Below are 53,690 nucleotides of genomic sequence, written 5' to 3' on the forward strand. Positions count from 1 at the left end.
CGTGGTCTCGACCGGGTCCCGGCCTTCGTCGAGCACGCGCGCCACACCCACCCGGACGTCTCGTTCGACCTCGGCAGCATCGATGCCCTGCCCTCCGACGCCGACGAGTTCGCCGGAGTCCTCGCCTGGTACTCGCTGATCCACCACGACCCGGGCAGCATCCGGCGCCCCCTCCGCGAGTTCGCCCGCGTGCTCCGGCCGGGCGGCGGGCTGCTCGTCGGGTTCTTCACCGGGTCGACCGGGTCGACCGTCGAACCGTTCGACCACGCGATCACGACCGCGTGGCGCTGGGCACCCGACCTCCTCGCGGACGAACTGCGCGCCACCGGGTTCGACGTGCTCGAGACCCACACCCGCACGGGACCGCCGTCCGGGCCGAGGCCCCACGGTGCGATCATCGCCCGACTCGCTCAGGGTGAGACCGTCAGCCCAGCCCCTTGATGTGGGTCTCGATCGCCATGAGGACGGCGCGGTGCGAGTCGAACGAAGTCGCCCAATCGTCGACGAGCAGGCCGTGGTCGGCGCCGTCGACCGTGACGAGGCCCGCACGGGTCTCGAGCCCCCGCGCCGGCTGCCACATCGAGTCGGCCCCTCCGCCCACGGCGAGGTGTGACGAGGAGGCGCGGGTCAACGCATCGAGGACCACGGGCTCGGTGAGCACCGGCGTCAACCACACCCCTGCGACACCGTGTCCGACGGCCCACGGCAACGCGAGGGTGCCGAACGACTTCGCGAGGACGAGGTCGACGCGACCGCCGACGGCCTCCGCGGCATCCTGCAGCCGCTCCTCGACGACGGGCCGCGAGTCGTCGGCCGTCAGATCTCGGGCATCCCACTCGACGGTTTCGACTCGCCAACCGAGCTGCCGCAGCATCAACGCAGGCCAATAGAGCAGCGGCGCCTTGACCCCGTACCCGGTACCCGGGAGGAGCACCGCGACGGGACACGACGTTCCTGTCGACGGCCCGGACGAGGTGGGTGAGCTCATGGGCCGAGGCTAAGGCAGACGACCGATCGTGGTGATGCCAGCGTGTCCCGCGTCGGGGTCGCACCACCGTCGGGTCGTCGAACCACGGGACACGGTGGTTCGACGACGCGTCGGCGGTGCGACTCCCGCGTGACCGGCGCGGGGCACGCCGAGTAGCATCGCGGCATGCCGGAGGGTGACAGCGTCCACCTGCTGGCCGCGCGCCTCCGTCCCTCGCTCGTCGGGCGGGTCGTCGTCGACGGCGAGCTGCGGTCGGGCGGCCGGGCGGGCGAGTCGCTCGCCGGTCGGCGCGTCGTCGAGGTCGACACCCACGGCAAGCACCTCCTGACCCGCTTCGACGACGCCACCACCCTGCACACGCACCTGCGCATGCAGGGGTCGTGGACGCTCACGCGCCCCGGCCGCGTCCTGCCGTCCCGGCTGCAGCGGCAGGTGCGGGTGCGTGCCCGGCTCGACGACGGCCACACCCTCTGGGGCGTCGACCTGCCGGTCGTCGACCTGGTGCCGACCCGGGACGAGCACACGCTGGTCGGCCACCTGGGCCCCGACCCGCTGCGCCCCGACTGGGACCCCGAGGAGGCGCGACGTCGCCTGGCCGCTCTCCCCGACGTCACGGTCCGTGCCGCGCTGCTCGACCAACGTCCGATGGCCGGCCTCGGCAACCTCTGGGTCAACGAGGTGGGGTACCTGCGTGGCGTGCACCCGGCCTCCCCGATCGCCGAGGTCGACCTGGTGAAGCTCGTCGACGTGGCCGCCCGCGCCCTGCGCTTCTCGGTCTCGACGCCCGGCGCCTACCAGGTCACGACGGGCCGGACGCGCCGGGGCGAGACGCACTGGGTCGTCGGCCGGGCCGGACGCCCGTGCCTGCGCTGCGGCACCCGCGTCGAGGCGCGCGACGACCCTCCCACGCCGGACGGCCGCACGCGGCGGGCCTGGTGGTGCCCGCGGTGCCAGCCCGCGGCGTGACGCGGGACGGTCGCGACGACGTTCCCCCAGGAGTGGGCCGCGGCCGGCTCAGCGCACGCTGACGAAGATCGGGTTCGCGTACAGCCAGGTGTCGGCCCACGGGTCGGCCGGGCTCATCGGGAACGGCTGGGGTGCCCGCGGGTCGACGTCGGCTCCGAGCGGGCCGACGCCGTGCACCCGGCCGTCGCTGCCGCGCAGGCGCACGTAGCCGTCCTCGGTGGCGGGCTCGAGCGGCACGACGACGCGGAACGGAGCGGCGGACCGGTCGGCGACGTCGAGCAGCTCGACGACCCGGGTGGCGGGCGCGCGCTGCTCGTCGCGGTCGGCCGCGGGTCCGGTGACGCGGCCACGGATCACGTCCAGGTGGGCGAGCCGCGGGATCGTGCCCCGTGAGGTGGGCGTCGTCGTGGGCACGACGTCGACCACGAGCTCGAGGGCGGTGCCGCGCGGGACGGTGAGGGTCCCGCCCAGGGTGGCCTGCGCCTCCTGCCCGCCGGTGGCCCGGAGCACGACGGACAGCCCGGCGACCAGGTGCCCGTGGTCGACCCAGAGCCGACCGGCGCGGATAGCGTCGAGCAGCGCGGCGGACGACCGGTCGACGGCGCCGACGTGGTTCCGGCTGAACTCGCCCGGCCAGAAGTCGGCGCCGTTCTGGGGCGTGGCCGTCGCGACCGGGTCGGGGCGGCGGCCGGCACGGTCGAAGTTGCCGAGCGTCGCGCCGGACTCCCAGCCGGGCCCGGTCGGGAAGTCGCCGACGCGCGTGGCGTCGGACTCCTTGAGGTGGAGGTCGCTGTTCGAGGTGATCCACCAGCGCCGGCCCTCGCTGAGCAGCGAGTCCCACACGCCGCCGACGACGGCCGTCGTCCAGTCGAAGCCGCCGTGGGTCAGGTAGGCCTCGGCGGGGTAGCCGGCGAACGAGAACTCGCTGGGGGCGTTCTCGTACTCGCCCCGCCGCGAGCGCGCCGACGCGTTCGCGGCGACGGCACCCGCCTGGGCACCGGGGGCGCCCTCCATGCCGACGAACACCTCGGGGTCGGCGTCCTGCCAGGCCCGCAGCTCGCCGGGCGAGTCGATGCCGAGGCGGCTCGGGTGGTTCGCCAGGACGATCACGTCGTCGACGACGCCAGCGCTCTTCTGGGCGCCGAGCCAGGCGATCGCGTCGGTGGCGTGCACGAGCCACTCGGCGGCGTCGTCGGTGCCGGGGCGCGGCTTCTCCCAGCCGTTCAGCTTGCCGTCGTGGTCGAGCTCGAAGCGGCGCAGCACACGGGTCGTGGCGGGACCGGGTGCGACGAGCACGGTGGCGTGCTCGGCGCCGGGGATGTACCACTCGAGCCCCTGCAGCACGAGCAGGTCGGGCCGGGCAGCCCGCGCGGTCTCGATCTCGCGGGCGGCGTTGAACACCCCGCCGACGTTGGCGTGGCCCTTGTTGCTGTGCTCGGTGAAGGCGATGGCGTCGACCCCGAACCTCTGCGCCTGGTCGAGGATCGTCGTCATGGGGTACTTCGCGTCGTGCGAGTAGACCGAGTGCACGTGGTGGTCGAAGACCAGCCACGAGAGGGCGACCGGATCGACGACGGCGGGCGCCGACGGCAGCGGCGCCGCCTGCGCGGGGTCCGCTCCCCGCAGCCCCTGGGCCGTCGTCCCCACGGCGACCGTCGCGGCGACGGAGGCCCCGAGGAAGGTCCGGCGCGAGAGGCCCGATCCGGTCGGCGCGGACTGCTCGGGGCGGGGGTCGAGGGACATGGCTTCACTTTCGTCGGGCGGGCGTCCCGACCGTAGGCAGCGGGCCTGAACCGCAGGCCAACGGTCGGGGACGCGGACGACACCGGGCGTTCACGAACCGTTCCCCCGGGTGCGCGACAGTCCTGGCGTCGCCGCGCGCTCCCCGCCGCGCAGTCCACGCACCCACCGAAGGTCCCGATGCTCCCCTCCGCCCCCGCCGTCCGTCGTCTCCCCTCGCGCGCCTCCGGACGGGGCCTGCTCGTCACGGCGGCCCTCGCCGCCGGCGCGGTCGCCAGCCTGGCCGGCCCCGGTGTCGCCGTCGCCGCCCCGGCGCCCGCACCCGCCGACCCCGCGCCGCTCGTGCTGCGCGACGCCGCGGGGACCGCGATCGTGTCGGGCGACGCACGCGCCGATCCCTCGTTCGCCTCGGCGCTGCTCGCCGCGGGCTGCCCGGCCGACGCGGACGACGCCGCCCGGCTCTCGGTGACGTCGGGAGGCGCGACCGTCGTCACGTCCCCGAGCGTCGCGGTGACCGCGGGGCAGCCGGTCGAGGTGCCGATGGCCATCTCGTTCGAGGAGGTGGTCGCCGCCGGCGTCGAGGAGGGCGGAGCCACGCTCTCGCTGGAGTGCCTCGTCGTCGAGTCCGGCATCCCGTCGACGGTCGTCGTCGCGGCGACGCTGCCCGTGACCTTCGCCGCGGGGACCTGGTCGGTGCCCGGCGCCGAGGTCGACCCGGCTCCGCCGACGGACGACCCGACCGCGCTGCCGACCGACCCCGGCACGGCACCCTCCCCCGCACCCACGGACGGGGCCGGGGCCGGGACGGGCTCGACGCCGCGCCCCTCGGCCACGGCCCGGCCCTCCGCCGACGGAGCCCTCGCCTTCACGGGCGGTCAGGTCGCCGGGGTCGGCGCGCTCGCCGCCGGGCTGCTCGCGGCGGGCACCGCCCTCGTGCTGCGGCGACGCCGGACCACGCCCGTCGACGGGCCGCCCGCGGAATAGGGCTACGGCGCGCTCGGCGCCTGCTCGTCCGCGGCGACGTCCTTCTGCACGGCGAACTGCGTGCGGTGCAGTTCTTCGTAGCGGCCGGCCGCGGCCAGCAACTCCTCGTGGGTGCCGCGCTCCACGATCGAGCCGTCCTCGACCACGAGGATCTGGTCCGCGCTGCGGATGGTGGACAGGCGGTGCGCGATGACCAGCGCGGTCCGCCCCTCGAGCGCCTCGCTGAGGGCCGCCTGCACGGCGGCCTCGGACGTCGAGTCGAGAGCCGCGGTCGCCTCGTCGAGGATGACGACGCGGGGCTGCGCCAGCAGGAGGCGCGCGATGGTCATGCGCTGACGCTCGCCTCCCGACAGCCGGTAGCCGCGCTCCCCCACCATCGTGTCGAGCTGGTCCGGCAGCGACCGGATGAGGGGCTCGAGCCGCGCGCGGCGGACGGCGTCCCACACCTCGTCGTCGGTCGCGTCCGGCCTCGCGAGGCGCAGGTTGCTGAGGATCGTCTCGTGGAACAGGTGGCCGTCCTGGGTCACCATGCCCAGCGTGTGGCGCATCGAGGCGAAGGTCACGTCGCGGACGTCCGTCCCCGCGAGGCGCACGGCGCCGCCGTCGACGTCGTACAGACGCGACATCAGCTGCGCGATCGTGGATTTCCCGGCACCCGACGTGCCCACGAGCGCGACGGTCTGGCCGGGCTCGATCCGGAAGGACACGCCGTGCAGCACCTCCTCGCCACCGCGGGTGTCGAGGGTGGAGACCTCCTCGAGGGAGGCGAGGGACACCTTGTCGGCGGACGGGTACGCGAAGCGGACGTCGTCGAACTCCACGCTCACCGGGCCCTCGGGGACGGAGGCGGCGGTGGGCTTCTCCTGGATCAGCGGTTCGAGGTCCAGCACCTCGAAGACGCGCTCGAAGCTCACCACCGCGCTCATGATCTCGACCCGCGCGTTCGCGAGGCCGGTCAGCGGCACGTACAGGCGCGTGAGGAGGAGGGCCAGGGTGACGACCTCGCCGGTGTCGAGCTGGCCGGCGAGCGCGAGGGCGCCGCCCAGTCCGTACACGAGCGCGAGGGCGAGGGCGGAGACGAGCGTCAGGGCGGTGACGAAGACGAACTGCAGCAGCGCGGTGCGGACCCCGATGTCGCGGACCCGGGCGGCACGGACGCGGAACTCCTCCGCCTCCTCGTCGGGACGGCCGAACAACTTGACGAGGGTGGCCCCGGGCGCGGAGAAGCGCTCGGTCATCTGCGTGCTCATCGCGGAGTTGTGGTCGGCGGCCTCGCGGCGCAGCGCGGCCAGGCGGCTGCCCATGCGCCGCGCGGGGACCAGGAAGATCGGCAGCATGACAACGGCGAGGACCGTCACGAGCCAGGACGTGCTGAGCATCACGATCAGCGTGAGGACCAGGGCCACGACGTTCGTGACGACGCCCGACAGGGTGCCGCTGAAGGCCTGTTGGGCGCCGATCACGTCGTTGTTGAGGCGGCTCACGAGGGCGCCCGTCCGGGTGCGGGTGAAGAACGCGATCGGCATCTTCTGCACGTGGTCGAAGACGGCGGTGCGGAGGTCGAGGATCACGCCCTCGCCGATCCGGGCCGAGAACCAGCGCGTCACGAGCGAGACGCCGGCGTCGGCCAGCGCCACGACGGCGATGAGGACGGCGAGCCGCACGATGGACGCGAGTTCGCCCCGCGCGACGATGACGTCGACCACCCGGCCGGCCAGCACGGGCGTCGCGACCGCGAGCACGGCACCCACCACGGAGAGGGCGATGAAGACGACGAGCTTCGACCGGTAAGGCACCGCGAACGTCAGTATCCGCCGGACGGACGCGCGCGAGATGCCGTGCCCGCCGTCCCGTGCGGACGAGATCTTGTAGAGCGAGCTCCAGGCCGCGCCTTCCATGCTCATGGTGGTTCCTTCCGTGGGGGCCTGGCCCAATGTAGACGGCGGATCGCCCCGAGCTCGCAGCAGCCGTGCCCGGGACGGTCCGACGTTGCCCGGGGACGGTCGGCAGGAATCCTCGCCGAGGCCGGGCGATGCACGAGGATCGACGCCATGGACACGGACACCCTGGCGTCGACCCCCCGGCTGACCCTCCGCCTGCATCGCGAGGACGATCTGGAGCGACTCCTCGCGATCCACTCACGACCGGACGTCTCGCGGTACCTCCTGGAGGAGCCCTGGACGATCGAGTCCGGACGGGCACAGCTCGATCGGCGCCTGGCTCGGACGGACCTCGCCGAGCCCGTCGGAGCACTCGCCCTCGTCGTCGAACGGGAGGGCCGGCTCATCGGCACGGTGGCGCTGTGGCGCACCGAGTCCGAACCCCGCACGCTCGAGGTCGGATGGACGCTCGATCCCGACCACGGAGGCCGGGGCTTCGCGGGCGAGGCGGTCGCGGCCGCGCTGCGGCTCGCGTTCGCCCGGGACGACGTCCATCGCGTGACCGCGCAGATGGACGGCCGCAACACGGCCTCCGCCCGACTCGCGGCCCGGGTCGGCATGCGGCAGGAGGCGCACCACCGGCAGGACTTCTGGAGCAAGGGCGAATGGACCGACACCCTCGTCTTCGCGATGCTCGCCGACGAGTTCCCCGGGTGACACGTCGGCCCCGGGGGGACGTCGACGGGCAGACTCGTGCCGAGGAGTCCACCGCGACGGAACGGAGACGGGCATGTTCATGAGGCGCGGCGGATCGACCGAAGGATGGGCGCTCATCGGGTTCGGAGTCGTCGCCTGCCTGTTCTCGGCGCTCGCCCTGTCCGGCGCGTTCGGTTCGGTGCCGGACGGCGGTCGCGCGGGGACGTTGGCCTACCTGGGCATCCCCGTGGGCATCGCGGCGATCGTCGTCGGCATCGTCGGCCTCCGTCGCGACGACCATCGCGCCGGGGACTGACCCCGCGCCTCCGTCGGCGGGCATTCCGGGACCGCCCGGGTTGCAGGTGCCGCAGCGTCATGTGGTCTGCTCGAAGCACGTCCCGTGTCGTCCCGCGTCGAAAGGCCCGTCATGCATGCCATCCCGGTTCCGCCCCGTCAGGTCCTGATCGGCGACGCCGCGGCGTTCGTCGGCGTGACTCCCCGGGCGATCCGCCACTACCACCAGATGGGCCTGCTCCCCGAGCGCGAGCGGGGCACCGACGGCCGACGGCGGTACGGCTACGCGGAGATCATCCGGCTGCTGTGGATCCGCCGGATGGCCGACGCCGGGATCGCCCTCGACGACATCCGTGACGCCTTCACCGGGGCCGCGCCGGGCGCGGACACCGGCGTGACCGAGACCACGGACGAGGTCGCCGGCGTCCTCGCCCGACTGGAGGACACCCTCGCCGCGCAGGAGGACGAGCTACGCCGGAAGAGGGAGTCGGTCCGGCGCATGCGGATGCTCGGCAGCCGCCTGGGGCTTCTCGACGAGATCGTCTCCACCCGGCTCGAGGCCGCGCCCGAGGGCTCGCTGCGGCAGGACGACCTCGACACGCTGCTGGTCACCGAGCGCATCTTCGGCCCGCTGGGTGCCGTCCTCCAGGCGAGCCGATTCCTCGTGCTGGCCCTGCACCCCGAGCTGCGTGCCGAGTCCGACCGCGTCGACGCCGCCGAGGAGGCGCTCGACGACTCGGTCGCCGTCGACGACCCCCGGGTGGCACGGGTGGCGGCCGAACGGCACGCCTTCGACATCAGGCTGCTGGGCCTGGTCGAGGAGTCGGGCCAGCGGGACGAGGACGACGCGATCTTCGACGCCTGGGACGATCGACACCCCACCGAGGGTGCCGAGGCGGCGCCGGCGCCCGAGACGGCGGCGGGCTCCCGCGCCAGGAGCGCGGCGGACGTCATCCGGAGCATGCCCTACGACTTCTCCCCCGCCCGCCTGCGCTGCATGGAACTGGCCCTCCACCTGGCGGTGGCCGAGACGCCCACGCCCTGAGCGGTCCCGCGAGCCCTTGACCTGTCTTGCACCGCAAGGTAGCTTGTGACGCATGACAGCAGACGTGGGGGCGCAACTGCGCAAGGGGGTCGTCGAGTACTGCATCCTCGGACTGCTCGACCGTGAGCCCATGTACGGCTGGCAGCTCTCCGAGCAGCTCGTCGAGGCGGGGCTCGTCGCGAGCATCGGGACGCTCTACCCCATCCTCGGTCGCCTCCGGGCCCAAGGCCTGGCGACCGCCTTCGACCAGCCGTCCGCGACGGGGCCCGTCCGCAAGTACTACCGGCTCACACCCCTCGGGCGCGACCAGCTCGGTGCCTTCCGCCTCCAGTGGGCTCCGTTCACCGCCTCGGTACACCGACTCATCGGAGAAGACACCCGTGACTGACACCACACCCGAGATCACCACCGCCTACCTCGCGCAGCTCGACACCGAGCTCGACCAACTCCCGGCAGACCTGCACCGGGACATCGTCACCGGCATCCGGGAGGAGCTCCAGGGTCTCGACGCCGAGGCCGCGGCCGCGCGCATCCGGCAGCTCGGCGACCCGGCCTTCATCGCCGCCGGGGCGCGCGCCGAGACCGTCGGCGAGGCTCCTCCCACCAGCCCGGACGCGCCTCCTCCCGGTCGGACGTTCTCGATCGTCGCGGTCGTCGTCCTGATCGTCGGCTCGTTCCTGGTGCCGGTCGTCGGTGCGATCGCCGGCCTCCTCTTCGTCAGCCAGGCAAGAGCCTGGAGCCGACGGGAGAAGGCGGCCTCGTGGCTCGCCACCGTGGGTGTGGTCCTCCTCGCCCTCGCGGCCTCGACGGTGATGGCCTCGGCGGGTCTCGGCGGCACCCACCTCGTCGTCCTGGTCGCCTACCTCGTGTTCCCCGTGGTCGGCGTCGTGCTGGCCGTCCGCGCACAGCGCCGGGGCTGGCACGCCTGACGCGAGCTCCTGCTCGTCGCGGGACGACCTCCGAGCCGTGCGCCCGTCGGCCGTTCCCCTACCGGGAGCGCGGGAGACGCTCGTCGAGCAGCGTCGCCAGCCGGTCGAGGTCACCACGCACGAGACGGACATCGGACTCGACGTCCGCTTCCGACATCCCGTCCCGGCGGAAGAGGGTGAAGACGGCCTCGCTCCCCTGGTCGTTGGCCACGACGCGGAAGGGGTTGCTCACGACCGTCCCGTCCGGCAGGGTCACGTCGTGGTCGAGGATGCCGAGCTCCACCGGCCCGGTGAACGCGACCTCGACGACCCCCATGGGTGAGTCCGTGAACCACCGCCCCTCGTCGTGACGGATGCCGGCGCTCAGACCGGCCGCCCACGCGGGCAGGTTCTCCGGGTCGCCGGCGACGCTCGAGACGGCGGTGACGTCGTGGTCGAACGCACGTGAGATGTGGACGGCGGGCCAGGTCATGCCGGGAAGCTAGCAGCGTTCCGCCCGACGAGCGACCCTCACGACGCCGCGTCAGCCTCGGCGGCGCGCACCTCGTCGGTAGCCGAGCCCTGCCGCCAGGCCGAGCAGGCCGACGACGAGGACGACCGCGCCCACGAGAGTCGCGGTCGAGAACACGTGCACGCCGTCAGCGGTGAAGGTCGTGTCCGACACGGGGGCGTACGCGAACCATCCGAAGGACACGGGCCTCGCCGACGCGACGACGAGCACGACGACGCCCACGACGGACGCCGCCAGACCGCCACCCAGGACGAGGCGGGAGACCGGGCCGGCACGTTGTGTCATGCCCGGACCATAGCGTGCGCGGTAGGCGGTCGCCAGCGCTCCGATCGAGGCGTAGCCTGCCCCCGTGGACCTCGGAGACCCGACCGCCTGGTGACCGGCGTCGCGCCGGTCCCTGCGCACCCTCCAGACGTGGAGCCCCGCGGGCTAGGCCAGACGTGGCGCCCCGCGGGCTAGGCGCGACTCGGCGGTCTCGCCGCCCTCGTCCTCGACGGCTCGGGACGGTCGGTGGCCCAGTCGACGTGCGTGCCGGTCACGCCGGGCAGGTGGGTCGCCGGGTCGTGATCGGGCTCTGCTTCGGGGTAGAGGCCCCGGCCCGACGACGCACTGGCGTAGAGCGCTGCGAGCCAGGTGGGGTTGATCTCGACCGTGCGGCTGCCGGCGAACTTGAACCGGAGGCTGATCTGGGGCGAGAGCCAGACGGTCGACCGGCCGTCGCCGGTCTCGATCGGTTCCTTCCACGAGAACATGAACGACTCGTTCTGGCGGAACTTGTTCACGATGACGATCTGGAGGTGGGCGAGGAGACGGTCCTCGACCTTGAACTCGAGGACGTCGCCGTCGTAGACGATGTATCCCATGGCTGCTCCGAGACGGAGAACGCCCGACGGTGCTGACAGCAGGGTCTGGGCTGTGGTGGTGTGCGGATCTCACTGCGCACTGCGCCGGCCGTCTTCGCGACGCCACACGTGGTGACGAGACCACATCGGTGATGCGTCCGCTCGGCTCTCCTCGAGACCTGACACTAGACCGCCGACGAGGAAGGGCGACAGGGTCCCGACCCGAACGGGACCCTGTCGCCGGCAGCTCGCACCGGACCCGACCGGTGCCAGCGCACGCCTTGAGGACCTGAACCACCCTCAAGACATGCCCAGCCTGCGCCTGCGCCCGGGATGCACGACAGATCTGGACTTAAGGCGAACGCTTTGATACCAGCGGGCGCGGTGGGCGTTGCGGCAGCGTCGACGTCCCCGAGCACGACGCCGGGCACGAGGGATCTCCTCGAGAGCCTGGCCGCCCGCGCCTCCTGACCCCGGGTGATCCAGGAGCGGCGTCACACGGAGTCCGCTTCGTCTCTACTGTTCATCCCGAGGACGAGACTCGTTCCCGCGAAAGGAACGAGCGATGAGCGAACGACGTCGGCGAGAACTGGGCGAGTCGGACGAACCCCTCGAGGACGAACTCGACGAATCGTTCGACGCGACGGTGGAAGAAGGCGCCGAACGCCTGCACCGCACGCTCCGCACCACGCTCATCACGGGCTTCTTCGGAGGACTCGAGGTCGGCCTGGGGATCATGGCGATGCTCGCCGTGCTGACCGAGACGGGCAGCCACCTGCTCGCGGGCCTGGCGTTCAGCATCGGGTTCCTCGCCCTGCTCCTGGCGCACTCGGAGCTCTTCACCGAGAACTTCCTCCTGCCGATCGCCGCACTCGCGGCGAAGGAGGGCACGTTCCTGCAACTCCTCAAGCTCTGGGGCGCCACGTTGGTCGCCAACCTCGCCGGCGGGTGGATCTTCATGTGGCTCGTCGTCCAGGCCTTCCCCGAATGGCACACGACCCTCGACGAGTCGGCTCACCACTTCGTGGACGCTCCGTTCTCCCTGCAGACCGTGATCCTGGCCGTCCTGGGTGGCAGCACGATCACGCTGATGACCCGCATGCAGCACGGAACCACCTCCGAGCCCGCGAAGATCGCGGCTGCCGTCGCCGGGGCGTTCCTCCTGGCCGGTCTGCAGCTGTTCCACTCGATCCTCGACTCGCTCCTCATCTTCGGGGCCATCCAGGCGGGCAGCGACGTCAGCTACGCCCAGTGGGCGGGGTGGTTCGGCTACACGTTGCTCTTCAACATCCTCGGCGGGCTCGTCCTCGTCACCTCCCTGAGGCTGCTCCGCACGAAGGAGCTCTTCTCGAAGGCGCGGGACGAGAACGAGTAGGAGGCGCAGGAGCGGTTACCCCCCGGCCAGACCTGGTCGTCGCACCAGACCGTGACGCCACGCTCGACCGTCGCCGCACCTCCTTGAATGATCGCGGCACTCGACGTACGGTGAAAGTGCCGATGACGTCGAGGGAGCGAGCATGGACGAGGACGCGGAACAGCCGAGAGGTCGGCTCCGACTGCAACGGCCGACGTTTCGAGGGTCCTCCGTCGGCTGGGGCATCGGAGCGGTATTCTGGCTCGTCTGCGCGGTCCAGGCTCTGGTCGGGGTGGTGCAGGACGGAGGCACGTCCGTCGTCAGCGCCCTGCTCCTGGTCGGACTGACCGCCCTGGCGGTGGTCTGCGTCATCGGCACGGTGGCGACGATCCGGCATCCCCGTCCGGCGCCTCCCGCCACGGACGCCTGACCGGGGCCGCTCGTCGGCGGTGGACCGGCGGATGCCCCTGGTCAGCCGATGAACCCCGTTTGCGACGATGAACCCCGATCTTTCGGGGTTCATCGTCGTGAACGGGGTTCATCGGGCCGCCGGCGAGCGGCGCACCGGGCGCCGCCGCACCGGTCAACGCGCGGCGAGCGCCTCGACCGGGGTGACCGACGTGGCACGGCGGGCCGGGACGAGGGCGGCGACCCCGGCCAGCACGGCGGCCGTCACGGCCAGGCCGAGCAGCAACGGGACGGGCAGCGTCGGCGCGATCAGCAGGCCCTGGTTCGCCGAACCGAGCAGCGCCTGGGCTCCGGCCCAGCCGTAGACGACGCCGAGGACGACCCCGACGACGATCGCCGTCAGCGCCATCTGCGTCGCCTCGAGCAGGATCATGCGGCGCACCTGATCCGCGGTCGAGCCGATCGCGCGCAGCAGACCCAGCTCGCGCCTCCGTTGCAGGACGCTCAGCGACATGTCGTTGACCATGCCGACGGCGGCGATCACGGCCGAGAAGCCGACGAGGGCGGCGACGATCAGCAGCGTCGTGGTGAACACCTGGTCGAGCTCGGCGGCGTACGACGGGTCCTGTTCGATCGAGTAGATGAAGCTGCGCAGCGTCTCGAGCGCGACCGACAGGGTCGTGACCAGGGTCACGCCGATCACGATGCCGATCGTGGCGCGCGTGCTGCGCTCGGGCTGACGCACCGCGTTCTCGGCGGCGAGGCGGGCCACCTGGCTCGTGCCGAAGGTCCGGCCGACGGCGCTCAGCACGGCGGGCATCAGCGCGTGGGCTCCGACGACGACCCCGGTGAACGACAGCACGCCACCGAAGAACGCGATCAGCACGCCCATCGCGTCGACCAGCCCGACCACGACCCCGACGACGAGCAGCAGACCACCGCCGACGACGAGGAGGGCGGCGACGACCGTCCGCACGATGCGACGGCTCCGGCCCTCGACGGGGGCGTCCTGCGCGGCGTCGGTCGCCTGCAGCGGCGTCACCTGCAGCACGCGACGCGAGCCGACCCAGGCCGCGGCGACCGTGGTCGCCACCACGGCCACCGCCGGGACGAGACCGCCCACCGAGAAGTAGGAGTACGCGAGGTCGGGCAACTGTCCGCGACCGACGAGCACCCGCACGGCGACGACGACGAGGGCGAGCCCCACGAGCGTCCCGAGCACGGCCCCGGCGACGCCGACCACGAGACCCTCGCGGGCGACGGCCCGACGCTGGTCCCGTGCGGACGAGCCGAGCAGGCGCATCAGGGCGATCGTCGGCGTCCGGCCGGCGACCACGGTGGCGAAGGTGTTGGCCGTGACGATCGCCCCGACGTAGAGCGCGAGGCCGACGAAGACCGCCGCGACGAAGCCGAGCATCGTCGAGACCGTGCCGCTCGCGGCGACCGCGGCGTCCGAGGCGACGATCTGCTCGAGCACGTGGGTGACGCCGAGCAGGCCGACGCCGAAGGTCGTGCCGAGAGCGGCCACGAGGATGCTCGGACGGTGCTCGAGCAGCTGGTCGCGGGCGCTCACGCGACACGCTCCAGGTCGAGCATGACGCCCGAGATCTCGGCCGCACTGCTGCGGTCGATCTCGTGCACGATGCGACCGTCGGCGAGGAACACCACGCGGTCGGCGTAGCTCGCCGCGACCGGGTCGTGGGTGACCATCGCGATGCTCTGGCCGTGGTCCGTCGACGCGGTGCGCAGCACGTCGAGCACGTCGCGGCCGGCCTTCGAGTCGAGGTTGCCGGTGGGCTCGTCGGCGAAGATCAGGTCGGGCCGGGTCGCCAGGGCCCGGGCGATCGCGACGCGCTGCTGCTGCCCGCCCGACAGCTGGTGGGGCCGGTGCGTCAGCCGGGCACCGAGGCCGAGCGTGGCGACGAGCCAGTCGATCCAGGCGCGCTCGTCGGCCGTGGCCCGACGCCCGTCGAGACGGAACGGCAACTCGATGTTGGCCGACACGTCGAGGGTGGGCACGAGGTTGAACGCCTGGAAGACGAAGCCGATGCGGCGACGACGCAGCAGCGTCAGCTCGGTGTCGTCGAGGCCCGTGATGTCGGTGTCGCCGAGCAGCACCCGGCCCGAGGTGGCCGAGTCGAGACCGGCGGTGATGTGCATCAGGGTCGACTTGCCCGAGCCGCTCGGGCCCATGACGGCCGTGAACCGGCCGGCCGGCAGGTCGAGCGAGACGTCGCGCAGCGCGTCGACGCGGCCGTCGCCCTGGCCGAAGGACTTCGTGACGTTCCGGACGCGGGCGACGGGGACCGCGCCTCCTCGGGTCGGGTCGTCCGTACGGGGAGACGGGACGGGCTGGGGCTGGGGAGTGGGGGTCATCGTGATCTTCCTGTGCGGGTCGTGGTCGGTGGTGAGGTCAGTGGCGCAGCGTCGAGTTGACGTCGTCGCCGGGCACCGCGTCGACGGTGGTCCAGCTGGCCCAACGCCCGTCGACCTCGGCGACGACGCGGCCGTCGCCACAGCTGACGAGACCCGAGGTCGGCAACGGCTCGGGCAGCGTCGCGGGGTCGAGGGCCGGGCCGCCGAGGTCGCCGTCGACGGGGGTGCAGGCGGCGAGGTCGGGGCCGGTCTCGGAGGTGAACGAGAGTTCGTAGCCGGGCTCCTGCGTGTCGAGGCGCACGTCGACGTCGCGGGCGTCGCTCGGCACCCAGGCCGGCAGGAACCAGGCGACGTCGGTCGAGTCGGCCGTGCTCGGGGCGTCGGCGGCGGTGTCGAAGTGGCGCTGCTGCACCTGCTCCGCGCCAAGTGCGCTCTTCGCCGCGTCGACGGTCCCCGAGCACCCCGTGAGCGTGACGACGGCGAGCGCGGCGACGCCGAGACCGGCCGCGAGGGCGCCGCGGCGGAGGGTGGTGGGGGACGAGGAGGCGCGGGTCGCGATGGTCGCGGAGGTCGTGTCGTTCATGTCTACGATCCTCGCCGCGGGGCCCGGTACCGGAACATCACGTGCACCCACGGACCCGCGCGGGGGTTATCCCCCGGTGGCCCCCACTCCGTCCACAGCGGGAGTCGGTCGTACCGGTCGGTGTCGTAGGGTCGAGAGCAGGTCCGGCACGCAGACGTCCGGACGGACGACGGACGGGGCACTCCCCTCCGGGAACGAGGGGGACATCGTGACCGACCACCGAGGCCTCGGCCAGGGCGACACCGGCGCGGGGGCGACCTCGGTCGAACCACGGATCGCCCTCACGGCGACGCCGTTCGTCACCGCGATCGCCCTCTCGCCGATCATCGCGATGGGCCTCGTGGTGGTGACCATGCGGCGCGCCCTCGAACTGGCCGTCCCGGGCCGGACGGGCGTCGACGCCGGTGACCTGGGCGTCGTGCAGATCGCCTCGTTCGTGCTCTGGATCGGCATCGTGTTGCTCGCCTGGCTCGACCACCGTACGCTGCGCTCCCGCGGACTGGAGCGACCCTTCTCCTGGGCGTGGGCCCTGCTCGGCCCGCTCGTCTACCTGATCGGCCGCAGCGTCGTCGTGCGCCGCCGGGTCGGTGGCAGCGCCGCTCCGCTCTGGCTCTACCTCGGGCTGACCGTTCTCGGCTCCATCATCGCCGTGATCGTCGTCGTCTCGTCCGGGGTGCCGACGCCGTGAGCGTCGTGGAGGTCAGCACCGTCGTCGTCGTCGGCCTGATCGTCGCCGTCGGCGTCGTGGCCGCCGTCGGCGTCGTCCGGCGCGGACGACGTGACCGGGCGATCGCCGCCCGCCTCGACGCCACCGACCCCGGGGCCGGGGTCCGTGCCCAGGCCGAGGCGGAACGCCGACACGAGGCCCCTCGAGGCGAGGCGGGCGGCATGTCCCGTTCGGCCGGCGGCAAGAACTCGGCCTGACCCGCGTCGAGCTGGGAACACGATCGCCGACGGACGCGTACTGTCACACGGGTCGAAGGCGTTTTCTTGCGTCTTCATTGGCCGGTGTTGCTTGCATCCCTGCCCGTGAAGCTCATGCGACAACATCGGCATCTGGGGCACGGCTACGGACTCTTCCGCGGCCGTGCCCCTCTCTCGTGCCCGGGCGGGCCGCAGGTGCGGCCGACGCAAGGAGGCGCGGTGCGAGCCCCCTTCGCACCGCGCCTCCTTCATGGGCGCTTCATCGGAGGCGCAGGGCCGGCGCATCGGGACGGGCTCCAGGATGACGGTGATCCCATCCGAGGCGACCAGCCCCGAGCCGAGAGCGTGACCATGAGCGACCCCCGCCCGACCCGCATCCCCGAACCCGACCGCACGCCCGAGGGCCCTGCCTACGAGGGCCGACTGCTCGACCGCGTCGACGACGAGGTCGTCGACCAGGGCGTCGCCTTCGACCTGCGGACGCTCGTCTCGCGCCGCAGCGTGCTGGGCCTGATCGGGCTCGGGGCGGGCAGCGTCGTGCTCGCCGCCTGCACGTCGGCCACGGGGGCGGGCGGGACCGGCGCCTCCTCGACCGCCACGGCGTCGCCGAGCCCGAGCGCCTCCGCGGGCGCGGCCACCACGCTGCCGGCGGGCGAGATCCCCGACGAGACCGCCGGGCCCTACCCTGGCGACGGCTCGAACGGAGCCGACGTGCTCGAGCGGTCGGGCATCGTGCGCAGCGACATCCGGTCGAGCCTCGACGGTGGCACCACCGCGGCGGGGGTGCCGATCACGCTGAGCATGACGGTGCTCGACATGGCGAACGGCGACGTGCCGTTCGCCGACGTCGCCGTCTACGTCTGGCACTGCGACGCGGCCGGCGGGTACTCGATGTACTCGGACGGCATCACGGGCGAGACCTACCTGCGCGGCGTGCAGGTCGCCGACGCCTCCGGCACCGTGACCTTCTCGTCGGTCTTCCCGGCCTGCTACTCGGGGCGATGGCCGCACGTCCACTTCGAGGTCTACCCCGACGTGGGGTCGATCACCGATTCGACGAACGCGATCGCGACGTCCCAGCTCGCCCTGCCCGCGGACGCGTGCCGGACCGTCTACGCGCTCTCGGACTACGACGGTTCGACGGCCAACCTCGGGCGGGTCAGCCTCGCCGACGACAACGTCTTCAGCGACGACAGCGGGGCACTCCAGCTGCCGACGGTGACGGGCGACGCGACGTCGGGCTACGCACTGGCGCTGACCGTCCGCGTCGACACGGGCACGACACCCACCGCCGGCGCCGCACCCGGTGGCGGCGGCGCCCCGGCTCGCGCTGAGCCGCCGAGACCCCATGGCGACGGAAGGAGGCGCGGTGCGAGACCTCCTCGCACCGCGCCTCCTCGGGTCGTCGCCTACTGGTAGACGCGCACGTAGTCGACCTTCATCTGCTGCGGCAGCGGGGTGCTGCCGTCGGGGTAGCCGGGCCAGGCACCTCCGACCGCGACGTTGAGGATGATGAAGAAGGGCTTGTCGAAGACCCACGGGTCACCGCCCGTGCTGGCCGGCGTGACCTGGTGGTAGACCTGCCCGTCGACCGACCAGGTGATCGAGCCGGGTGCCCAGTCGACCGCGAAGGTGTGGAAGTCGTCGGCGATCGACCACCCCTGCGGGTGCTGCCACGTGCTGGTCAGGCCCTCACCGCCCGAGTAGCCGGGGCCGTGCACGGTGCCGTGCACGCGGTGCGGCTCGAAGCCGACGTTCTCCATGATGTCGATCTCGCCCGCGCTCGGCCAGGCGTTCGTGGGCAGGTCGGCCCCGAGCATCCAGAAGGCCGGCCAGATGCCCTGGCCGCGCGGGATCTGGATGCGCGCCTCGACCCGGCCGTACTGCGCCGTGTACTTGTCCTGCGTGGTCAGCCGGGCCGAGGTGTACGACCCGTCGCCCTCGCGCTTCGCGGTGATCACGAGGTTGCCGTTGCCGTCCAGGGCCGAGTTCGACCGCGAGTTCGTGTAGTTCTGCAGCTCGCCGTTGCCCCAGCCGCCCCCACCGGTCTCGAGGTTCCAGACCGAGGGGTCGGGGGCGCTGCCCGCGCCGCCGTCGAACTCCTGGGACCAGACGATCGCCTGCTGGGCGGAGGTCTCGGCCGAGGCCGGGGCGGGCGTGGCGGCGACCGTGGTCGCGGCGAGCGCCGCGGCGGCGGCCAGACCGACGCCGGTCAGGGTGCGACGCGTCAGGGTGCGACGGGTCAGGGTGCGTGTCGTCAGGTGCTGGTCGGTCCTCATCATGTCTCCGCTCGTCGTCGTGCGTCGGTTCGTGTCCGTGCGTCGGTTCGTGTCCGTGAGTCGGTTCGTGTCGTCAGGGCGTCCGGTCACGGGTACGTCACCACCCGGCTCGGGACGGTGTTGCCCGCGGGCGTCGGCACCGAGTCGCCGACGCCGTTGATGACGCTCGAGATCGTGCCGACGTCACCGAGCGAGACCGTGAAGACGCCGTGGGCCTTCACGCCCGGCACCCGGGGCACCTCGAAGGCCTGCGCCAGGCGCACCTGCGGGTTGGCGTTGAAGAACGAGTACACGCCGCCACCCCAGATCTCGTGGCTCGTCACGCCGTCCGCGACCTTGTACGCCGCCCAGCCCTCACCGGTCGGGCTCTGCCACGAGGCGTTGTCGGGCACGTCGTACGGCAGCTCGTTCTGGAAGAACACCGTGCGGCCGCGCTCGCCGTTCCACACCACCTGGTACTGCTGGTAGTGCTCGACGAACAGGCCGGTGGCCAGGACGTCGTCGCCGTTCACCTCGACGCCGGTCGCGCCGCGGTTGACCGTCCAGCCCGTGGGGGCGCCGCCGTGGTCGGCACGCCAGGCCCAGATGTGGTCGATGATCGTGTCGTCCGAGTTCACCTGCAACGTGGTGGTCGCGTTGCCCTGGATGCTCGAGCCGACGCGGAAGTACACGTCCTGCACGCTCTGCGGGTTCGCCGCGTGGTCGACGTGCGAGCCCGTCGTGCCGAGTCGCATCAGCTGGTCGCTGTTCTGCGTGCCGGCGTCGACGACGAGCCCCGAGACGTTCACCCCGGCGACGTCGGCCGTGGTCAGCACCGCGTCGCCGCTGGTCGGGACGAGCGTCGGGAACCCGATGCCCGTGACGACGGTGTCGGCCCGCGTGACCTCGATCGCCTGGTCGAGCTGATAGGTGCCCGGCGTGAAGAACAGGTTCAGGCCCTGCGCCAGGGCACCGTTGATCGTCGCGGCCGAGTCGCCCGGGTGCGCGACGAAGAAGTCGCGCATCGGCAGGTCGGTGCCGGGGGTGCCCGGCCAGGTGACCCCGGCCGAGTCCCGCTGCAGCGCGGGGACGAACACGTGGTAGTCCCCCGCGTCGTCGACGTAGAGGTACGGCTTCTCGCGCGTGACCGGGGTCGTGGCGAGGGTCGTGTAGCTCTTCGAGAAGTCGTTCGCGGGCGCGCCCTGCACACCCGAGAAGGTCATGTTCCAGTTGCCGCCCTGCCACGAACCGAGGGTCGAGTCGCGCGTGTACCACTGCTGCTGCGACCCCGAGCTGACGGTGCCGTCGACCTTGCTGTCGGCGATGTAGCCGCCCGACGAGTAGCCCTGTCCGCCGTCCTGGTTCGACGGCCCCATCGTCAGGTCGCCCCTGATGTGGACGCGACGCATGGGTGCCGCCTGCGACACGGCCCAGCGGTCGACGCCCGACTCCGGCTCGACGGCGAGGTTCTCGACCGACCGCCAGAAGTTCTGGGTGGCGTTCTTCTCGTCGCCGGCGTTCCACCCGGAGTCGACGTTGACCGCACCCCGGATCGTGACGTCGTCGGGGTCCTTGCCGAGCCCCTGCAGCGCCGTGTAGAAGCCCAGGTTCGCGAAGACCCGGCCGTAGGTGCCGGGCTCGAACAGGAAGGCGTGGCGCTGGCCGCCGAACTGCGCCGTCGGGTTGCGCAGCTGCGCGTCGAAGGCCGCGTCGATGTCGGCCTGGATCGTCGAGGCCGGCACGCTCGGGTCGTACACGGTCACGTTCGGGCCGAATTCCGGCCGGTCGCTGGTGGTCACGGTCGGTGCCGACTGCGCGGCGAGCGCGGGCACCACCGCCCCCACGACGCTCGCGGCGACCCCCGCCGCGATCAGAGTCCTCATCCGTCTGTGCATGATCTTCTCGTCTCCGGTGGCGTCTTTGCCACCCGATCCGGACGCTACGCCCGCCTCCACGACGAAACAAGACCCCCCTGTCCAGTACGCGAACGGGGGGGTGCGGGAAAAGTGCGGAGACTGCAGGAGGCGCGGTGCCGGTCACGCCGGCACCGCGCCTCCTCGGGTCCTGCGGTCAGAGCACCTGGTCGAGGAAGGTCTTCAGCCGGTCGGTGCGCGGGTGGTCGAAGAGCTGGGCCGGCGGCCCGGCCTCGACGACGACGCCACGGTCCATGAAGACGACCTGGTCGGCGGCCTCGCGGGCGAAGCCCATCTCGTGGGTGACGACGACCATGGTCATGCCCGCGCCGGCCAGGCCCTTCATCAGGGCGAGCACGCCCTTGACCAGCTCGGGGTCGAGGGCCGAGGTGGCCTCGTCGAAGAGCATGACCTCGGGGCCGAGCGCCAGGGCCCGGGCGATGGCGACGCGCTGCTTCTGGCCTCCCGAGAGGGACGCGGGCCGTACGTCGGCCTTCTCGGCGAGCCCGACCTCGGTGAGGCGCTCGAGCGCGACCCGTCGGGCCTCGGCCGCCGACACCCGACGCACCCGGCGGAGCGGCAGCACGATGTTGTCGAGCACCGTCCGGTGCGGGAACAGGTTGAAGTGCTGGAACACCATGCCGACCCGACGACGCAGCGCGTCCTCGGAGCCGTGCAGCACGTCCGTCCCGTCGAGCAGCACCTCGCCGCCCGAGGGCTCCTCGAGGCGGTTGATGCAGCGCAACACCGTCGACTTGCCCGACCCCGAGGGGCCGATGATGCAGGTCGTCGAACCGGCGGGCACCACGAGGTCGATGCCGTGCAGCACCCGGGTGGCGCCGAAGTCCTTGGTCAGGCCCCGGATCTCGAGGTCGCCGGCGGTCTGGACCGAGGGCACGGCAGGAGGCGCGGTGAGGGTGGTCATCGAGGGGCTCCAGACGTGGCGGGGGCGAGGGGTTCGGTGGTGGCGGCCGAGGCGGTGGCGGCCGAGGTGGCGGGGGCGGCCGTGGCGACCGCTCCCGCCGAGGTCGGCGGGGAGGCCGGTGGCACCGTGCCCGACGGGCGCCTCCCGAACGAGCGGCCCTCGCGCAGCCGGCGGTCGATGACGTTGACCAGGTGCGTCAACGGCACCGTGATGATCAGGTAGAACACGCCCGCCAGCACGAGCGGCGAGAGGTTGCCGTTGGTGATGGCCGCGTCCTGCCCGATGCGGAACAGCTCGCGCTGCGACGTGATCAGGCCGAGGAAGTACACGAGCGACGAGTCCTTGACGATCGCGATGAACTGGTTCACCAGCGACGGGAGCACCTGGCGGATGCCCTGCGGGATCACGACGAGCCGCATCGAGTCGCCGTGGCTCATGCCGAGCGCCCGGGACGCCTCGAGCTGGCCGCGGTCGACCGCGAGGATGCCGGCCCGGAAGATCTCGCCGATGTACGCGCTGGCGATCAGGCTGAGGGCGAGGATGCCCAGCGGGTACGGGTTCCCCCGCGTGAACAGGTTGAACAGCGGGGACAGGCCCGTGCCGATCAGCAGGATCGTGAGGATGGCCGGGAGGCCGCGGAACACGTCGGTATAGATGCGGCTGAGCACGCGCGGCAGGCGATGGCGGCTCGTGCCCATCACCGCGAGCAGCAGCCCGACCACGATGCCGATCGCCGTGGCGCAGAGGGCCAGCAGCAGCGTGTTCCACACCCCGTAGGCGAGCATGTCGGGCAGCGTGCGCAGCATCGCCTCGCCGTCGAAGAAGCTGCGGCCGATGTTGGCCAGCGCGTCGGAGAAGTTCACGGTCGCCCCCTGCTCACTCGCTCGGCTGGAACTCGTCGGGCACGGGCTGGTCCGGGAAGAACTCCTGGTCGATCTCGAGCCAGGTGCCGTCGGCGACGATGTCGGCGACAGCACCGTCCACGGCCGTCTTCAGTGCGTCGTTGCCCTTCGCGATCGGGAAGCCCACCGGGAACTCCGGCACGGCGACGTTGATCGCGATGGTCTGCGAGCCGTTCGACGCCGCCGCGTACTCCTCGGCCACGGGGAAGTCGAGGAAGTGCGCGTCGATGGTGCCCGAGCCCAGCGCGGCGACGGCGCTGTTGTTGTCGGGGAAGCGCACGAGCTCGGCACCGGTGAAGTTCTCCTGCGCGTAGCTGTCCTGGATCGTGCCCTGGACGATGCCGAGGCGCTTGCCGTCGAGCGAGGACTCGTCGTCGGTGATGCCCGAGCCGTCGGCGGCCAGGACCGAGATGTACCCGATGAAGTAGTGGTCGCTGAAGTCGACCGTCTTCTCGCGTTCTTCGGTGTCGCTGATGGACGCGGCCGCCATGTCGAGTTGCCCGTTGGCGACGGCGGGCAGCAGGGCCGAGAACTCCTGCGTGACGAACTCGGTCTTCAGCCCGAGGCGCTTCGCGACCTCCTTCGCCATCTCGACGTCGAAGCCCTGCAGCTCGCCGTCCTCGGTGTAGGCGTAGGGCTTCGTGTCGCCGGTCGTGCCGATCCGCAACGTGCCGGCCGAGACGGTGTCCAGCTCGTTCGAGGCGCCGGCTTCGGAGCCGCCCGACGAGCAGGCGGTCAGGGCGAGGCCGAGGGCGGCGACCGCGGCGAGGGCGGCCGTGAGGCGGGTGGTCGTTCGTCTGGTCATGGTTCTCTCCTGTCAGGGCGGTGCGAGGGGAGTGCGGGGTGGGTTCGGGAGGCGCGGGTCGGGTCGATCAGGACGGCACGGCCAGGCGGTCGACCGTGTCGGTGGCGGCCGCAGCCGTGTGGTCGTCCTCGTCGAGCCAGGACGTGCCGTCGTAGCCGCGGTCGGGGCTCATGAAGTCGATGTCGGTGAACGGTTCCTCGTCGACGGCCAGCTGCGCGAGCAGCTCCCCGATCGCGGGGGCGTGCTTGAAGCCGTGGCCGCTGTCGCCGCCGGCGACCACGACGCGGGGGTCGCCGCCGGGGTGGCCGATGACGAACTGCCGGTCGGGCGAGTTCGTCACCATGCAGGCGATCGCCTTGGCGGGGGTCGGGTCGAGCCCCGGGAAGGCCCGGGCCACGGCTGCCGAGAGCATGCCGTAGTCCGCCGCGGGGTGGATGTACCGGTCCACGGTGTCGGCCTCGGCGTCCTCGAAGGCACCGCCCGAGTCCTCGAGGCCGATCTTGACGGCGTAGCCGTCACCGTCGCCCCGGTCGGCGCCGTGGCCCCAGAGGGTGGTGCCGTCGGGCAGCTGGCGGATGAACACCGGGAAGGCCGCGAGGTCGAAGTCGCCGCCCGGTGCCGTCGCCTCGGGGGTCGTGCCCTCGAACCAGAAGAGCGGGGTGCGGCGGGCGACGAGGGGATGGTCGACGAACTGCGGGGTCCAGGCACCGAGCGTCACGACCACGCGGGCGGCCCGCAGCACGCGTCCCCCGGCCGTGACCTCGACTCCCCCGTCGACGGGGTCGATCGCCGTCACCCGGGTGTCGGTCAGCACGGTCGCGCCGAGCGACCGGGCCACCTCGACGGCGGCCCGCACGCCCTTCTCGGGGTAGCTGATGCCGGCGGCGGGGTCCCACACGCCGATGTCGTCGGGGCCGAAGCCGGCGTACTGCGGGAACCGCGCGACGAGTTCGTCGTGCTCGAAGACCGTCGACTCGAGCCCGGCCTCGTGGACGGCACGCAGGGTGCCGGCGACGACGTGGCCGTCGCGGGGGCCGACCATGACGCCGCCGGTCTGACGCAGGAGGGTCTGACCGGTGCGCTCGCCGAGGTCGCACCAGAGGTCGCGGGCGCGGGTCGCGATCGGGGCGAGCCCCGGGTGCTCCATGCAGGCGATGCGGAACAGCCGGGTCGCGCCGTGGGTCGAGCCCATCGGGTGGCCAATGCCGAAGCGCTCGACGCCGATCACGCGCCGTCCCCGCTCGGCGAGGCGCCAGAGCGCCTGTGCCCCCCAGGCGCCGAGCCCGACGACGATGACGTCGGCGTCGAGGGACGGGTCGGTGGGTCCTGGTACCGAGGAGGCGGTGGTGGCGTCGTTCATGGCCCCTGTCTATTGCGTCGGCACTTGCGCCCTCAAATACCAAAAAGGGATGATCTGATACGCGCTGCATATGAGGCGCGACCGACGAGAGGCCCGTCATGGAGATCCGAGAACTCACCTACTTCATGGCGGTCGCCGACGACCTGTCGTTCACGAAGGCCGCCGCGCGGTTGCAGATGAGCCAGCCGCCGCTCAGCCAGGCCATCTCACGACTCGAGGCGAAGCTCGGCACGCGGTTGTTCGAGCGGCAGGCGCGGACGGCCCCCCGACTGACCCCCGCGGGCGAACTGCTGAAGCGCGAAGGCAAGCGCATCCTGCACCAGATCGAGCAGACCGAGTCGCTGCTCGACTCGGTCGTGGCCGACGTCCAACCGCTGCGGGTGGGCAGCATCAGCTCGGTGCTCGCCGGCCTGCTGCCGACCGTGGTGCGGGCGTTCTCCGCGTCGCACCCGGGTGCCCGGGTGCTCGTCGAGGAGAGCGAGGAGCAGGCGATCCTGTCCGACCTCGTCCGCGGGTCGGTCGACCTGGGGTTCACGCGCGTCCGGTCGATCGACGACCGGTTCGAGGTCGAGCAGCTGGCTCTCGAGCCGCTGGTCGTGGCCCTGCCCGACACCCACCGCCTGGCCGGCGAGACCTCGGTGCCGCTCGGCGAACTGGCCGAGGACGACTTCATCATGTTCAACCGCGAGGACGCACCCCAGGCCTACGACCGCATCGTCATGTCGTGCGTCCGCGCCGGGTTCAACCCCCGCATCCCCATCCACGCGGTCAACGACCTCTCGATGCTGAGCACGGTCGCCTGCGGCCTCGGCGTCTCGCTCATGCCCTACCTCTCGTCGTACATCCCGATCCCCGGCGTCCGCTTCGTCACCATCGCCGAGGACTGGGCGCGGACGGCCCTGTCGATGCTCTGGCTCTCCGGCCGGCCGAACCCGATGACGACGGCCTTCACGGCGCAGATCCGGACCGAGCTCACCGTGATGCGCGACCGCGACCTGCGGGCCGGGCGCATCACCCTCGAGTTGATCGGCGGTTGAACCGACGACGCGAGCACGACTTGGGGCACGTCGCGTCCCGTGTCAAGCCCGGTGCGCATCCTCCCCGGGCCGGAGAGGATGGAGCATCTCCTGCCAGTGCTTCACGGGCGGCACGGTCTCGTCACACGGCCGTGTCGGCGGAGACCGATGCGACGATCGTCGCGTCGCGGGGCCGCTACCCGCCCTAGGGGTCGCGGCCCCTCACAGGCCTGCGGCCTAGTGTGACGACCAGTGCCCGCCGCGGCCGACCATCGTGTCTCCAGACCTCGGACACGACGAGACCGGGCGTACAACCGCTACCAAGAGATCAGAGGTCCATCCCATGCCCGTGACGACGCTCTACACACGTCAACAAGCCATCCGCCTGTCGTCCGAGAGCGACGTCGACGCCCTGAAGGGACGGATCGTCGCCGCATCCGGCGGAGCGCCGGCGTTCGTCGACGTCGAGACGGCGTCGGGCAGCCACGTGTCCGTCCTGGTCACCGGTCGGACCGAGATCTGGTTCGAGACGGTCGACCGTGTCGACGAGCCGTCGGCAGCCTCCGTCGCGGAGCTCCCCGACTTCGACTACTACGCCGCCGAGTCGGCGTAGTCGTCCGGCTCTCGCCGGATCTCGGCCACGCTGAGCTGCGACGACGCGGTGATCAGCACCTCGACGGCCTTCAGCGTGCCGGCCCCCTCGTTGACGGTCAGCCAGAACGGCTCGCCGCCGGTCGCGGTCGCCAGGACGCGGGCCTTGAGGTCCTGGAGCGACGTGTTCGACAGGGTGTACGCATGGCCGTCGTAGACGATGTCGATGCGGTTCATCAGGTGGCCTTACTGGCGGGCACGGAGGGCTCGGGCACGATCTGCAGACCCGCATTCGTGTTGGCACTGACCTCGAGGGCGTGGATCCATGCAGGGTTGATGGCCGGGCTGCGCGAGCCATAGTACTTGTACACCAGTGGGATGGTCGGGTGCAGCCAGATGCTCGTGCGGCCGTCTCCGACCTGATGGTCGTCCTTCCACGAGAAGTAGAACGATTCACCGCGACGCATCTTCATGCCGATGACGATCTGGAGATGGGCGAGGGTGCGGTCGTCAAAATCGATGGTCAACGAGCGGTCGTAAGCGAGTTTGCCCATGTCTGGCCTTCTGCGAGAGCGGAGCGACCAGGGCCCAGACGGCCGCTCGACGCACGGGTCGATGGACGACCGATGCGACCAGACGCTACACGACATCTGTCCCCCGACACCGACCCTTTCAACCCGATAATCCTCTCTCCCACAAAACTGACGACAGGTCAACCCTCTTCACCAGAACGGGGGGTCTTCATAGATTGGAGACCGATCCCCGGGCCAGCGGAGGTCGGTCACCCCGGGAGGAAAGTCGGTCATGAGCACCTACGAAACCAATCCGTTCGCTCGACCCGCGGTGATCCACACGTACCCCAAACCCGGCATTTCTCGAGCACACCGCGTGAGCATCGGCCTGACCGGCATCGACCGGAGCAGCAGTGCGTACCGACTGCCCGCCTACGAGGACTTCTTCCTGCCCCGTCCCGCCCACGACGGCAGGTCCTCGCGAGGGAGCACCCGGTGAAGCACATGACCTTCGCCGACAAGTCGTTCCTGCTCGGCGACGAGACGGCCGTCACGGTCCTCGAGTACGCCGCGGCGTTGGCCCACCACCACGACGCGGACGACGTCGAACTCGCGGCGATCAGCTCGGACGGTGACGAGGTGCGAGCCATCCTGTTGCTCGGCGGGGGTGCACCGCTGATGGCCGAGAGTGCCCACACCGAGTTGCCCGAGCCCGACAACGCCGATGCGCTCGCCTACATGAAGCGGCGCCTCGACGCGTTGCGGCACGCACCGTCGGCCAACCCTCTGGACCCGGAGACGCACGTCGACAGCGCGTACCCCGAACCCGACCTGACCCAGAGTTGATCGAGACGGATCGACGCGGTCGAGGCGCTGAGTCGTGCGCCGATCGGTGATTCGTTGTCACGGCCCTTCCTCGACCTCTTCCCCGTCTCCGGGGTCTCGATCGCCACCGTGGGCCCCGTCCTCGGCAGCGAGACCCTGACGGCGACGGACGACACCGCCCTGCGGCTCGACGAGCTGCAGTTCGACCTCGGCGAGGGCCCGTGCTGGGACGCCATGCGCACCGGCAGCCCGGTGCTGGTGTCCGACGCGCGTGCGTCGTCCAGTGCCGTCTGGCCCACGTTCGGCCCCGCGATCGTCGACCTCGACGTCCAGGCGATGTTCGTGTTCCCCGTCCGGGTGGGCCCCCTGTAGCTGGGTGCCATCGACCTGTACAGCGACCGGCCGGACGAGATGCCGGGCGAGGCCGTGATGCGGGCCCAGATCCTGGCCCGAGCCGTCAGTCGGGCCGTCCTGCGCCACACGCTCGAACGGGAGCGACGCGACAACAACCTCGAAGTCGAGCCCGTCGGGGCGCACTCGCGACGCATCGTGCACCAGGCCACGGGACGCATCCTCGTCCAGGCCCGGGTGTCGGCCGACGATGCGCACCTCCTCTTGCAGGGCTACGCGTTCTCGACCGGGGCCCGCGTGATCGACGTGGCCACCGACATCCTCCGTGGGCGGTTGACGTTCTCGGCCTCAGAACACGGAATCGAGGAACACCGCAATGAGTAACACCGACCGGGAGACCCATCTCGTCGACGTCTTCACCACCCTGGCCGACACCCTCGTCGCCGATTACGACGTCGTCGAACTGCTGCAGACGCTGGTCGACACCACGGTCGACCTGTTCGACGTGAGCGCCGCGGGCATCCTTCTTGCCGAGGCCGACGGAGCGCTCGACGTCGTGGCCTCGACCAGCGAGGCGTCGTACCTGATCGAGGTCATGCAGCTGGACTCCGAAGAGGGCCCCTGCTTCGACTGCTACGTCACCGGCGCCTCCGTCAGCGTGCCCGACCTCGGCACCGTGCCCGACCGGTGGCTGCCGTTCGCCCGGGCCGCGTCCGAGCACGGCTTCGCCTCGGTGTTCGCGATCCCCCTCCGACTCAGGGCCGAGACGATCGGCACGCTCAACCTCCTGCGTCGAGAGACCGGCGACCTGAACCCCCGTGACATCCGCGCCGCCCAGGCGCTGGCGGACGTCGCCACGATCGGCATCCTGCACGAGCGCACGGTGCGCGAGGGCGACGTCGTGCAGCGACAGTTGCAGACCGCCCTCGGCACGCGCGTCGTCATCGAGCAGGCCAAGGGCGTCGTGTCCGAGACCCGCCGCGTCAGCACCGACGCCGCCTTCGACGTACTCCGGCGCCATGCTCGTGACCACAACGCCCGCTTGGCCGACGTCGCCCGGGACGTCGTCGAGCGCCGCCTCGAACTCTGACCTCCAACGCGAACCGGCCATGGCCGCCGGACCTGCTTAAGCGATGACGACCAACTTTGTCCAGCCCCTTCTCAGGGGGCGACGTGACTGCGAGTCTGTTCACCGAGCCCGTCGCGGGCCGGCCTGAACCCGGCTCGCGAGGGGTGGCCGATCGGTTCCCGAAGACCATCGGCCCGTGAGTGCCCTCCAACGATCACCCGTTTCGACGGAGGGCACTCACCATCAGACCGCGGCCGCCGCCCGCGCGACGTAGCCCTCGACGAGCCGCTCGCTGGCGGCCTCCGTATCGGGCACCGTGGCGCGGTCGACCGTGAGCCGGGCCCAGTCGTCACCCAGCACGAGGTCGGTGACGCACTCCGTCGCCGAGCAGGACCGGTACGCCCGGTCACCGTCCGCGAGCCCGGGCACGCTCACGGCCGTGTCGGGGTCGAGCAGACCGAACTCGATGCGCTGCTCAAGGGCCCAGGCGCCTCCGGCCAGGACGCTCTCGCTGCTGTAGGGCGTCGTGTCGTCGAGGATCGAGCACGACGTGGCGACCGCCCGACTCCAGGCCGCGGCGTAGACCGACCAGCCACCGCCCGGGGTCAACACGAACAGGTCGTCACCCGCGCCGAGGGCCTCGCGCTCGAGCGCGGCGTCGGCCACGCAGGACCAGGGCCGGGCCGGCCCGCCGAGCGGCCAGGGGTCGTCCACCACGTCGGCCGACGAGACGACCTCGGTCACCTCGGCGACGACCGGTGCGAAGCGCTGCTCGGACGTGGCCTCGACGGACGGCGCGAACTCCGTCGCGATGATCGACACCCAGCTGTCGCCGACCAGCTGGTCGAAGGTGCAGCCCCGGAAGGTCTCGTCGCCGAAGCACCGGCCGTCGGGGTCGTCGCCGTAGATCTCGACGAACCGCGGCCACGTGTCACCGGCGTGCGGGAGAACCTGCACGAGCAGGCCGCTGTAGCCGCCGCCCCCGGTCGGGTTGTTCTTGCCGTCCGACGACCCTCCGTCGTTCCACGTGCACGAGAGCCCACCTTCTTGGGCGATCGCGTAGTCCGAGGGCCTGACGGAGTCGCGGTCGTAGTAGTCCCGCGGAGTCCATGACGCGTCGAAGGCACCGGCGGTCTCGGCGGACAACAGACCTGCGCAGTCCACCCCGAGTTCGGTGACCGGCGAGTCGGCGACCGGTGTCGCCGTCGCCGTCGCCGTCGGCCCGGAGGCCACCGGCGTCGACGGCTCCGGGTCGTCACCGCCCGCACCGCCACTCGTGCACGCCACCAACAGCATCGTCGTCGCGAACATCGACGCGAACGCCGCCCCGACCCGTTTCGTCGTCGTCCCCATGCCCCGACGCTACCGAGCAGAGGAGGCGCGGGCCGTCTCGATCGCGCAACGGTCGTACCCGGTCGCCGCGGGACGGGGGACAACGGCATCACGGTCTCGTCACGACGAGGCCCGCAGCCGACTCCGCCCGTCGACCGGCCCGACCGTGCTGTCTACAGTCGACCGACCGCGCTCACCCGACGCGCGGCACCACTCGTCCCGGGGGAACCATGTCCACATCACGCCGCCTCGGCGCCGCCACCGCCCTGCCCGCCGTCGCCTTGGCCGCGGCCCTCGTCCTCACGCCCGCCACGGCCTTCGCCGCCGAGGGCGACCCCGTGTCGACCGGCGCCCCGACCGGCACCTCGACGCCGACCGACTCGACGTCGGCCGACTCGACGAGCGCCACCGCCGTGACCGTCCCGGGCGAGGCCGCACCGGCGGTGCCCGAGCAGGCCGGACCCGACGCCCCGGCCGTCGCCCCCGCGACGCCCGCGAGCGGCGCCACCGACACCAGCGGATCGTCGGAGGGAACGACCCACGCGGCCTCACCTGAGGCCGACGCCCCGGTCGAGACCCCGGCCTCGACCCAGGAGGTCGCTCCGGCAGAAGCCGCGGCCGACGTGGTCGTCGACGACCTCTTCGTCCTCATCCCCGTCACCGCCGCGCACCCGGGCCAGGCCTTCCCGGTCGTCGCCCAGGGCTTCACACCCGGTGACGTCGTGGACGTCACGGTGTCGGGCGACGGCGTGCCCGCCGATGCCGACTACGTCTCGTTCGACGACTCCCCCGTCTTCGACGAGGACGGATCGACGGTGTTCTGGGTGGAGCTGCCGGCGACCTTCGCCGTCGGGGGCGTCGTCACGGTCACGGTCACGGACGGCAGCGGCCTCTCGACCTCGTCCGACGTGCCGGTGACGGCCTCCGTCCCGGCCCCCGCGCTCGTCGCACCGGTCGGCGCGACGGCCGGTGTCGTCACCGTGAACGGCCAGAACGGCATCCCCGGCGGCTACGCCCTCGTCGAGGTCTACGACGCCGACGATCTGGTCACCGAGCTGCCCGACCCGTCGACCGATGCGCCGTCGCCGGACGCCGACCCGACGACTGAGCCCGACCCGACGACTGAGCCCGACCCGACGACTGAGCCCGACCCGACGTCCGACGCCGAGCCCACCGGCGACGAGATCGCCTTCGAGATCCAGGTCGACGTCGACCCCGTCCCCTACGAGGTCTCGGGCTCCGCGACGGCCGTGGTGCCCGTGGACGCGGACGGACGCTTCGCGGCTCGCTTCGTCCTGCCCTCCGGCGACTTCGCGACGGACGCCTACACCTTCGACGCCGACTTCACGACGGAGAGCGACTTCTCGGAGACCGTCGTCTTCTCGGTCGCCCCGGCCGTCGTCGCGCCCGCCGTCACGACCCCGGGCACCATCGCCCCGACCGCACTGCCGGTTCGTCGCGTCGCCGCCGTGACGCCGACCCGCGCGACGTCGCTCGCCTACACGGGGTCGGAGCCCTCGACCGCGGTGACCTGGGCCCTCGGCGCCGTCCTCGCCGGGGCCGGTGCGCTCGTCGCCGGCCGCCTGCGCCTGCGCCTGCGTCGCCGCTGAGTCGAACCCGGCGGGCCCCTCAGGCCGCCACGATGTCCACAGCCCGCCACGAGATCTCGTGGCGGGCTGTGGACATCGTGGCGGCGTGCGGCGGGGCGCAGCGCGGCGCCGCCGCGGCCACCCGTCAGGGCGCGGGCTCACCCGGGGCCGGCGGGTCGCGGACGACCTGCTCGGCTGCGGCCTTGTCCAGCGTCCCCGGGAAGTTGAACCGCCCGAACTTCCCGGTGGGGTCGTGCGGGCTCACCGGGCGGGCGATCGAGGAGGCGCGGATCACCTCGATCAGCAGGTCGCGTCGGGCGTCGTCGAGCGCGGGCGTCGACCGCTCCCTGAGCAGCACGGACGCCGTCGGCCCCCGACGTCGGCCGATCTTCAGCAGCAGACCGGCCTGGTCGCCGTCGCTCAGCCCCACGAGCTCGGCCCGTTCGACCTGGTCGAACGGCACCACCCGATGGCGGATGCGCAGTCGACGCCCTTCGAGGTCGATCGCGAAGGGGGCGTTGAGCCACAGCACGACGTTCCACCCGACCGCGGCGGCGGTCGCCCAGAACACGAACGAGATCGGCACGGCGATCGGGCCGAACAGATCGACCAGCGACTCGCCGCCTCGAGAGAAGAAGGCACCGGCCGTCCCAAGGATCACGGTCGCGGGCAGGAAGACCCGCATCGCCCGCACCAGCACCCTCTGCTTCGGCTCGTCGTCGAACACGATCCAGGTCTCGTCGGACATGCCGTCACCGTACCGGGCCGCGCCCCCGAGGCGTCGGAGACGACCCCGCCACTCCCCTGGTGTAGACAATCCCTCATGGACAAGGCCGTACCCGACCCGCCTCGCCACCGTTCCGAGCAGAAGCTGCGGGGCGCTCAGGCCTGGATGGTCAGCCTGTACGCGCTCCTGACCCTGCTGCTCGTCGCCCAGCTCACCTGGCGGGCGCAGTCCGAGGGCCGTGACGGCTCGTGGTTCGTCATGCTCGTCGGCACCGTCCTCTTCGCTGCCGCCGTCGTGGTGCTCGCCCTGCGCACCCTCGCCCTCTCGTCCTGGCGACGCCTCTCCGTGGACCCCGGCGAGCGCCTCCTCTGGGGCACCTTCGCCGAGCGCGTCCTGCCCACCGGAGGCGCGGCCTACCCCGGTCGCTTCGCCCTGTCCACGACGCGGTTGCGCTACGTGCCCGACCCGGTCTCGCGCCTGCGCGGGGTGACGGCCGAGGAGTGGTCCGTGGCCGCGCTGCACGACGTCCGCGTCACTCCGGTGGACGAACGCCGTCGTCGGCGGGGCGGCCGCTGGGTGATGGTCGACGTCGAGGGCGGCGCCCCGATCACCCTCATGTCGAACGAGTCCCACCTGGTCGCCGACGAGCTCTTCGAGGCGCTGGAGGTCGCCTCACCGGCGACCCGCGACTAGGCGAGCCGCGCCTCCAGGCCGGCCCGCACGTCGGGCCACTCGGCCCGGACGATCGAGAAGTAGGCCGTGTCGCCCAGGGTGCCGTCGGCGGCGACGCGGTGCGAACGCAGCATCCCCTCGGGGACGGCGCCCAGCCGACGGATCGCTGCCGCGCTCCGCAGGTTGCGGGCGTCGCAGCGCAGCGCGACCCGGTTCAGGCCGAGGGCGTCGAACGCGTGCGTGAGCAGCAGCAGCTTGGTCGCGGGGTTCGTCCGTCCGCCCCAGAAGGGGCGGCCGTACCAGGTGCTGCCGATCTCGACCCGCCCCTGCGCCGGCACGAGGTCGTAGAGGGTCGTCGTGCCCCGCACCTGGCCGTCGTCCTCGCCGCGCACCGTGAACGCGAGGGTCGTCGGGTTCGCGAGTTGCGCCTCCACGTGCTCGGCGTAGGCCGCGACGCTCGTCGGACGCTGCGTCACCATGCCCGCCCACAGCCCGTCGTCGGTCAGCGGCCAGAGCGCGGCAGCATCCTCGACGGCGAGCGGATCGAGCCGCACGCCGTGCCCCACCAGCGCGACGTCGTGGATCATCGGTCCTCACCTGACGTGCTCATGCGCACGATCCTAGGGACCGTGGACGAGGAGGCGCGGCGCCGGCCACGGCCACCGGTCACGACGCCCCGCGCGCATCCGCTACGGTGATCGATCACAGCCCACGAACTGGGGGCCGCGGCACGACCCCACCGTGCCGCACCATCGTCTGACGCGTCCGACCCGACGGGCCCGCCCGAGGAGACACCCATGAGCACCCACAGCACCCCCACCCGCCTGCGCGAGGACGACGTCGACGGCGTCGTCTGGGACGCCGCCCAGGAGGCGCGACTCGCGTCCGCCCCCGCCCGCACCTCGGCCGCGGCCGCGGCCCTGCCCGCCCAGGGCCCCGCCGCCGTCTGACCCGGCGCCCCCGCGATCCGACCGGCTACGGGCGGTCGGCGTCGTCCCGCTGATCGACCCCGTCGAGCGGCGCGACCGGAGCCCCGGTCGCCACCGCACCGGCGGTCGCCACCTCGGACGCCGTCCCGGCACCGCGCCTCCCGGCCCGCCCGGCGCCACGACCGTGCGCGGCGCGCTCGGCGGCCTCGAGCTGCTCGGCCTCGTCGCCCGACAGCGCCTCGCCGCGGGACACCATGCCGGCCACGTCGGAGAGTCTGATCTGCGGCAGGAAGAGCGACAGCACGAACGCCACGGCGATGAACGGGATCAGGTAGGCGAAGACCGGCGCCAGCGAGTCGGCGTAGGCCTCGACGACGAGACGACGGATCTGCTCGGGCAGCTGGTTCAGCGTCGCGGGGTCGAGGGTCGCGGTGGCCTGCGAGGCGTCACCGGCCGACGCCCCGGCGCCCGTGAAGACGTCCGTCAGGTTCGAGGTGAGCCGGCTCGTGAACAACGCACCGAAGATCGCGACGCCGAGCGCGGCGCCCACCTCGCGGAAGTAGTTGTTCGTGCTGGTCGCCGTGCCCACGTTCTGGGCGTCGACCGAGTTCTGCACCACGAGCACGACGACCTGCATGATCAGGCCGAGGCCCGCACCGAAGAGGAAGAGGAACACGCAGATCAGCCAGAGCGGGGTGTCGGCGGTCAGGGTCGTGAACAGCGCCATGGCGATGCCGGTCAGGATCGTGCCGACCACCGGGAACACCTTGTACTTGCCGGTCCGGGTGATCAGGTTGCCCGACAGGATCGACGTGCCGATCAGGCCGACCATCATCGGCAGCAGCAGCAGGCCCGAGACCGCCGCCGACGCGCCCGACGACATCTGCAGGAAGGTCGGCACGAACGCGATGGCGGAGAACATGCCGATGCCGAGCACGAAGCCGACGGCGGTCGCGAGCACGAACACCTTGTTGCGGAAGAACGACAGCGGGATGATCGGGTCGTCGGCACGCGACTCGACGAGCACGAACAGCGACGCCGCCACCACGACCCCGGCGCCCCAGAGCCAGGTCTCGGGCGCACCCCAGCCGTGGTCGTCCTGACCGCCGAACTCGGTGAAGAAGATCAGGCAGGTGGTCGCCGCCGACAGCAGCACCACGCCGAGCACGTCGATGCGCTTGGTGGCCTTCTTGCTCGGCAGCGTGAGGGCGGCCCAGGTGATGGCGAACGCCGCGATGCCGACGGGGATGTTGATGTAGAACGCCCACTGCCAGGTGAGGTGGTCGACGAAGAAGCCGCCGAGCAGGGGCCCGCCGATGGCGGACAGCCCGAAGACCGCGCCGAGCGGGCCGAGGTACTTGCCGCGCTCGGAGGCGGGCACGATGTCGGCGATGATCGCCTGCGAGAGGATCATCAGACCGCCGCCGCCGAGGCCCTGGATCGCGCGGAACACCACGAACGTCCAGAAGTCGGTGGCGAAGGCGCAGCCGATGCTCGCGAGGGTGAAGATCGCGATCGCCACGAGGAACAGGTTGCGACGGCCGAGGACGTCGCCGAACTTGCCGTAGATCGGCATGACGATCGTCGTGGCGAGCAGGTACGCCGTGGTGATCCAGGCCTGGTGCTCGACGCCGCCGAGCTCGCCGACGATGGTCGGCATGGCCGTCGACACGATCGTCTGGTCGAGGCTCGACAGCAGCATGCCCGAGATGAGGGCGCCGAAGATGATCCAGATGCGTCTCTTCGTCAAGAGGAAGGGCGCGTCGGCCTTCGCTGCGGTGGTGGTCGTCATGGCTGGGTCACAGCGCCTTTCGGTCGTGGTCGGCAGGGTGGGTCGGGGCGGGCGGGGAGGCGGGGCCACGAGGCGCGGCGGCGGCGAAGAGCTCGCGGGCGATCACGAGCTGGTCGGCGAGGACGGCGTCGAAGCGCTCGTCGTCCCGCCCCTCGGCGGAGAAGAACCGTTCGAAGGCCCGCTGGACGAGCCCGGTGAGCAGGGTCACCGCGACGTCGATGCGGGGATCGCCCCCGTCGAGTCCCTCGTGTGCGGCCACGGCCGAGACGACGCGTCGCCGCTGCTCGTCGCCCTGCCGCATCATGGCGCCGAACAGGCGGGGCTCGCGGTCGAGTGCGGCCTTGAAGTGCGCGGCCTGCCCGCGGGTGAGGCCGACGTTCTCGACCCGCTCGACGACGAGCGCGCCCAGGTCGTCGAAGACGGTCGACAAGGGCGGGAGGCGCGGGTCGCGTCGCGAGGACGAGTACCCGTCGAGCGCCTCGTCGTCGTCGTCGAGCGCGACGCCGACGACGACGTCGTCCTTCGACGCGAAGTGGTTGAAGAACGTCCGACGCGAGATGCCGACCGAGGCGCAGAGCTCCTCGATGGTGAAGCCGGCGAGTCCGTGCTCGGCCGTCAGGCGCCGGGCGGCAGCGGTCAACTCGACGCGGGTGCGCAGTCGACGCTGGGCCGTCTTGCCGGCGGTCGTGGCCATCGCGCGCCTCCTGGTCTCGTCGCTCTCGTGATCGGCGACGTCGCCGGGGGCCTCGCGGCCGAAGACGATGATTGCACTTTCGCGCCAGGAGTGCAATCACGCATCCTGTGAACCCGCCCTCCCACCGGGGCGGCTGGGGGCTACGCGGCAGAACCATCCGCGTCCCCTGAGAACGACGTCGCCGGACGTCAGGTGTTGCCTACGCTGATCGGATGAGTGCACCGAGAGCCCGCCGCGTCTGCCTGTCGGTCGCCGGTTTCGCCCTCGTGGCGATCGGCCTGGCCGTCCTGGCGTTCACCTTCGACTGGGATGCCCCGACGATGCTCGGCCTGCCCGCCGGGCTCGCCGGCTTCTCGCTGATGATCGCCGGCGCGATCGCCGCCGAGGTCGGCTTCCGCGGGGCGGTCAAGGCGCGGAGGCGCGAGGTCGCGGTCCGTCGGCGCTCCCACGTCACCGACCTCGAGCGCACGTCGTAGCGGTCGCGGTCAGACGGTCAGCCACTTGATCGCCGGGTAGAGCACCCGGGCGATCTTGCGGGGGCACGGGAACGACGTCTTCGTGCCGTCTCGTTCGTTGAGCGTGATGACCGGTCGATCCGCGACCGTCGAGTAGTCGACGGTCTCGAGCGAACCGGCAGGGATCTCGTGCGTCGTGGGGCGTCCGGCGGTGTCACGGAGCACGTAGACGAGACGATCGTCGTGCACCTGCATGCCGTGCTGCGCACCGCCTGCCGTCCAGGTCACCGAGAGTCTCACGAGCCGACCCTAGCGGGTCGCCGGGCCGCGGGGGCCGGGGCGTCGCCCACCGGCTTCCGCCGGACCTCCCGACCAGGAGGTGCGGAGTCGGTCGTCCTCACGGAGTCGCGACCCCGAGGGCGTCGCCCAGGTCGCGGAAGACCGCCTCGGCGACGGGCCGGCGGGACGCGGACAGCGCCTCCTGCACGACTCGTCCGTAGAGGATGCCGGCCTCGTCCACGCCGCTCGACCCCTCGGCGGTGAGCGCCAGGACGAAGCTGCGTCGATCGGTCGGGTGCTGGAGCCGGACGACGAGACCGGCGGCCTCGAGCCGGTCGGCGAGGGCCGTCATGGCACCCGACGAGAGCCCCAGGGCTTCGCCGACCTTCTTGGGCGGGGTGTCGCCGTGCACCGAGAGGTGCACCAGGGCGAGGTAGTCCGTGGCGCCGACGCCCATGCCCTTGGCCAACCGGTCGTTCACGGACGCGATCCGGGACTGCAGGCGTTGCAGCGCGACGAGCACGGCCGTGACGTCGTCGGTCCGCGGCTCGGGGCGGGTGTCGGCACGGGTCTCGGCACGGGGCGCGACGGTCGTCTGCGCGTCGGGGGCGGGGGTCATCGGGTCTCCGGGAGGAATCGGATCGGGTACGGCGTCCACCTCGGCCCGGGGTTCGGGTCCCGTCCGACGACTGCGCGACACATGTCGCTTATTGAACGAGCAACTCGATCACCAAGTAGTTAGATGATCGTACCATCGGTGGACGGGCCCCGGAAGTCCCCCGGTCACGGGTCGTCCGTCGATGCATCCGGTGCACGATCCGACTCGTGAGGCGAGTAAACTCGCGGCGGACTCGGCGCCAGGGTCCGGCCAACCGGGGTCGACGACGATCCGACGACACGATCGACACCGCAGGAGCAACCCCATGACCGCAGACCCCCGCCCCCACGTCGTCATCGTCGGCGGCGGCTTCGCCGGCATCGCGGCGATGAGGTCCCTCCGAGACGCCGACGTCAAAATCACCCTGATCGACCGCCACGTCTACAACATGTTCCAGCCGCTCATGTACCAGGTCGCCACCGGCGGCCTCAACGCGGGCGACGTCACCTACTTCCTGCGCAGCCTGCGGTCCAAGCAGTCGAACGCCGAGTTCCGCCACGGGCTGCTCACGACGATCCGCGCCGACGAGCGCATCATCACCCTGCGCGACGGCGAAGAGATCGCCTACGACGCCCTGGTCCTCGCCAACGGCGTCAACACCAGCTACTTCGGCACCAAGGGCGCCTACGAGTACGCCTACTCGATGTACTCCCGGTCGCAGGCGCTGCGCATCCGCGACGAGCTCTTCACGCAGCTCGAGAACGCCGCGGCCTCGGTGGGCAGCGGCGAGGTACGCGTCGTCATCGTCGGTGGCGGTGCCACGGGCGTCGAGATGGCCGGTGCGCTGGCCGAACTGCGCGACCAGGCGTTGAAGGACGCCTACCCCGAGATCGACGCGTCGAGCATCACGATCACCCTCGTGCACCGTAGCGGCGAGTTGCTCAAGCCCTTCTCCCCCCGTCTGCGCAAGTACGCCGCCAAGGTGCTGCGCAAGCGCGGCGTCGACCTGCGGCTCGACACGGGTGTCGAAGAGGTCCGTCCCGACGGCGTCGTCGCCGCGGACGGCGAGTTCATCCCGGCCGAGCTCGTCATCTGGGCCACCGGCGTCGCGGCCCACGCCGAGGTCGCCTCGTGGGGTGTGCCGCAGACCCATGGTGGACGCATCCAGGTGAACGACGACCTCACGGTCAAGGGCTTCGACTGCATCTTCGCCGCGGGTGACATCGCCGCCACCGACGACGCCCTCGCTCAGCTCGCCCAGCCGGCGATCCAGGGCGGCGAGCACATCGGCGAACAGATCGTCCGCCTGCTCGCCGGCAAGAAGCTCGCGCCGTTCAAGTACCACGACAAGGGCACCATGGCCACGGTGGGCACGAACGCCGCCGTGGTGCAGTTGCCCAACGGCTTCACGCTGACCGGCCCCGTCGCCTGGCTGCTGTGGGTGTTCGTCCACATCACGAGCCTGCTCGGGAACGGCAACCGACTCTCGACCCTCACGCACTTCTTCGTGCGCTACCTCTGGGCGCTCCGCAAGCGGGCCATCCCCATCGTGGGCGACGTCCGGCCGGTGCGCCCGAACGGCGACCGGGCGCCCGAGAAGTGGCAGACCGAGAAGGCCGAGTAGCGGTCGGCGCCTCCTGACCCGGACGCCGAGAACCCCGTTCACGAAGACGAACCACGATTGATCGGGGTTCTTCTTCGCGAACGGGGTTCCTCGGTGATCGGACGTGCCCGATCGGTCGAGCGGGGGTGTTACTCGGTGGCGGCGGTGATCTTCGCGACGCCGACGAGCATCTCGTCCTGGACGGCGTCGGTCTTGAAGGTCTGGTTCAGCAGCGACGCGGCATCGGGGCTGATGTGCACCGTGGTGCCCTCGAGGACGGCGTTCGAGCCCTCCATCTGGATCGGCTTCAGCGTGCCACCCCAGAGGTTGAAGAGGTAGGCGTCTTCGGCGGCGACGGTGCCGTTGGCGGTCACGGTGCCGTAGAGCTTGCTCTCGCCCGGGTCGATGCGGAAATCGGTCAGTTCGACGACGGTGCCGTCGGCCGAGGTCAGCGACAGGCCGGAGCCGTCGTGGTCGATCTCGCCCTGGACGTAGGGTCGCACGTCGCTGTCGGGGCCGTAGTAGTCGACGTTGCCGCCCGTGATCGGGAAGGCGAACGTGCCGTCGGTGAAGGTCGCGGTGCCGACGACACCGGGGGTCAGGCCGAGCGAGGTGATCGCGTCGACGAAGGACTGGTCGACGGCGACCTGGGTGTCGACGCCGTTGCTGAGGTCGGCGATCGACGCGGCGGGCGTCGACGCGGCGCTGGGCTCGGAGGACGACGAGCTCGACGAGGAGGACGTGTCGGTCGAGGTGCCGGAGTCCATCGAGCACGCGGCGAGGGAGAAGAGCAGGGCGCCCGAGGCGACGAGGCCGAGGGTGGTCTTGGTGATGTTCTTGCGAGTGAAAGCGTTCATGGTGAAGCTCCTTGTCAGTTGGTCCCGGTGGGGATGTACTGGGTTCGCCACCGGGCCCGAAAAGGATTGGAACGCATCATCTTCGTTACCCGGCCGTGACCTCCACCGCCGCGTCGGCACCGGCGACCGGACCCGGGGAACGTCGCGCGCGGGCCACCGCGAGCCCGCGTTGCGAGCTCCAGAAGTCGCGGACCGTCTCGCGGAGTTCGGACGCGCCGACGTCCGCTCCGAAGGCCAGCGACCCCGGCTCGAGGGCGATGCCGTCGGCCAGGGTGGGCAGGGCGACGGGGTCGAAGCCGATGGCGTCCACGAGGTCCGCGACGACGTCGAGTGCCTCTCGGTCGTCCGACGCCAGGGCGATCGCGCTCCGCTCGGGATGACCGGCGGGCAGGGCTCCCTCGTCGAGGTCGTGGTACCCCATGTGGTTGAAGCCCTTCACGACGCGTGACGCGGGCAGGTGCTGCCGGACGAGCTCGCTCGTCGAGGTCCGGACGTCCGAGAGGTCGTCGCGCAGGCCGTCCGTCTCCCACCAGTAGTTCATGGCGTCGACGACGACCTTGCCCGCCAGGGCGTCCACCGGCACCGAGTCGAGCTTGCCGAGCGGCAGGGCCAGGACGACGATGTCCGCCTCCCGTGCCGCGTCGGCCGACCAGACCGCGCGGGCCCCGGGGGCGATCACGTCGACGATGAGGCGGATGCGGGCAGGGTCCCCCGAGCCGGAGAGGAGGACGGGGTGGCCGGCGGCGTGGACGAGGCGGGCGAGGACGGTGCCGACCTTGCCCGCGCCGAGGATGCCGATGGTGGGTGCGGACGTCATGTGTCGTGCAACGCACGAGGGCATCCGGCGATTCCGGACGCGGCGATGCACCGCAGGCCCCTGAACCAGGTCTGCGGTGCACCGTCGGTGTGGAGTCGCTCAGGAGCGAGCGACGGAGGTGACCGTCAGGCGCGGGCCGTCCGGCGGCGGGCCGCCACGAGCAGGCCGAGCCCGGCGAGCAGCGCCAGCAGCCCACCCACGAGCGGGCCCGACGCGTCACCACCGGTGAAGGCCAGCGACGAGTCGGCGGCGAGGGCCGAGGAGGCGCTGGTCCCCGAGGCGAGGACGCTGCGGTCGGCCGCCGCGGCGGTCACGAGCACGGTGCCGGTGGTGCCGGTCGTGCCGTCGACGCCGCTGGTGCCGTCCGTGCCGGGTGTGGTGGTGCCGCCGTCACCCGGGGTGGCGGGCGTCGTCGGGTCGGTCGGCTCGAACGGCTCGGCCGGGTCGACGGGGATCGTCGGGTCGGTCGGGTCGGTCGGGTCGGTGGGGTCGGTCGGCGTGGTCGGGACGGTCGGCGTGGTGCCGGTCGTCCCCTCCGTGGTGTCGCTGTCGCCGATCACCGAGACGGCGTTGCCGCCCACGGTCACGGGCAGCCCCACCGACGGCACGACCTGCGTGCCCCCGAGGATTCCGTCGTCACCGCTCGTGGTGCCACCGGTGGTGCCCGTACCGGTGCCGGTGGTGCCGGTGCCGGTGGTGCCGGTGCCCGTCGTGGTGCCCGTGCTGCTGCTGTCGCCGACCACCGAGACGGCATTGCCGCCCACGGTCACGGGCAGCCCCACCGACGGCACGACCTGCGTGCCCCCGAGGATTCCGTCGTCACCGCTCGTGGTGCCACCGGTCGAACCCGAACCGGTGCCGCTGGTGCCGGTGCCGGTGGTGCCGGTGCCCGTCGTGGTGCCCGTGCTGCTGCTGTCGCCGACCACCGAGACGGCGTTGCCGCCCACGGTCACGGGCAGCCCCACCGACGGCACGATCTGCGTGCCCCCGAGGATGCCGTCGTCACCACTGGTGCTGCCACCGGTCGAACCCGAACCGGTGCCGCTGGTGCCGGTGCCGGTGGTGCCGGTGCCCGTCGTGGTGCCCGTGCTGCTGCTGTCGCCGACCACCGAGACGGCGTTGCCGCCCACGGTCACGGGCAACCCCACCGACGGCACGACCTGCGTGCCCCCGAGGATGCCGTCGTCACCACTGGTGCTGCCACCGGTCGAACCCGTCCCGGTGCCGGTGGTGCCGGTGCCCGTCGTGGTGCCCGTGCTGCTGCTGTCGCCGACCACCGAGACGGCGTTGCCGCCCACGGTCACGGGCAACCCCACCGACGGCACGACCTGCGTGCCCCCGAGGATGCCGTCGTCACCACTGGTGCTGCCACCGGTCGAACCCGTACCGGTGCCGGTGGTGCCGGTGCCCGTCGTGGTGCCCGTGCTGCTGCTGTCGCCGACCACCGAGACGGCGTTGCCGCCCACGGTCACGGGCAGCCCCACCGACGGCACGACCTGCGTGCCCCCGAGGATGCCGTCGTCACCACTGGTGGTGCCGGTGGCCGAGCCGGTGGGGCCGGCGCCGGTCGCGCCTCCTGCGGGGGTGCCGGTCGTGGTGCCGGTGCTCGACGAGTCGCCCAGCACCGAGATCGCGTTGCCACCGACCGTGACCGGCAGGGTCACGTCGACGAGGGCCTGGGTGCCCGAGCCGATCGCGTCGTCGCCCGACGTGGCGGCAGGTGCTGCCGGTGCCGGTGCCGCGGGGGCCGCGGCCTGGGCGGGAGCGGCCGTGCCGGCCGAGTCGCCCAGCACCGAGACCGCGTTGCCACCGACGCTGACCGGCACGTCGATCGAGACGATGCCCTGGCTGCCCGAGAGCACGCCCGAGTCGCCGCTCGTCGTCGTGACGGGCGCGGCGGGCGCGGCGGGTGCGGCGGCCGGAGCGGCGGGGGCGGCGGCCGGAGCGGCGGGTGCCGCAGCCGGGGCGGCAGGCGCCGCAGGGGCCGGCGCGGTGCTGCTCGAGTCGCCGAGGACGCTGACCGCGTTGCCGAGGGCCGAGACCGGAGCCTCGACGACGGCGCCGACCTGGGTGCCCGAGAGCAGCCCGTCGTCGCCGGTGGTGGTCGCCGCGTTCGCGGCGGTGGTTCCGAGGGCCCAGATGCCCCCGATGAAGAGCGCTCCCATGAGCCCTCTCGAGACGTACGTGTTCATGGTCTTCTCCAAGAGATGAGGTGTGTGGTGCCGCGGGGTCGCGGCGGGGTCGCTGATGTCGCCGGCAGCCGGGAGGCTGCAGGGGCGACGCGACCGGCCTCAGTCGGGGGAAGAGTCGGTGTCGTACGCAGGCGTCGACGGGAGGTCGTCGTCGCCGTCCGCGGACCCCGCCGAGACGGCGAGTCCGGGAAGCAGGGAGGCGCGGGTCGCGTCGAGCGCGACGGCACCGCCGGCCGCTCCGCCGCCCGAGGCCTGACCGTTCGCGCTTCCGCCGGTGCCCGAGGGCAGGGCGGGCGTGCCGTGGTCGTCACCGGCAGGAAGCGGTGCGGGGCCGGGGGTGGGCGCCAGGGGTGCGCTGGTCCTGTCGGCGGACGAGGACGGACCCGAGGCGATCTGCGCCCGTAGGATGCCGACCGCGTCGGTCGATGCGGTCGTGCCGGACACGTCGGACGCGTCGGCCACCGCGGCGACGGCGAGCTCGTCCGAGGCGACGACTCCGAGGCCGTCGGCTCCGTCGACGTCCGCGTCCGCCCCGGCGGGCACGTCGCCCGCGGGGACCGTCACGCCCGGTCGGGGCGTGACGCCTCCGGGCACGACCGGCGGGAGCACGGGGGCGGCGGGGGCCGCAGCCGAGTCGCCGACGGCGGTCAGACCCTCGTCGACGACGCCGGTCAGCGGGTCGGTCACGGTCGAGACGGGTGCCGGGCCGGTGACGGCAGGCACCACGGGGACGGCCGCGACGACCTGGTCCACGGTCTGCGCGACGGGCGCGACGACCGACGAGACCGGTGCGGCGGCCGCGACCTGCTGCACGACCTGGGGCACCACGGGGGCCGCGGCCTGCACGACCTGCTGCACCGGGGGTGCGACGGCCGTGGCCTGGACGGCGACGCCCGTGACCTGTGACACCGCGCCTCCTGCGGTCTGACCGACGGCGGCCACGGGGGCGTCGAGCGATCCGGCGACCTGGCCGACGGCCGAGGTGACGCCGCCGAGGAGGGACGACGGGGCCTCGTCGGCCGAGGCCGACGGGGACGAGAAGGCGAGTCCGAGACCGACCATGGCGATCGCGGCGAGACCCGAGAAGCCGAGGAGGCGCACGAGACGGAGCGGGGCGGGTCGCCTCGTCGTCGTCTCGGCCGTCTGATCCACGGCGTACCTTCTTCGGTCGCATCTCACCGGGGTGGTGGGTCCCGGCGTCGGGGTCGTGCCCCTCATCGCGCTGGTGAGACGCGATGTGCCATCTTTTCTACGCCGACGACGCCGGGTTGTCCATGAGCCTGTCTCAGATGTACCCCGATCGCCTCGACGACGCGTCGGCGAGGGACGGCTCAGACCAGCTCGAGGTCCCAGGAGGGCGGCACGTAGACGGAGCCCCACCCGGCGCGCAGGCGCGTGATCGCCCGGTCGAACGACTCCACGACGTCCATGTCACGTCGGACCATGGACTGCAGCTGCAGTCCCTCGTAGAGGGCGATCAACTGCTCGGCACCCCTGGCCGGCTGCATCGTGTCGGGCTCGCGCCCGAGCTCGACGTCCTGCGCGAGCGAGCTGTGGATCAACCGGTAGAACTGCTGCCACTGGTCGTGCAACAGCGGCGCCAGCGGGTGGCCGGGGGTCGCCGCGACGTTGACGGTGGCACTCAGCAGGCGCATCAACGCGGGTTCGGCGGCGTTCGCGGCGACGATCGCGCGCAGCAGGGCGATCGTGCCGTGCGTCCGGGCGAGGGGGAGCAGCGGCCGGGTGCGGCGGCCGACCCAGAGGTCGACGGTCGCCAGGACCAGGCCGTTCCAGTGGGTGAACTCGTCGCTCACGGTCTTGACGGGCAGATCGGCGGCTCGGGCGACCAACTCGAACGACGCCTCGTGGAAGGCGTGCTCGGTGAAGACGCGCATGGCCGCCTCGACGATGGCGATGCGTCGCTCGACGGCGGCGGACGGGGCTCCGAACGGGGTGGCGGGGGTGGTCGTCGTGGCCGTCGGGGCGTCCGACGACTCGGGGTGGGTCTCGTGGATCACGCATCGACGCTACGGACCGCGCGGCGCACGAGTCGACGCCCAGTCCGGGGTACACGGGTGCCGCTGCGTCGGTCGCGTCGCCGGATGACGCGTCAAGGATCGAGTTCTCAGGGAGACCCGCGTATACCTCAGGTAACGGGGAACGCCCGCACGAACCGATCACGTGTGTCCAGGTGCCTCCTCTTCCCAGTCAGGTGGCGCCATGCCCCGTTCGACGTCCCCTTCCCTCCTCGCCCGCTCGGGGCTCGTCCTCGGCGTCGCCGCCGCCCTCACGGTGGCCTCGGCCCTCCCCGCGAGCGCCGCGAACGTCATCGACGGCCCCGTCGACCTCGGGTCGGCCCGCAGCTACGCCGTGCTCGCCGCCTCGACGGTCACCAACACCGGCCCCAGCGTGGTGAACGGCGACGTCGGCCTCAGCCCCGGCTCCTCGGTCACCGGGTTCGACGCCGGTGGCCCCGGCGTGATCGTCGGGGGCGTGCAGCACGTGGCCGACGAACCCGCGCGGCTCGCGCAGCAGGACCTCACCTCGGCCTACGACGTGGCCGCGGCCCTCACCCCGCAGGAGAGCAACGTCGTCGACCTGGCCGGTCGGTCGCTGTCGCCCGGCGTCTACTCGGGGGACGCGGTGCAGCTCACCGAGAACGGCAGCCTCGCGTTCGCCGGCTCCGATCGGTCGGTCTGGGTCATCCAGGCCGCCAGCACCCTGACCATCGGCGCGAACACGACCATGACCTTCTCCCAGGGCGCCAGCGCGTGCAACGTCTTCTGGCAGGTCGGCAGCTCGGCCACCCTCCTCGCCGACGCGGACTTCCGCGGGACCATCCTCGCGCAGGAGTCCATCACCGCGACGACGGGTGCGACCGTCGTCGGACGGCTCCTCGCCCGCACCGGCGCCGTGACGCTCGACACCAACACCCTCACCGTGCCCGCGGCCTGCCCCACGGTCGGCACGCCGTCCGAGACCGTCGCACCGACCATCACGTCGGGCAGTCCGACGGCCGCGACCGAGGGCACCCCGTACTCGTTCAGCGTCACGGCGACCGGTGCCCCGGCCCCGACCTTCACCGTCACCACCGGCACCCTGCCGGCCGGCCTCACGCTGAACGACACCACCGGCGAGATCTCGGGCACCCCGACCACCGCCGGCGACACCACCGTCACCATCACGGCCGACAACGGCACGACGCCGCCCGACACCGCGGACTACACGATCACGGTCACCCCGGCCGACGTCGTCACGCCGCCCCCGGGCGACGGCGGCACCCCTCCCGGCACCGTGACTCCCCCCGGCGCGACCACGCCTCCCGGGACGACCACGCCGCCCGGGACGACCATGCCGTCGACCCCGGCCGTCCCCGTCTCCGACCGGAACGGCACCGGCCCCCGCGGCGACCTCGCCTACACGGGTGCGGACACCACGCTGCCGGTGATCGGCGCCGGCCTGGTCCTGCTCCTCGGTGCCGCCCTCGTCACCGTCACCGCCATCCGACGCCGCCGCCTCGCCCGGTCCTGACCGGTGGGTCCACCGGAGGCGCCTCGCTCGACCGACCCGCGCCTCCTGACCGAGGCCCCGGGCCCGGGTCCCCGGACGCCGGTCGGCGGACGCCGGTCGACGTTCACCGGCCGGCCGCGTACCTCGCGCTCACCTCGGCCGCCGTCGAGGCGACGTCGAGGACCGTCGTGTCGTCGAGGTCGCCCCGGAAGTGCTTGCTGGTCGGCGGCGAGGGCCAGGGCGCGTTCACCGCGTCGTAGCCGATCCGCCAGTAGCCGCGGGCGTTCTCGGCCGCCGCCTGGGACGACGACCCGACCGGCGCGCCGTCCACGTAGAGCGTCATGCCCGAGGCGTCCAGGGTCGCCGTCGCGAGGTGCCACGCACCGTCGGTGTACGTCGACGGGCTCTGCAGGGTGAAGTACCCGCCGCTGTAGACGCCGAAGATCAGCGTGCCCCGGTCGGTCAGGTAGAGGTGACGGTCGTACTGTCCCGACGCGCCCGCCTGGCTGTTCCCGAAGCCGATCAGCTTGCCGCCCGTCGTCGTGGTCGTGCGGAACCAGGTCTCGACGGTGAAGACCTGGGGGCCGTCGATGTTCAGCCCCGTCGTGACCTGACCGTCCACGCCGTCGAGCCTCAGGAACGGGCCGTCACCGGGGGCGCACGTGCCGCCCGTGATCGTGGCCCCGGGGGTGAGGGTGCCCGGTCGTCCGTTGCCGCTGCTGTCGCGCGCGGTCGTGCCGACCCCGTCGTTGAACTGGTAGGCGAATCGCGCCTGCGCCGCGACCGGGCGGTCGAGGCAGGCGAACCGCGAGGTGGCGAGCACGCTCGAGGTCGAGGTCGTGGCCGAGAACGCCGCGTGGCTCGAGCCGACGACGAGGAAGAGCACGGCCACCCCGGCCACCACGGTGAGGGCGACGCCCGAGACCCGGGCCGCGCGCGACCGCCCCGACGGCTGCGTGGGCGCACGGTGACGGGACGGGGCGAGGGGGTCGACGACGTCCTCGCTGGTCGGCTCGAGCCGCATCGCCGCGAGCAGGAGCAGCACGACGAGAGACACGACGAGCACGCCCACCACGCGGTCGCCGCCGTGCCAGAGCATCGGCGACCCGATGGACGGCACGAGCAGGACCCCGACGCCGTGCACGGCCTCGGCGGCGACGGGGCTCGAGTCGAACTCGGCGTTCGCGTCGCCCTTGAGTCGCAACGACCCGTCGTCGGTCGTGTCGACCAGACGGTGCAGCCGCAGCTCTCCGGCCCGGTCCGGATCGTCGACGAGCAGCACCTGCCCCGCGTCGAGGTCGGCGGTGTCGACGGGCATCGCCACGACCACGTCCCCGGCGGCGATCGCGGGCGACATCGACCCCGTGACCACGGTCGTGGGCGTCCAGCCCCAGAGGGCCGGGACGGCCGCCCAGAGCAGGAGGCACACGGCCGTCGTCAGGACGACCCGCGCGATCGTCGCCAGGCACAGCGCACCCCAGAACGACAGGTCGGAGCGGACCTGCGAGGTGGTGGCGGCGGGGGCCGCGAGGGTCGTCATGTCGGCGTGTTCCGGCTCGGGCGTCGTCTCCCGCGTCAGCGGGTCTGGGCCTCCCAGGTGAAGGCGATCGCCGCGCGCGAGTCCTGACCGGTGTTCGGCGTCGACTGGCTGAGCGCGTACGTGAACTTGAACGAGTGCGACTCGGCGGCCGTCCCGTCCGGTGACCAGGTCGGGGCGCCGGTCGCGTAGCCGGTCCGCTGGCTCGCGAAGTCGGCGAGGGTGCCCGAGAAGACCTGCGCACCCTGGCTCGCCGGGGTGAAGCCGTCACACGAGGCGCTGGACGCGCCCGACCCCTGTTGGATCGTCAGGTCGAGGAAGGACGAGAGCGAGTTGGTCGTGGTCGCCGCGGTGCCGTAGAGCCGGACCGACGAGGGCAGGCTGCCCGTCGAGGTGACCGTGATGCACCTCGTGCCGGTGTCACCGGGCATCAGGCCCGAGGCCGAGAACAGGGCGACGTCGGAATCGTCGTCCGTGAGCTGCACGGTGCCGGTCGACCAGTTGCTCGTCGGGTTCGAGGTGGTGGCCGAGAAGGCCGAGTACGACGCCGTCGAGATGATGGCGCCGGAGGCGATGACGGCGACGGGCACGGCGGCCCAGCGGGCACGGCGGGTCCAGCGGGCGCGGCGGAGCGATCGGGACATGTCGGGGAGTCCTTCGGGTGGGGGGCGCCGAGGCCCCCGTGGTGCCTGTCGGGAGGGGGCTGTGACGTCTCGGCACGGTGCCGATGGGGCGACGGTACCGAGGGATCGTCGACTCGGTAAGGGGCGTCGTGTCCCCAGTCAGGGGGAACCCCCTGTACCCCGCCGGGGCGCACCGGCCGGACGTCAGCGTCCGCGGCCGGCCAGCAGCGCGTGCAGCAGGGGCACCGCCGAGGTGGCCATGAGCACCGTGCCGACCACGTCGTCCCCGCTGCGCAGGACGGCCCCGGCGATCAGCAGGGCGGCGAAGAGCACGGCCGAGACCACCCGCCGGGCGGTCCGCTCGATGCGGGTCAACTGGCGCTCGATCCGGGGGCTGCCCACCTCGAGCGTGCCGTCCTCGAGGCGCGTGACGAGGTGGTCGAGTCGGCCGGGCAGACGCACGGCCACCGTGGCGGCGTCGAGGGTGCGGCGCGTGACGTCCTGCACCGCGTTGCCGCGTTCGTCGCGGATCAGCCGGGCCGCGTAGGGCTCGACCGAGTCCCACAGGTTGAACGCCGGGTCGAGCGCGCTGGCGACCCCCGAGGTCAGCGTCATCGCCCGCAGCACGAGCAGGAAGTCCTCGGGCAGCTGGAACGGCAGCGACCGGATGAGGTCGCCGAACTGCCCGGCGAACTCGCGGTACTCCCGCGGGTCGACCTGCCGGAGTTCGGCGAACCCCATGCCGCCGAACCGGGCGAAGGTGGCGGTCACGGCCCGCTCGAGCCCCAGCGTGTCGGCGCTCGGCAACAGGACGCCGAGGTCGCGCATGGCGTTCACCATGCCCGAACCGTCACGCGAGGCCGCCGCGATCAGCAGCTTGCGCAAGCCCGTCCGGGTGCCCGTCGGCACCTCGCCCATCATGCCGAAGTCGATGAAGGTGAGCTTCCACGGTCGCTGCCCGTCGACCGCGTCGGGCACGGGCGTGACGAAGATGTTGCCGGGATGCGGGTCGGCGTGGAAGAACCCGTGGGTGAAGAGCTGGTCGAACATCACCGCGGCGAAGACGGGGGCGACCTCGGCGGGGTCGATGCCGGCGGCGGCCAGCGCGTCGACGTCGGTGATCTTGATGGCCGAGACGTCGTCCAGCACGAGGACGCGACGCGTGGTGCGCTCCCACACGACGTCGGGCACGCTCACCCGCTCGTCGTCGGCGAAGTCGGCGGCGAAGCGGGCCGAGTTGGCGGCCTCGTTGAGGTAGTCGATCTCTTCGAGGCTGGTGCGCGCGAACTCCTCGACGAGGGCGGGGGCGTCGACCCGGTCCGACACCAGCCGGACGTGGCTGAGCCAGCCGCCGACGCGGCGGAGTGCGGCGAGGTCGACGTCGACCACGGCGTCGATGCCGGGCCGCTGCACCTTGAGCACGACGTCCGTGAGGCCCGTGTCGGCGGCGTCGACGGGCCCGAGCGTCGCCCGGTGCGCCTGGCCGAGCGAGGCGGCGGCGATGGGCGACTCGGCGACGGTGGCGAAGACCTGCCCGAGGGGTCGGCCCAGCTCGGCCTCGGCCAGGGCGCGGATGCCCGGGAAGGGCACGGGCGTGACCTCGTCCTGCAGCCCCTCGAGCTCTTTGGTGATCTCGGGCGGCAGCACGTCGAGGCGCGACGACAGGTACTGGCCGACCTTGATCATCAGACCGCCGAGGTCGAGGGCCAGGGCGTGGAAGCCCCGAGCGAAGCGCCGCATGCGCCGGGCACGCGTGCGCTCCGCGAGCCGCCGCAGGGCGAAGCGGGGCAGGACGAGTTCGAACCACCAGGTGACGGCGAGGTGCCGCGACGCGAACCGCAGGATGCGACGGTAGCGCGCGCGACCGGCCCGGTCACGCACCGGAGGACTGGACGCGGAGGGGTCGGTCGACGCCACCCTCGTCAGTCTCGGGCGAGGATCGAGTAGATGCGACGACGGGCCTCGTCGAGCACCGCCACCGCCTCGTCGACCTGCTCGGGCGAGCCCGTCCGGCCGACCTGCGCCGTGGCGCGGGCCAGCTCGACGCCGGCCTTGGGCAGGGCGCGGAACCGGTCGCCGGTGGCGGAGCGCTCGGGCTCCCACGGAGCCGACGGGTCGACCCCGGCGGCGGCGCGACCGGCCTCGGTGAGCGAGTAGACCTTGCGGCCGTCGGTCTCCTCCGCGGCGACGAGCCCCTCGTCGGAGAGCAACTGCAGGGTCGGGTACACGGACCCGGCGCTGGGCTTCCAGTCGCCGCCGCTGCGCTCGTCGATTTCGCGGATGATCTGGTAGCCGTGCATGGGGCGTTCGGCCAGCAGCGCGAGGATCGCGGCCCGCACCTCGCCCCGCGGGGCACGGGTGCCCTCGCGGCGGTCGAAGGTCGAGCGGAGCTGCTCCATGGCCTGCCACATGCCGTCGAGGCCGGTGCCGAAGTCGAAGGTGCCGGGTGCTGACGTGCTGCTCATGGTGTTCTCCTTCTCGAGGGTGGAACGGGGTCGAACGATACCCGGACGATATACCCCCACCGGTGGCCCGTCAGGGCTGACGCCCAGGCAGGAGGCGCGGCCGCCGAGATCCCGAACGGTCCTGTTCTGGGGGTCCCCACGCACTCGTTCGGGGGGTTCGGGCGACCGGGCGAGGGTGGTTGAGTTCCATTCGTGGGTATGAACCCCCACCGACGGCGCGTTGCCGTCACCTCTCCGGCGTTCCCCGACGTCCGCCGGCGAGCCTTGCTGCCTCGGCGTTCCCCGACGTCCGCCGAGGCGGCAGGACCTCCGTCGTTCCCCGACGTCCGACGGAGTCGTACGTCCCTCGGTGACGGTCCGCGCCTCCGAGATCCCTGGAGTCCGCCATGCCCTCGTTCCCGACCCGCCGCCTCGCGGCGACCGCCGCCGCCGCGGCCCTGGTGTTCACCGTCCTGGTGACCGCCCCCGCCCAGGCCGCGACCCCGTCGCCCGCCCCGGTCGCCACCGCCCCCACCACGACGGCCGCCGCCTCGACGGCCACGTCGGGCGTCTCGGCCGACTTGTCCGGCGACATGATGACGGTGCCCTCGGCGCCCCTGCTGAGGGCCCAGACCGACGACGACGTGTCGCCGACGACCGGGGTGACGGACCACCCGGTGTACGTCAGCGTCGCGGCGGCGACGGCCGCGACCTCGGACGACTCCCCCACGCCTCCCGACGACGCCTCGATCCGCGCCGCCGTGACGCAGCTGCACGACTACTGGTGGGAGGAGTCAGGCCACACCGTGAACGTGACGCTCGCCGGCATCGAGACCCGCTCGCTCGACCAGGCGTCGTGCGTCCCCGCCACGGTGCTCAACACGGTCCACACCTCGGCCTTCGGCGGACGGTTCGCCCGGTACGCGTGGGCCGGCACGAACGAGCACCTGATCGTCCTGAGCCGCGAGACGTGCGGGACGACGGCGACCGCGTTCGGCACGGTCGGCGGCGACGGCGGCGAGGTCTTCAGCTCGTACGGAGCGGGCAGCACGCTGGGCGTCCCCGTGCTGCTGCACGAGTTCGGCCACAACCTCGGCTTCGGCCACGCCGGTGCCGGCATGTGCCGCAGCACGACGTCGTTCGACGGGGCCGCGAGCGACTACCGGTACGCCACGTCGACCGACTCCCCCGCCTCCTGCCCCGTGCTCGAGTACGGGGACTTCCTCGACATCATGGGCTACTCGGTCTCGTCGTCCCGCCCCCACCTGTCGTCCGTCCAGCGGGTCCGCGCCGGTTACCTGACCGACGTCACCACGCTCAGCGGGGCGGGCACGACCCGCCAGGTCACCGTCGCCTCGCTCGACGGTGCCGCGAAGGGCCGCGCCGTCAAGGTGGTCGACCCGGTCAGCGGTCAGGACTACTACGTCGAGTACCGCACCGCGACCGGGACGGACGCCACCAGCCCGGAGTTCGGCGGACGTTCTCCGTCCTGCGCCCTCGTCGGATCGGGCTTCACGCGCTGCGCGCTCACCAGCGACAAGACGACCGGCAGCGTCCGGGTGCTCCGCCCGCTCACCCTCGCGGGCAGCACGGTGTCGACCGTCGCCCTCGCGGTCGGCCTCGACGCCGGGCGCGACCCCAGCCGTCGCGACACGCACCTCGACGCGGGCGAGTCGTTCACCAGCGCGAACGGCGGCTTCACGGTGTCGGTCCGCTCGATGACCCCGTCGGGCGGAGCGGTCCTCGACGTGAGCCTCGCCGGGGGTCCGCCAAGGTGCCCGCCTCCGCTCCGGCCCCGACCCTGTCGGCCCCGGCGCCCGCGACCGCCCCCGCGACGACGACCAGTCGACTGAGCGTCGACCGCACCCGCCAGACCCACGGCTCGACCACCCCGATCACGACGACCACCCAGGTCGTCGCGTCGGACGGTTCGGCCCCGAGCGGGACGGTGACGCTCCGGGACGGCACGGCCGTCGTCGGCAGCACGAAGGTC

61 protein-coding genes (2 of these 61 cut by a window edge) are annotated in these 53,690 nt (G+C 72.3%); 28 read left to right on the forward strand and 33 right to left on the reverse strand.

Annotation, left to right across the window (positions count from 1 at the left end):
• Positions 1–441: the 3' portion of a class I SAM-dependent methyltransferase gene (locus tag OVA02_RS16575; protein WP_267658853.1), read on the forward strand. It extends 198 nt beyond the left edge of the window; 441 of the gene's 639 nt are visible here — the last part of the coding sequence; the start codon falls outside the window, past its left edge; the stop codon is at positions 439–441.
• Here the strand turns inward: OVA02_RS16575 and OVA02_RS16580 are convergent.
• Positions 425–988 carry a hypothetical protein gene (locus tag OVA02_RS16580; RefSeq protein ID WP_267658854.1) on the reverse strand — a complete coding sequence of 188 codons (564 nt, stop codon included), beginning with the start codon at positions 986–988 and terminating at the stop codon, positions 425–427. The two genes, OVA02_RS16575 and OVA02_RS16580, sit on opposite strands and share 17 nt — an antisense overlap.
• Before the next feature lie 165 nt (positions 989–1,153).
• Here OVA02_RS16580 and OVA02_RS16585 point away from each other — a divergent pair, with 165 nt between their 5' ends.
• A complete protein-coding gene (locus tag OVA02_RS16585; protein ID WP_267658855.1) occupies positions 1,154–1,954 on the forward strand; it encodes a DNA-formamidopyrimidine glycosylase family protein in 801 nt (266 codons plus the stop codon).
• Positions 1,955–2,002: 48 nt separating this feature from the next.
• On the opposite strand, the gene OVA02_RS16590 is transcribed toward OVA02_RS16585, so the two are convergent.
• On the reverse strand, positions 2,003–3,697 hold the full coding sequence (locus tag OVA02_RS16590) for a PHP domain-containing protein (RefSeq protein WP_267658856.1): 1,695 nt from the start codon (positions 3,695–3,697) through the stop codon (positions 2,003–2,005).
• 177 nt (positions 3,698–3,874) lie between these two features.
• Between OVA02_RS16590 and OVA02_RS16595 the strand changes: the two genes are divergently transcribed.
• A complete protein-coding gene (locus tag OVA02_RS16595) occupies positions 3,875–4,678 on the forward strand; it encodes a hypothetical protein (protein WP_267658857.1) in 804 nt (267 codons plus the stop codon).
• Between the two features lie 2 nt (positions 4,679–4,680).
• Here OVA02_RS16595 and OVA02_RS16600 read toward each other — a convergent pair whose 3' ends face one another.
• Positions 4,681–6,582 (reverse strand): ABC transporter ATP-binding protein, encoded by a 1,902-nt coding sequence (locus OVA02_RS16600; protein WP_267658858.1) that lies wholly within the window; start codon positions 6,580–6,582, stop codon positions 4,681–4,683.
• A 147-nt stretch (positions 6,583–6,729) separates the two neighbouring features.
• On the opposite strand from OVA02_RS16600, the gene OVA02_RS16605 reads away from it, so the two are divergent.
• From OVA02_RS16605 to OVA02_RS16625, 5 genes are all read left to right on the forward strand, one after another.
• A complete protein-coding gene (locus OVA02_RS16605) occupies positions 6,730–7,275 on the forward strand; it encodes a GNAT family N-acetyltransferase (protein WP_267658859.1) in 546 nt (181 codons plus the stop codon).
• 73 nt (positions 7,276–7,348) lie between these two features.
• A complete protein-coding gene (locus OVA02_RS16610; RefSeq protein ID WP_056047020.1) occupies positions 7,349–7,570 on the forward strand; it encodes a hypothetical protein in 222 nt (73 codons plus the stop codon).
• Positions 7,571–7,681: 111 nt separating this feature from the next.
• The gene (locus OVA02_RS16615; protein ID WP_267658860.1) at positions 7,682–8,593 is read left to right on the forward strand and encodes a MerR family transcriptional regulator; all 912 of its coding nucleotides are present in this window, start codon (positions 7,682–7,684) and stop codon (positions 8,591–8,593) included.
• A gap of 52 nt (positions 8,594–8,645) precedes the next feature.
• Entirely contained in the window at positions 8,646–8,981 is a 336-nt protein-coding gene (locus OVA02_RS16620; protein ID WP_056047026.1) for a PadR family transcriptional regulator, read from the forward strand.
• Positions 8,974–9,522, forward strand: coding sequence for an HAAS signaling domain-containing protein (locus tag OVA02_RS16625; RefSeq protein WP_267658861.1), 549 nt, complete (start codon positions 8,974–8,976; stop codon positions 9,520–9,522). The genes OVA02_RS16620 and OVA02_RS16625 overlap by 8 nt, the downstream gene beginning before the upstream one ends.
• Before the next feature lie 58 nt (positions 9,523–9,580).
• Here OVA02_RS16625 and OVA02_RS16630 read toward each other — a convergent pair whose 3' ends face one another.
• The 3 genes from OVA02_RS16630 to OVA02_RS16640 form a co-directional block, all read right to left on the reverse strand.
• Positions 9,581–9,994, reverse strand: coding sequence for an SRPBCC family protein (locus tag OVA02_RS16630; RefSeq protein WP_267658862.1), 414 nt, complete (start codon positions 9,992–9,994; stop codon positions 9,581–9,583).
• 51 nt (positions 9,995–10,045) lie between these two features.
• Complete coding sequence (locus OVA02_RS16635) at positions 10,046–10,318, reverse strand: hypothetical protein (protein WP_267658863.1); 273 nt, start codon at positions 10,316–10,318, stop codon at positions 10,046–10,048.
• Between the two features lie 170 nt (positions 10,319–10,488).
• On the reverse strand, positions 10,489–10,896 hold the full coding sequence (locus tag OVA02_RS16640; protein ID WP_192124281.1) for an ATP-dependent DNA ligase: 408 nt from the start codon (positions 10,894–10,896) through the stop codon (positions 10,489–10,491).
• 544 nt (positions 10,897–11,440) lie between these two features.
• Here OVA02_RS16640 and OVA02_RS16645 point away from each other — a divergent pair.
• Positions 11,441–12,250, forward strand: coding sequence for a formate/nitrite transporter family protein (locus OVA02_RS16645; protein ID WP_159825328.1), 810 nt, complete (start codon positions 11,441–11,443; stop codon positions 12,248–12,250).
• A gap of 142 nt (positions 12,251–12,392) precedes the next feature.
• Positions 12,393–12,659: a hypothetical protein gene (locus OVA02_RS16650; RefSeq protein ID WP_267658864.1), complete on the forward strand. Its 267-nt coding sequence runs from the start codon at positions 12,393–12,395 to the stop codon at positions 12,657–12,659.
• Positions 12,660–12,812: 153 nt separating this feature from the next.
• Here the strand turns inward: OVA02_RS16650 and OVA02_RS16655 are convergent, their stop codons facing one another.
• The 3 genes from OVA02_RS16655 to OVA02_RS16665 are packed head-to-tail and all read right to left on the reverse strand — an operon-like array spanning position 12,813 to position 15,596.
• Complete coding sequence (locus OVA02_RS16655) at positions 12,813–14,210, reverse strand: ABC transporter permease (RefSeq protein WP_267658865.1); 1,398 nt, start codon at positions 14,208–14,210, stop codon at positions 12,813–12,815.
• Positions 14,207–15,013: an ABC transporter ATP-binding protein gene (locus OVA02_RS16660; RefSeq protein WP_082460365.1), complete on the reverse strand. Its 807-nt coding sequence runs from the start codon at positions 15,011–15,013 to the stop codon at positions 14,207–14,209. The genes OVA02_RS16655 and OVA02_RS16660 overlap by 4 nt, the downstream gene beginning before the upstream one ends.
• A 37-nt stretch (positions 15,014–15,050) precedes the next feature.
• Positions 15,051–15,596 carry a hypothetical protein gene (locus tag OVA02_RS16665; RefSeq protein ID WP_056047046.1) on the reverse strand — a complete coding sequence of 182 codons (546 nt, stop codon included), beginning with the start codon at positions 15,594–15,596 and terminating at the stop codon, positions 15,051–15,053.
• Positions 15,597–15,804: 208 nt separating this feature from the next.
• On the opposite strand from OVA02_RS16665, the gene OVA02_RS16670 reads away from it, so the two are divergent.
• The 3 genes from OVA02_RS16670 (at position 15,805) to OVA02_RS16680 (ending at position 17,939) form a co-directional block, all read left to right on the forward strand.
• Positions 15,805–16,284, forward strand: coding sequence for a hypothetical protein (locus OVA02_RS16670; protein ID WP_056047049.1), 480 nt, complete (start codon positions 15,805–15,807; stop codon positions 16,282–16,284).
• Positions 16,281–16,520 (forward strand): hypothetical protein, encoded by a 240-nt coding sequence (locus OVA02_RS16675; protein WP_056047051.1) that lies wholly within the window; start codon positions 16,281–16,283, stop codon positions 16,518–16,520. The genes OVA02_RS16670 and OVA02_RS16675 overlap by 4 nt, the downstream gene beginning before the upstream one ends.
• A gap of 351 nt (positions 16,521–16,871) precedes the next feature.
• The gene (locus OVA02_RS16680) at positions 16,872–17,939 is read left to right on the forward strand and encodes an intradiol ring-cleavage dioxygenase (protein ID WP_267658866.1); all 1,068 of its coding nucleotides are present in this window, start codon (positions 16,872–16,874) and stop codon (positions 17,937–17,939) included.
• On the opposite strand, the gene OVA02_RS16685 is transcribed toward OVA02_RS16680, so the two are convergent.
• The 6 genes from OVA02_RS16685 to solA form a co-directional block, all read right to left on the reverse strand.
• Positions 17,930–18,802 carry a glycoside hydrolase family 16 protein gene (locus tag OVA02_RS16685; RefSeq protein WP_267658867.1) on the reverse strand — a complete coding sequence of 291 codons (873 nt, stop codon included), beginning with the start codon at positions 18,800–18,802 and terminating at the stop codon, positions 17,930–17,932. The genes OVA02_RS16680 and OVA02_RS16685 overlap by 10 nt on opposite strands.
• A gap of 83 nt (positions 18,803–18,885) precedes the next feature.
• Positions 18,886–20,661 carry a hypothetical protein gene (locus OVA02_RS16690; protein ID WP_267658868.1) on the reverse strand — a complete coding sequence of 592 codons (1,776 nt, stop codon included), beginning with the start codon at positions 20,659–20,661 and terminating at the stop codon, positions 18,886–18,888.
• A 187-nt stretch (positions 20,662–20,848) separates the two neighbouring features.
• A complete protein-coding gene (locus OVA02_RS16695) occupies positions 20,849–21,616 on the reverse strand; it encodes an amino acid ABC transporter ATP-binding protein (RefSeq protein WP_159825338.1) in 768 nt (255 codons plus the stop codon).
• Positions 21,613–22,422, reverse strand: a complete 810-nt coding sequence (locus OVA02_RS16700) for an amino acid ABC transporter permease (protein ID WP_082460470.1) — start codon at positions 22,420–22,422, stop codon at positions 21,613–21,615. Before OVA02_RS16700 ends, OVA02_RS16695 begins: the two co-directional genes overlap by 4 nt.
• Before the next feature lie 70 nt (positions 22,423–22,492).
• Complete coding sequence (locus tag OVA02_RS16705; RefSeq protein WP_267658869.1) at positions 22,493–23,323, reverse strand: ABC transporter substrate-binding protein; 831 nt, start codon at positions 23,321–23,323, stop codon at positions 22,493–22,495.
• Between the two features lie 67 nt (positions 23,324–23,390).
• A complete protein-coding gene (solA, locus tag OVA02_RS16710; RefSeq protein ID WP_267658870.1) occupies positions 23,391–24,683 on the reverse strand; it encodes an N-methyl-L-tryptophan oxidase in 1,293 nt (430 codons plus the stop codon).
• Positions 24,684–24,781: 98 nt separating this feature from the next.
• Here solA and OVA02_RS16715 point away from each other — a divergent pair, with 98 nt between their 5' ends.
• Positions 24,782–25,720, forward strand: coding sequence for a LysR family transcriptional regulator (locus tag OVA02_RS16715; RefSeq protein ID WP_056047057.1), 939 nt, complete (start codon positions 24,782–24,784; stop codon positions 25,718–25,720).
• A 322-nt stretch (positions 25,721–26,042) separates the two neighbouring features.
• Positions 26,043–26,312 carry a hypothetical protein gene (locus OVA02_RS16720; protein ID WP_267658871.1) on the forward strand — a complete coding sequence of 90 codons (270 nt, stop codon included), beginning with the start codon at positions 26,043–26,045 and terminating at the stop codon, positions 26,310–26,312.
• Here the strand turns inward: OVA02_RS16720 and OVA02_RS16725 are convergent.
• The gene (locus OVA02_RS16725) at positions 26,291–26,527 is read right to left on the reverse strand and encodes a hypothetical protein (protein ID WP_192124265.1); all 237 of its coding nucleotides are present in this window, start codon (positions 26,525–26,527) and stop codon (positions 26,291–26,293) included. The genes OVA02_RS16720 and OVA02_RS16725 overlap by 22 nt on opposite strands.
• Positions 26,527–26,844 (reverse strand): ATP-dependent DNA ligase, encoded by a 318-nt coding sequence (locus OVA02_RS16730; RefSeq protein WP_267658872.1) that lies wholly within the window; start codon positions 26,842–26,844, stop codon positions 26,527–26,529. The genes OVA02_RS16725 and OVA02_RS16730 overlap by 1 nt, the downstream gene beginning before the upstream one ends.
• 250 nt (positions 26,845–27,094) lie before the next feature.
• Here OVA02_RS16730 and OVA02_RS16735 point away from each other — a divergent pair, with 250 nt between their 5' ends.
• From OVA02_RS16735 to OVA02_RS16755, 5 genes are read left to right on the forward strand one after another with little or no spacing between them, the layout of a single operon-like run.
• On the forward strand, positions 27,095–27,301 hold the full coding sequence (locus OVA02_RS16735; RefSeq protein WP_148053650.1) for a hypothetical protein: 207 nt from the start codon (positions 27,095–27,097) through the stop codon (positions 27,299–27,301).
• Positions 27,298–27,648 (forward strand): hypothetical protein, encoded by a 351-nt coding sequence (locus OVA02_RS16740; protein WP_056047067.1) that lies wholly within the window; start codon positions 27,298–27,300, stop codon positions 27,646–27,648. The genes OVA02_RS16735 and OVA02_RS16740 overlap by 4 nt, the downstream gene beginning before the upstream one ends.
• 54 nt (positions 27,649–27,702) lie before the next feature.
• Positions 27,703–27,999, forward strand: coding sequence for a GAF domain-containing protein (locus tag OVA02_RS16745; protein WP_267658873.1), 297 nt, complete (start codon positions 27,703–27,705; stop codon positions 27,997–27,999).
• A gap of 57 nt (positions 28,000–28,056) precedes the next feature.
• Positions 28,057–28,362, forward strand: a complete 306-nt coding sequence (locus OVA02_RS16750) for an ANTAR domain-containing protein (protein WP_267658874.1) — start codon at positions 28,057–28,059, stop codon at positions 28,360–28,362.
• Positions 28,355–29,068 (forward strand): GAF and ANTAR domain-containing protein, encoded by a 714-nt coding sequence (locus OVA02_RS16755; RefSeq protein WP_123570731.1) that lies wholly within the window; start codon positions 28,355–28,357, stop codon positions 29,066–29,068. Before OVA02_RS16750 ends, OVA02_RS16755 begins: the two co-directional genes overlap by 8 nt.
• A gap of 222 nt (positions 29,069–29,290) precedes the next feature.
• Here the strand turns inward: OVA02_RS16755 and OVA02_RS16760 are convergent, their stop codons facing one another.
• Entirely contained in the window at positions 29,291–30,400 is a 1,110-nt protein-coding gene (locus tag OVA02_RS16760) for a hypothetical protein (protein ID WP_267658875.1), read from the reverse strand.
• Positions 30,401–30,609: 209 nt separating this feature from the next.
• On the opposite strand from OVA02_RS16760, the gene OVA02_RS16765 reads away from it, so the two are divergent.
• A complete protein-coding gene (locus OVA02_RS16765; protein WP_267658876.1) occupies positions 30,610–31,989 on the forward strand; it encodes a hypothetical protein in 1,380 nt (459 codons plus the stop codon).
• Between the two features lie 124 nt (positions 31,990–32,113).
• Here OVA02_RS16765 and OVA02_RS16770 read toward each other — a convergent pair whose 3' ends face one another.
• Positions 32,114–32,716, reverse strand: a complete 603-nt coding sequence (locus tag OVA02_RS16770; protein WP_200413668.1) for a hypothetical protein — start codon at positions 32,714–32,716, stop codon at positions 32,114–32,116.
• A 75-nt stretch (positions 32,717–32,791) separates the two neighbouring features.
• Here OVA02_RS16770 and OVA02_RS16775 point away from each other — a divergent pair, with 75 nt between their 5' ends.
• On the forward strand, positions 32,792–33,388 hold the full coding sequence (locus OVA02_RS16775) for a hypothetical protein (RefSeq protein WP_267658877.1): 597 nt from the start codon (positions 32,792–32,794) through the stop codon (positions 33,386–33,388).
• Here the strand turns inward: OVA02_RS16775 and OVA02_RS16780 are convergent.
• Positions 33,385–33,954, reverse strand: coding sequence for a GNAT family N-acetyltransferase (locus OVA02_RS16780; protein ID WP_267658878.1), 570 nt, complete (start codon positions 33,952–33,954; stop codon positions 33,385–33,387). The two genes, OVA02_RS16775 and OVA02_RS16780, sit on opposite strands and share 4 nt — an antisense overlap.
• 210 nt (positions 33,955–34,164) lie before the next feature.
• Here OVA02_RS16780 and OVA02_RS16785 point away from each other — a divergent pair, with 210 nt between their 5' ends.
• Positions 34,165–34,317, forward strand: a complete 153-nt coding sequence (locus OVA02_RS16785; RefSeq protein WP_157485397.1) for a hypothetical protein — start codon at positions 34,165–34,167, stop codon at positions 34,315–34,317.
• A gap of 25 nt (positions 34,318–34,342) precedes the next feature.
• On the opposite strand, the gene OVA02_RS16790 is transcribed toward OVA02_RS16785, so the two are convergent.
• Positions 34,343–36,088 (reverse strand): MDR family MFS transporter, encoded by a 1,746-nt coding sequence (locus OVA02_RS16790; RefSeq protein WP_267658879.1) that lies wholly within the window; start codon positions 36,086–36,088, stop codon positions 34,343–34,345.
• A gap of 7 nt (positions 36,089–36,095) precedes the next feature.
• Entirely contained in the window at positions 36,096–36,782 is a 687-nt protein-coding gene (locus OVA02_RS16795; RefSeq protein ID WP_267658880.1) for a TetR/AcrR family transcriptional regulator, read from the reverse strand.
• Positions 36,783–36,994: 212 nt separating this feature from the next.
• Between OVA02_RS16795 and OVA02_RS16800 the strand changes: the two genes are divergently transcribed.
• A complete protein-coding gene (locus OVA02_RS16800; protein ID WP_056047088.1) occupies positions 36,995–37,258 on the forward strand; it encodes a hypothetical protein in 264 nt (87 codons plus the stop codon).
• Positions 37,259–37,267: 9 nt separating this feature from the next.
• On the opposite strand, the gene OVA02_RS16805 is transcribed toward OVA02_RS16800, so the two are convergent.
• Positions 37,268–37,537: a hypothetical protein gene (locus OVA02_RS16805; RefSeq protein WP_148053652.1), complete on the reverse strand. Its 270-nt coding sequence runs from the start codon at positions 37,535–37,537 to the stop codon at positions 37,268–37,270.
• A 97-nt stretch (positions 37,538–37,634) separates the two neighbouring features.
• Positions 37,635–38,135: a MarR family winged helix-turn-helix transcriptional regulator gene (locus OVA02_RS16810; RefSeq protein WP_173151792.1), complete on the reverse strand. Its 501-nt coding sequence runs from the start codon at positions 38,133–38,135 to the stop codon at positions 37,635–37,637.
• A gap of 304 nt (positions 38,136–38,439) precedes the next feature.
• Between OVA02_RS16810 and OVA02_RS16815 the strand changes: the two genes are divergently transcribed.
• Positions 38,440–39,738: an NAD(P)/FAD-dependent oxidoreductase gene (locus OVA02_RS16815; RefSeq protein WP_267658881.1), complete on the forward strand. Its 1,299-nt coding sequence runs from the start codon at positions 38,440–38,442 to the stop codon at positions 39,736–39,738.
• A gap of 128 nt (positions 39,739–39,866) precedes the next feature.
• Here the strand turns inward: OVA02_RS16815 and OVA02_RS16820 are convergent, their stop codons facing one another.
• The 5 genes from OVA02_RS16820 to OVA02_RS16840 all read right to left on the reverse strand — a co-directional run bounded on the left by OVA02_RS16820 (position 39,867) and on the right by OVA02_RS16840 (position 45,601).
• The gene (locus OVA02_RS16820; protein ID WP_159825460.1) at positions 39,867–40,574 is read right to left on the reverse strand and encodes a hypothetical protein; all 708 of its coding nucleotides are present in this window, start codon (positions 40,572–40,574) and stop codon (positions 39,867–39,869) included.
• 85 nt (positions 40,575–40,659) lie between these two features.
• Complete coding sequence (locus OVA02_RS16825; RefSeq protein ID WP_267658882.1) at positions 40,660–41,442, reverse strand: NADPH-dependent F420 reductase; 783 nt, start codon at positions 41,440–41,442, stop codon at positions 40,660–40,662.
• A gap of 74 nt (positions 41,443–41,516) precedes the next feature.
• Entirely contained in the window at positions 41,517–43,583 is a 2,067-nt protein-coding gene (locus tag OVA02_RS16830) for a chaplin family protein (RefSeq protein ID WP_267658883.1), read from the reverse strand.
• 99 nt (positions 43,584–43,682) lie between these two features.
• The gene (locus OVA02_RS16835; RefSeq protein WP_267658884.1) at positions 43,683–44,735 is read right to left on the reverse strand and encodes a hypothetical protein; all 1,053 of its coding nucleotides are present in this window, start codon (positions 44,733–44,735) and stop codon (positions 43,683–43,685) included.
• 179 nt (positions 44,736–44,914) lie between these two features.
• On the reverse strand, positions 44,915–45,601 hold the full coding sequence (locus OVA02_RS16840) for a TetR/AcrR family transcriptional regulator (protein ID WP_056047111.1): 687 nt from the start codon (positions 45,599–45,601) through the stop codon (positions 44,915–44,917).
• Positions 45,602–45,803: 202 nt separating this feature from the next.
• Here OVA02_RS16840 and OVA02_RS16845 point away from each other — a divergent pair, with 202 nt between their 5' ends.
• The gene (locus OVA02_RS16845) at positions 45,804–47,114 is read left to right on the forward strand and encodes an ice-binding family protein (protein WP_267658885.1); all 1,311 of its coding nucleotides are present in this window, start codon (positions 45,804–45,806) and stop codon (positions 47,112–47,114) included.
• A 103-nt stretch (positions 47,115–47,217) separates the two neighbouring features.
• Here OVA02_RS16845 and OVA02_RS16850 read toward each other — a convergent pair whose 3' ends face one another.
• The 4 genes from OVA02_RS16850 to OVA02_RS16865 form a co-directional block, all read right to left on the reverse strand.
• The gene (locus OVA02_RS16850; protein WP_200412457.1) at positions 47,218–48,633 is read right to left on the reverse strand and encodes a LamG-like jellyroll fold domain-containing protein; all 1,416 of its coding nucleotides are present in this window, start codon (positions 48,631–48,633) and stop codon (positions 47,218–47,220) included.
• Positions 48,634–48,668: 35 nt separating this feature from the next.
• Positions 48,669–49,274 (reverse strand): hypothetical protein, encoded by a 606-nt coding sequence (locus OVA02_RS16855; protein WP_200412458.1) that lies wholly within the window; start codon positions 49,272–49,274, stop codon positions 48,669–48,671.
• Between the two features lie 183 nt (positions 49,275–49,457).
• On the reverse strand, positions 49,458–51,134 hold the full coding sequence (locus OVA02_RS16860) for an ABC1 kinase family protein (RefSeq protein ID WP_267658886.1): 1,677 nt from the start codon (positions 51,132–51,134) through the stop codon (positions 49,458–49,460).
• A gap of 41 nt (positions 51,135–51,175) precedes the next feature.
• Positions 51,176–51,718 carry a PadR family transcriptional regulator gene (locus OVA02_RS16865; RefSeq protein ID WP_267658887.1) on the reverse strand — a complete coding sequence of 181 codons (543 nt, stop codon included), beginning with the start codon at positions 51,716–51,718 and terminating at the stop codon, positions 51,176–51,178.
• Positions 51,719–52,104: 386 nt separating this feature from the next.
• Here OVA02_RS16865 and OVA02_RS16870 point away from each other — a divergent pair, with 386 nt between their 5' ends.
• Positions 52,105–53,550 (forward strand): hypothetical protein, encoded by a 1,446-nt coding sequence (locus tag OVA02_RS16870; protein WP_267658888.1) that lies wholly within the window; start codon positions 52,105–52,107, stop codon positions 53,548–53,550.
• Positions 53,472–53,690, forward strand: the beginning of a protein-coding gene (locus OVA02_RS16875) for an Ig-like domain-containing protein (RefSeq protein WP_267658889.1). Its footprint extends 435 nt past the window's final position; the window shows 219 of its 654 coding nt (coding positions 1–219); the start codon lies at positions 53,472–53,474; its stop codon lies off the right edge, out of view. The genes OVA02_RS16870 and OVA02_RS16875 overlap by 79 nt, the downstream gene beginning before the upstream one ends.

Source organism: Frigoribacterium sp. SL97, assembly GCF_026625765.1.
Taxonomy (GTDB): domain Bacteria; phylum Actinomycetota; class Actinomycetes; order Actinomycetales; family Microbacteriaceae; genus Frigoribacterium.

Bases quoted from the DNA above. Each gene is read 5' to 3' on its own strand.
- OVA02_RS16580 (WP_267658854.1), bottom strand. From the start codon at position 988: ATGAGCTCACCCACCTCGTCCGGGCCGTCGACAGGAACGTCGTGTCCC.
- OVA02_RS16585 (WP_267658855.1), top strand. From the start codon at position 1,154: ATGCCGGAGGGTGACAGCGTCCACCTGCTGGCCGCGCGCCTCCGTCCC.
- OVA02_RS16590 (WP_267658856.1), bottom strand. From the start codon at position 3,697: ATGTCCCTCGACCCCCGCCCCGAGCAGTCCGCGCCGACCGGATCGGGC.
- OVA02_RS16595 (WP_267658857.1), top strand. From the start codon at position 3,875: ATGCTCCCCTCCGCCCCCGCCGTCCGTCGTCTCCCCTCGCGCGCCTCC.
- OVA02_RS16600 (WP_267658858.1), bottom strand. From the start codon at position 6,582: ATGAGCATGGAAGGCGCGGCCTGGAGCTCGCTCTACAAGATCTCGTCC.
- OVA02_RS16605 (WP_267658859.1), top strand. From the start codon at position 6,730: ATGGACACGGACACCCTGGCGTCGACCCCCCGGCTGACCCTCCGCCTG.
- OVA02_RS16610 (WP_056047020.1), top strand. From the start codon at position 7,349: ATGTTCATGAGGCGCGGCGGATCGACCGAAGGATGGGCGCTCATCGGG.
- OVA02_RS16615 (WP_267658860.1), top strand. From the start codon at position 7,682: ATGCATGCCATCCCGGTTCCGCCCCGTCAGGTCCTGATCGGCGACGCC.
- OVA02_RS16620 (WP_056047026.1), top strand. From the start codon at position 8,646: ATGACAGCAGACGTGGGGGCGCAACTGCGCAAGGGGGTCGTCGAGTAC.
- OVA02_RS16630 (WP_267658862.1), bottom strand. From the start codon at position 9,994: ATGACCTGGCCCGCCGTCCACATCTCACGTGCGTTCGACCACGACGTC.
- OVA02_RS16635 (WP_267658863.1), bottom strand. From the start codon at position 10,318: ATGACACAACGTGCCGGCCCGGTCTCCCGCCTCGTCCTGGGTGGCGGT.
- OVA02_RS16640 (WP_192124281.1), bottom strand. From the start codon at position 10,896: ATGGGATACATCGTCTACGACGGCGACGTCCTCGAGTTCAAGGTCGAG.
- OVA02_RS16645 (WP_159825328.1), top strand. From the start codon at position 11,441: ATGAGCGAACGACGTCGGCGAGAACTGGGCGAGTCGGACGAACCCCTC.
- OVA02_RS16650 (WP_267658864.1), top strand. From the start codon at position 12,393: ATGGACGAGGACGCGGAACAGCCGAGAGGTCGGCTCCGACTGCAACGG.
- OVA02_RS16660 (WP_082460365.1), bottom strand. From the start codon at position 15,013: ATGACCCCCACTCCCCAGCCCCAGCCCGTCCCGTCTCCCCGTACGGAC.
- OVA02_RS16665 (WP_056047046.1), bottom strand. From the start codon at position 15,596: ATGAACGACACGACCTCCGCGACCATCGCGACCCGCGCCTCCTCGTCC.
- OVA02_RS16680 (WP_267658866.1), top strand. From the start codon at position 16,872: ATGAGCGACCCCCGCCCGACCCGCATCCCCGAACCCGACCGCACGCCC.
- OVA02_RS16685 (WP_267658867.1), bottom strand. From the start codon at position 18,802: ATGATGAGGACCGACCAGCACCTGACGACACGCACCCTGACCCGTCGC.
- OVA02_RS16690 (WP_267658868.1), bottom strand. From the start codon at position 20,661: ATGAGGACTCTGATCGCGGCGGGGGTCGCCGCGAGCGTCGTGGGGGCG.
- OVA02_RS16695 (WP_159825338.1), bottom strand. From the start codon at position 21,616: ATGACCACCCTCACCGCGCCTCCTGCCGTGCCCTCGGTCCAGACCGCC.
- OVA02_RS16700 (WP_082460470.1), bottom strand. From the start codon at position 22,422: ATGCTGCGCACGCTGCCCGACATGCTCGCCTACGGGGTGTGGAACACG.
- OVA02_RS16705 (WP_267658869.1), bottom strand. From the start codon at position 23,323: ATGACCAGACGAACGACCACCCGCCTCACGGCCGCCCTCGCCGCGGTC.
- solA (WP_267658870.1), bottom strand. From the start codon at position 24,683: ATGAACGACGCCACCACCGCCTCCTCGGTACCAGGACCCACCGACCCG.
- OVA02_RS16715 (WP_056047057.1), top strand. From the start codon at position 24,782: ATGGAGATCCGAGAACTCACCTACTTCATGGCGGTCGCCGACGACCTG.
- OVA02_RS16720 (WP_267658871.1), top strand. From the start codon at position 26,043: ATGCCCGTGACGACGCTCTACACACGTCAACAAGCCATCCGCCTGTCG.
- OVA02_RS16725 (WP_192124265.1), bottom strand. From the start codon at position 26,527: ATGAACCGCATCGACATCGTCTACGACGGCCATGCGTACACCCTGTCG.
- OVA02_RS16730 (WP_267658872.1), bottom strand. From the start codon at position 26,844: ATGGGCAAACTCGCTTACGACCGCTCGTTGACCATCGATTTTGACGAC.
- OVA02_RS16735 (WP_148053650.1), top strand. From the start codon at position 27,095: ATGAGCACCTACGAAACCAATCCGTTCGCTCGACCCGCGGTGATCCAC.
- OVA02_RS16750 (WP_267658874.1), top strand. From the start codon at position 28,057: ATGCGGGCCCAGATCCTGGCCCGAGCCGTCAGTCGGGCCGTCCTGCGC.
- OVA02_RS16755 (WP_123570731.1), top strand. From the start codon at position 28,355: ATGAGTAACACCGACCGGGAGACCCATCTCGTCGACGTCTTCACCACC.
- OVA02_RS16760 (WP_267658875.1), bottom strand. From the start codon at position 30,400: ATGGGGACGACGACGAAACGGGTCGGGGCGGCGTTCGCGTCGATGTTC.
- OVA02_RS16765 (WP_267658876.1), top strand. From the start codon at position 30,610: ATGTCCACATCACGCCGCCTCGGCGCCGCCACCGCCCTGCCCGCCGTC.
- OVA02_RS16770 (WP_200413668.1), bottom strand. From the start codon at position 32,716: ATGTCCGACGAGACCTGGATCGTGTTCGACGACGAGCCGAAGCAGAGG.
- OVA02_RS16775 (WP_267658877.1), top strand. From the start codon at position 32,792: ATGGACAAGGCCGTACCCGACCCGCCTCGCCACCGTTCCGAGCAGAAG.
- OVA02_RS16780 (WP_267658878.1), bottom strand. From the start codon at position 33,954: ATGATCCACGACGTCGCGCTGGTGGGGCACGGCGTGCGGCTCGATCCG.
- OVA02_RS16785 (WP_157485397.1), top strand. From the start codon at position 34,165: ATGAGCACCCACAGCACCCCCACCCGCCTGCGCGAGGACGACGTCGAC.
- OVA02_RS16790 (WP_267658879.1), bottom strand. From the start codon at position 36,088: ATGACGACCACCACCGCAGCGAAGGCCGACGCGCCCTTCCTCTTGACG.
- OVA02_RS16795 (WP_267658880.1), bottom strand. From the start codon at position 36,782: ATGGCCACGACCGCCGGCAAGACGGCCCAGCGTCGACTGCGCACCCGC.
- OVA02_RS16800 (WP_056047088.1), top strand. From the start codon at position 36,995: ATGAGTGCACCGAGAGCCCGCCGCGTCTGCCTGTCGGTCGCCGGTTTC.
- OVA02_RS16810 (WP_173151792.1), bottom strand. From the start codon at position 38,135: ATGACCCCCGCCCCCGACGCGCAGACGACCGTCGCGCCCCGTGCCGAG.
- OVA02_RS16815 (WP_267658881.1), top strand. From the start codon at position 38,440: ATGACCGCAGACCCCCGCCCCCACGTCGTCATCGTCGGCGGCGGCTTC.
- OVA02_RS16820 (WP_159825460.1), bottom strand. From the start codon at position 40,574: ATGAACGCTTTCACTCGCAAGAACATCACCAAGACCACCCTCGGCCTC.
- OVA02_RS16830 (WP_267658883.1), bottom strand. From the start codon at position 43,583: ATGAACACGTACGTCTCGAGAGGGCTCATGGGAGCGCTCTTCATCGGG.
- OVA02_RS16845 (WP_267658885.1), top strand. From the start codon at position 45,804: ATGCCCCGTTCGACGTCCCCTTCCCTCCTCGCCCGCTCGGGGCTCGTC.
- OVA02_RS16850 (WP_200412457.1), bottom strand. From the start codon at position 48,633: ATGACGACCCTCGCGGCCCCCGCCGCCACCACCTCGCAGGTCCGCTCC.
- OVA02_RS16855 (WP_200412458.1), bottom strand. From the start codon at position 49,274: ATGTCCCGATCGCTCCGCCGCGCCCGCTGGACCCGCCGTGCCCGCTGG.
- OVA02_RS16865 (WP_267658887.1), bottom strand. From the start codon at position 51,718: ATGAGCAGCACGTCAGCACCCGGCACCTTCGACTTCGGCACCGGCCTC.
- OVA02_RS16870 (WP_267658888.1), top strand. From the start codon at position 52,105: ATGCCCTCGTTCCCGACCCGCCGCCTCGCGGCGACCGCCGCCGCCGCG.